Below are 54,124 nucleotides of genomic sequence, written 5' to 3' on the forward strand. Positions count from 1 at the left end.
GATGGTGATCTGCCGCTGGCGGTTCAGGCGGTCGATCCGGGCGGGACCTGCCTGGAACTCCACGTCGGCCACGGCGCCCAAGGTGGTCACCCCGCCCGTCGCGGTCGGCAGCCGCAGCTGGCGGATCTGCTCGATGTCGGCGCGCGCGTTCTCGGGCAGGCGAATGCGGATCGGGATCCGGCGCTCGCCCTCGTTCAGCTTGGGCACGTTGGCGTCGATGTCGCCGACGGTCGCCACCCGGGCGGCCTGTGCGATGGTCGCCACCGAGACGCCGAGGCGCGCAGCTTCGTCCGGACGCGGACGGATCACCACTTCGGGACCGACCGGCGGGTTCGCCGGCCGCGGGTCCTTGACGATGTCGACGCTTCGCATCTGCTGCTCCAGCGCCAGGGCGGCGGCGCTCAGCGCGTCCGGGTCCTGTCCGGTCAGCACCTGCTGGAAGCCGGACGAGCCGTCGAAGCTCAGGAAGTTCAGCCGCACGTCGGGGATGGCTGCGATCTGCGCCCGCACGCGGTCCTTCAGTTCGTTGCCGCTGACCGTCCGCTTGGACTTCAGCAGCACCGTGATGGTGCCGGAGCGCACGTCGCTGGCCCCGGGCCCGCTGCCGGGGCCGAAGCTCGCCACCGTGGAGCCAACCTGGGTGAACACGTCGGTCACCTCGGGCTGGGCCTTCATGATGCGGGTCACCTCCTGGGTCGCGAGCTCCATGTCCTGCAGCGTCGCGCCGGGCGGGCCCTGCACGTTGACGTAGATGTAGTCGGGGTCGCCCGCCGGCTGGAAGCCTTGCGGCAGCATCGGCACCAGCATCAGCGAGCCGATGAACAGCACCATGCCCGCGATGGCGGCGATGATCCGGTGCGCCAGCGCCCACTCCAGCGCGTTGCGGTAGAAGCCTTCGAAGGGCTTGCGTGCATGCGGCTGCGTCGAGGGCTTCAGGAAGTAGGCGGCCATCAGCGGAGTGATCAGACGCGCCACCAGCAGCGAGAACAGCACCGCCACCGAGACGGTCAGGCCGAACTCCTTGAAGAACTGGCCTGGGATGCCCGGCATGAAGCTGACCGGCGTGAACACCACCACGATGGCGAAGGTGGTCGCGACCACCGCCAGGCCGATGGCGTCGGCGCCCTGCAGAGCGGCCTGATAGGGCCGCATGCCCTGGGCCACCCGCTTCTCGATGTTCTCGATCTCGACGATGGCGTCGTCGACCAGGATGCCGATGACCAGCGTCAGCGCCAGCAGCGTCACCAGGTTCAGCGAGAACCCGGCCAGGTCCATGACGAAGAAGGTGGGGATCAGCGAGATGGGCATCGCCACCACGGTGATCAGCGTCGCCCGCCAGTCGCGCAGGAACAGCAGCACCACCAGGGCGGCCAGCACCATGCCCTCCAGCAGCACGTGCTGGGTGGCCCGGAAGTTGTCGCGGGTCTCGTCCACCGAGGCGTAGATCTTGGTGAAGGTCACGCCCGGATAGGTCTTCTCCATCTGCTCGAGCTTGACGTTGACCGCGTCCTCGGTGTCGACGTCCGAGGCCTCCTTGGTCTTGGCGACCTGGAAGCCCACCACGGGCCGGCCGTTCAGGCGCGCGAAGCCGCGCGGCTCGGAGGCGCCGTCGCCGATCTCGGCCACGTCGGACAGGCGCACGTAGCCGCCGGTCCCCGTGGGGATGGTCATCTCGCGCAACTGTTGGACGGTCTCCACCGAGCCCAGCACGCGCACCGTCTGCTCGCGGCCGCCCACCTCGAGCCGGCCCCCGGGCGCGTCGAGCTGGAAGCTGTTGAGGGCGTTGTTCACCTGCGCCGCCGTCAGGCCGCGCGCGGCCAGCCGGACCGGATCGATCACCACGTTGATCTCGCGGGCGACGCCGCCCACGCGGGTCACCTGGGCCACGCCCTTGGCCGTCTGCAGCTCGCGGCTGATCGTGTCGTCGACGAACCAGGACAGCTCTTCGTCCGACATGGCCGGCGCCGCCACGGCGTAGGTGATGATCGGGAAGGCGCTGTCGATCTCGACCTGGGTGATCTGCGGCTCGTCGATGTCGCGCGGCAGGACCATCCGGGTCTGGTCGATCTTCGCCCGGACCTCGTCGGTCTTCTTCTGCAGGTCCTCGCCCATGTTGAACTGGATCGAGGTGGTGGAGACGCCCTGCGTCACCACCGACTGCACGTTGTCGACGCCGGTGATCCCGGCGATCGCGTCCTCCACGGGACGCGTGATCTGGGTCTCCATTTCCCCGGGGGCGGCGCCCGATTGGGTGACGGTCACCGCCACCACGGGAAACTGGATGTTGGGGAACTGCTTCACCGGCAGCCGGGCGTAGGAGAGCATGCCTGCGATCACCAGGCCGATGAACAGCAGGGTCACCGGCACCGGGTTTCGGATCGCCCACGCCGAGATGGCGAAGCCGCCGCTCCCCGACGGGGCGTGGATGTGGTGGTCGCTCATCGCTTGGCGCTCGCCGCCGCCGGACGCGCCTTGGCCTCGGCCTGGACCGGGCCGCCCTCGACGGGCTGCACGCGGTCGCCGTCCAGCAGGAAGGCGGCTGCGTTCTGCACGATGCGGGCGCCAGCCGGCGGACCGCGGGTGATCTGCACGAGGCCCGAGCCGCGCTGGCCGGTCTGCACCGGCACGCGACGCACGCGGTTGTCGGCGCCGACCACCATCACGCTCGCGCCGTTGGCGTCATAGCGGATGGCCGACTCCGGCGCGGCCAGCACCGAGGTCGAGACGTCCTCGAACACGGCCTGTGCGAAGCCGCCGGCCCGGATGTCGCCGCGCACCGGCAGGGTCACGCGCACCTCGCCCAGCTTGCTCTGCGGATCGATCTGCGGACTGACGATACGCACCCGACCCTGCACCTGGGCCCCGCTCGGCAGGGTCACCGTGGCGCTCTGGCCCGGCCGGATATTGGCCAGCGCATCCTCGCTGAGGTCGGCCGACAGCTCGATCTGACCATCGCGGGCCAGGCGGAACCAGGGTTGGGTCGCCCCGCCGGCCAGGTCGCCCGGCCGCACCGTCCGCTCCAGGACGACGCCGGACACAGGCGCGACCACCGCGGTCTTGCGCAGTCGGGTCCGCAGATCCTGCAGCTGCGCCCGCGCGGCCTGGGCCTGGAACCGCCGTTGGGCGATCTGCTCCTGAGCCAGTACGCCCTGGTTATCGAGACCCTGCACCCGGCGGGCCTGGTCCTCGGCCTGGGCCGCCTGCGCCTCGGCCTGGGCGATCTGTCCCTGCAGCAGGGCGGGATCGAGCTGCACCAGGGTTTGGCCGGCGCGGACATAGTCGCCGACGTCGGCCATCACCCGCAGCACGCGGAAGCCGGTGACTTCGGAGGCCACCGCCGCTTCTTCGCGCGGGATCAGGTCGCCCGATCCGCTGACCGAGCCTGCGATCGGCCGCGCCTCCAGGCGCACGACGCTGACGCTGCGGGCCTTGTCGTCGGCCTTAGGCGCCGGCTCGGGCTTGTGGCAGGCGGCCAGGGCCAGCGCCGCGCACAGCGGCAAAATGGTGAACTTCAGTCGCATCCCGTCTCTCATCGCGCCGGTTGGCGGGCTTGGGCGTAGGTCTGGGCGGGCCAGCCGCCGCCGACGGCCTTGTAGGCCTGGACGGAGCGGCGCAGCGCCTGCACCTGGGCCGAGGTCAGCTGGGCGCGGGTCGCGCGCCACGAGGCCTCGGCGTTCAGGAGCGTGGTGATGTCGGTCAGGCCCCGCTGGTACCCCGTGCGGGCGGCCTCGAATGCGCGGCGGGCCCGGGCCTCGCCGTCGACAAGCGTGTCCACCTGCCGGCGGTCGGCGTCCAGCCGCACCAGCGAGCCTTCGGCTTCCTGGAAAGCCGTCTGCACCGCGCGCTCGTAGGCGGTGACCGCCTGTTCGGTCCGGGCGTTCTGGGCCTTCAGTTCGGCCATCAGGCGGGGGATCGATAGGATCGGCTGCAGCACGCTGCCGCCCAGCGTCCAGCTCTGGCTCTCGGAGCTGAAGTTCGGCTGCTCCTGCTTCGACCAGCCGAGGCCCGGGGTGAAGGTGAAGGTCGGGAAGAAGGCCAGCGCCGCCAGCCGCTGTTGGCCCGCGGCGGAACGCACCCGCTGCTGAGCCTCGCGAACGTCGGGACGGCGCTGCAGCAGCTCGCTGGGCAGGGAGGCGGGCACGGGCGGCGCCTCGCCGACTTGCGGCGGCGCCTGGATGTTGGCGGTCGGCTCCACCACCCGGCCCGCGAGGATCAGGATGGCCCGCTTCTGAACCTGCAGCTCGGCCTCCAGCGCCTGGGCGCGAGCGTCGGCCTGGGCGAGCTCGCCCGCGATGCGGTCGGCTTCCGACGTGGCCGAGAGCCCCAGCGCGCCCCGCTTGGAGGCGATGTCGTAAAGCTCGCGCTGGATCCGCGCCGTCTCGCGCGCATCGGCCAGCTGGATCGCCAGGCCGCGGGCCTGGAAATAGGCGTCGGCCGTCTGGGCGGCGACCGCCGCGCGGGCGCCCTCGAAGGCGAAGCGCGCCGCGGAAACCTCGGCGTTCGCCGTCCGCGTCGCGGCGAGCGACCGGCCGAACAGGTCGATCTCCCAGCTGACGTTGAAGTCCAAGGCGTAGCGTTCGCTGGTGCCGCTGGTGGAGAAGCCCGGGATGTCGACCTCAGTCCCCGAGAGCTGCTCGGTGTGGGTGCGGCTGGCCGTTCCTCTCGCGTCTCCCTGCGGAAGGTATTGCAGGATGGCGCTCGTGCGCTGTGCGCGCACTTCCTGCAGCCGCGCGGCGGCGGTGCGCACGTCGGTGTTGCGGGTCAGCGCCTGCTGCACCAGCTCGGTGAGCTGAGGGTCGCCGTAGCCGGTCCACCACTGGTCGAGCGCGATCGCGCCCGCCGGCGCGGCCGGGGCTTCATAGGCGCCGGGCAAGTTCACGTCGGCGGTGCGCGGCGTCGCGCAGGCGGCGAGCGAGAGGGCGGCCAGGACGGCCAGCGGGGCGCCGAGGGAGGCTGCGGTGCGCATCTGGATCATAGGCCCTGGGGAGAAGACCGGCGTTGGTTGAACAAAGTTTGAGCGTCCGGCGCAATCTCCGCCGCCGCCTTTCGCTGTTCCTAGTCGTCGCTTCCCGGCCGGGATCTCTGGCGGATCCCGTGCGGACCGCCGTTTGCCTCAAACTCCGTATGATGTAAAGTGTTAGTTGCGAGCTTACTGGAGCGGCATGGGCAAGGAACAATCCAAGGTACACCCGGGCGACGACGATCCGCGGCGCAGCATCGAGCTGCTCTGGGGGGTGCAGGAGCCCGGCAAGCGGGGCCCCAAGCCGCGCTTCTCCACCGACGACCTCGTCCAGGCCGCGATCGCCGTCGCCGACCGCGAAGGCCTGGGGGCCATCTCCATGCGCAGCGTCGCCCAGGCGGTGGGTGTCTCGCCGATGGCGATCTACACCTACGTCCGCTCCAAGAACGAGCTGCTGGCCCTGATGTACGACCGGGTCTTGGGAGAGGGGGAGCAGGCGCCGCCCGGCCTCTCGTGGCGCCCGGCGCTGGAGTTCATGGCCCGCGGCCGGTGGGAACTGACCGAGCGCCACCCCTGGCTCCTCGGCTTCGCCCTGCACCGCCCCCCGCTGGGGCCGAACCTGATGATCCGGGTCGAGTCCGTCATGGCGGCGCTGGAAGGCGCAGGCCTGACCGACCTCGAGAAGGACCTGCTGGTCGACGTCCTCCACAACTACATCGAGGGCGCGCTCAACGAGGCGAGGGAGGCCCGCGAAGCCGAACAACGCAGCGGCATGACCGACGAACAGTGGGTGGCCATCGTCGAGCCGGCGCTGCAGGCGCGTCTCGACCCTGAGCGTTTCCCGCACCTGATCCGGCTGGGCGAGGCCTGGCGAGAACAGCGTCATCTCATGACCGACCCGCGTCACCGTTTCGAGCAGGGTCTGCAGGTCGTTCTCGACGGAATCGGCGCGTTCATCGCCCGCCGGCAGGCTGGGCGCTAGTCAGCACCCCTTGGGCGTGATTAGCGTCGCGCCAGCTCCAACCAAACCCAGAGTTCGAGACTTGAAGAAGCTCCTGTTCTGCGCGGTCGCCGCCACGGCCTTCGCCACCGCCGCGCTCGCCGCCCCGGCCCTCGACGGCGCCCGTATCAAGGAAGACATCCGCGTACTCTCGGCCGACGACTTCGAAGGCCGCGCCCCCGCTTCCAAGGGCGAGGAGAAGACGGTCGCCTACCTGATCCAGCAGTTCAAGGCCGCCGGCGTGCAGCCGGCCGGCGACAAGCAGGCCGACGGCGGCCGCGCCTGGACCCAGGACGTCCCGCTCGCCCGCTTCGCGACCAAGGGCCCGGTGGCCGTGTCGGTGAACCTGGGGGGCAAGACGGAGGCCTGGACGCAAGGCGAGCAGATCGCCATCCGCGCCGCCCAGACCGGCGTCGACCGGCTGACGCTCAAGGACGTGCCGGTCGTCTTCGCCGGCTATGGCGTGACCGCGCCCGAGCGCAACTGGGACGACTTCAAGGGCATGGACCTGAAGGGCAAGATCGCCCTCGTGCTCGTCAACGATCCCGACTTCGAGACGGGTCAGGGCGACTTCGGCGGCAAGGCCATGACCTACTACGGCCGCTGGACCTACAAGTACGAGGAGGCCGCGCGCCGCGGCGCCGTCGGCTTCCTGGTGATCCACGAGACGGCCCCGGCGTCCTACGGCTGGAACACCGTGAAGAACTCGAACACCAACGAGATCTTCGACGTCATCCGCAAGAACCCGTCCGAGGCGCACGCGCCGCTCGAAGGCTGGGTCCAGCGCGACAACGCCGTGGCCATGCTGAAGGCCGCGGGCCTCGACTTCGAGGCCCTGAAGAAGCAGGCCCAGACCCGCGACTTCAAGCCGGTCGAGCTGAAGGGCGTCACCTTCTCCACCGACTACGCCGTCGACGCCCAGAAGGTCGTGTCGAAGAACGTCGTGGGCGTCGTCCCCGGCGCCAAGCGCCCCGACGAGCGGGTCATCTACTCGGCCCACTGGGACCACCTCGGCGTGGGCCTGGCCGACGCGCGTGGCGACAAGATCTACAACGGCGCCCTCGACAACGCGTCCGGAACCTCGGCGCTGATCGAGCTGGGCCGCGCCTTCGCCAAGGGGCCCAAGCCCGAGCGTTCGGTGATGTTCCTCGCCGTGACGGCCGAGGAGAAGGGCCTGCTGGGCTCGGAGTACTACGCCGACAATCCGCTCTATCCGCTCGCCACCACCGTGGGCGTGCTGAACATGGACGGCATGAACCTGCTGGGCCGGTCGAAGGACATCACCATGTCCGGCAACGCGCCGCTGACCCTGCAGGACGACATGATCAAGGTGGCGTCCAAGTACGGCATGAGCTTCAGCCCCGATCCGAACCCGCAGGCGGGCAGCTTCTACCGCTCGGACCACTTCCCCTTCGCCAAGCGCGGCGTGCCGGCCATCTCGTTCGGCTCCGGTGAAGACCTCGAGAAGGGCGGCAAGGCGGCGGGCAAGGCCGCGTCGGAAGCCTATACCCGCGACAAGTACCACCAGCCCGCCGACGAGTTCGATCCCAACTGGGACATGTCGGGCGTGGTCCAGGAGCTCTCGGTCTTCTACGACCTCGGCTCCGAGCTCGCGAACTCGAGCCGCTGGCCCGAGTGGAAGCAGGGCGCCGAGTTCAAGGCCGAACGCGACAAGACCGCCGCCCAGCGGAAGTAGGACCACTCAAGGAGGGCGGCGCTCCGGCGCCGCCCTTTCCATCTGGGAACATCTTGAGAACCGCGCCTCCCGCGGCTACCTCTACCGTCGACAGCTGACGGGAGACGCCACATGGCCGGCGAAGGGAAAATCCGCTGCGGCATCGGGGGCTGGACCTTCGAGCCCTGGCGCGGCGTCTTCTATCCCGAGGGCCTGAAGCACGCCGACGAGCTGGCCTACGCCAGCCGCCATCTCACCGCCATCGAGATCAACGGCACCTACTATTCCAGCTTCAAGCCGGACAGCTGGGCCAAGTGGCGCGCAGCCACGCCCGACGGCTTCAAGTTCGCGGTGAAGGCCAGCCGCTTCTGCACCAACCGCAAGGTGCTGTCCGACGGCAAGGGCAGCATGGACATCTTCCTGGGCCAGGGGCTGACCGAACTCGGCGACCGCCTGGGCCCGATCCTGTGGCAGTTCGCGCCGACCAAGAAGTTCGACTACGACGAGTTCGCCGCCTGGCTCGACCTGCTGCCGCGGAGCCTCGAGAACCTGCCGCTGAAGCACGTCGTGGAGGTGCGCAACGCCTCCTTCGCCGACGCCAGGTTCGTCGGCCTCTGCCGCGACCGCAACGTGGCGATCTGCAATTCCGAGAACGAGAACTATCCGTTCATCCCCGACGTCACCGCCGACTTCGTCTACCTGAGACTGCTGTCCGCCAATGACGAGATCCCCACCGGCTACGAGGCCAAGGACCTCGACATGTGGGCCGACCGCTTCAGGGCGTATGCCCAGGGCGGCATCCCTGGCGACTTCCAGCCGCTGGACCGCACCGGCCCGCCCGAGGAGCCGCGCGACGTCTACGCCTTCGTGATCCACGAGGGGAAGGTCCGCGCCCCGGCGGCGGCGATGGAGTTCATCCGGCGGGTGGATACCACATTCCAGGCCCAGGCGCTCTGAGGCCCGCTTGACCTCCGTGGCGTCAGGGCCGCCCACTTCCTCAAAACGCGAGGGAGCCCGCCGATGACCCACTTCACGGCCGAAGACCTGATGTTCCGCCCGGGCCTGATGAAGGGCCAGCGGGTGCTGATCACTGGCGGCGGCACCGGCCTGGGCAAGGTGATGGCCGAGGCCTGCCTGATGCTGGGCGCAGACGTCTACATCTGGGGCCGGCGCGGCGCCGTCATCGAGGCCGCCGCCAACGAGCTGAACGAGGCCCACGGCGACGCCGGCGGCCGCTGCGTCGGCCAGGCCTGCGACATCCGCGTCCCCGAGGCCATTCACGAGGCCATGGACGAGATCTGGTCCGGCGGCGCGCTCACCGGGCTCGTCAACAACGCCGCCGGCAACTTCATCAGCCGCACCGAGGACCTGACGCCCAAGGGCTTCGACGCCATCGCCAACATCGTCTTCCGGGGCTCGTTCTTCGTCACCCTGGACGCCGGCAAGCGCTGGCTGGCCGAGGGCAAGCCCGCCTCGGTCGTCTCCATCCTCACCACCTGGGTCTGGCACGGCGGCCCCTTCACCGTGCCCTCGGCCATGTCCAAGGCCGGCCTCAACGTCATGACCCAGTCACTGGCGGTGGAGTGGGGCAATCGCGGCGTGCGCTTCAACGCCATCGCGCCCGGCCCCTTCCCGACGGAGGGCATGAGCGCTCGGCTCGACCCCGGCGGCGGCGGTCTGGCCGAGGACAAGGACCCGATGATCCCGCTCGGCCGTAACGGCGAGATGCGCGAGCTCGCCAACCTGGCAGTCTACCTGCTGCATCCGCTGTCGGCCTATGTGAACGGCCAGACCATCGCCATCGACGGCGGCGCGCATCTGCAGGGCGGCGGCGGCTTCGCCCGCCTCGCGTCCTGGGGCGACGCCGAGTGGGAGGCCGCCCGCAACGCGATCCGCTCCACGAACGAGAAGGACCGCGCCCAGCGGACGGTGTGACGACCATCTCGTCGTACGGCGTAAGCTCTTGCGGCTTCAGGATTCCCCCGCGATGATGACGCGCGTCATCTTTCCTGCGGAGTTCGTTGCGCATCCCATGGCCCAAGTCGCCTATCTCCCGGTCGGCAAGCGTGAGCAGACCAAGGTCCAGAACCGACAGGCGATCCTGGACGCCGCGCGCGAGGTGTTCGGCGAGCTGGGCTACGAGGCGGCCACCGTGCGCGACATCATCCGCCGCACCGGCCTCGCGGCCGGCACCTTCTACAACTACTACCGCTCGAAGGAGGAGGTGTTCGCCGCCCTCGCCGACGACGGCGCCCGGCGCTTCGCCCCGATGCTGAAGGCGCTGCGCGCCCAGTCCACCGATTTCGAGAGCTTCGTCCGCCAGGCGATCCACGCCTACTTCACCTTCATGGCCGACGAGCACTCCAGCTGGATGGCTCGCCGCCCGCCGGGCGAGCACCAGCCGCACGTGCATGGCGAGACGCCCGAGATGGCCGCCGTCTTCGCGGAGGTCCGCGACGCCATTCTCGAGGCGATCGCGGCCGGCAAGGGACCGGCGTCCGATCCGGACTACATGGCCGCCGCCTGCATCGCCGTGGCCCGAGAGGTGGGAGACAAGATGCTGGAACGCCGACCGATCGACACCGCCGCGGCGTCGGACTTCGCCGTCGCCATGATCCTGAACGGCCTGCGCGGCCTGCCGGCGGCCCGCTAGATGGCCTCGCCCGCAGCCCAGCGCGCCATCGCCGGCCTCATCCTGTCGCTGCCTGCGCCGGTGCTCCGGCTCATGGCGGGCGGCGGCGTGGTCCACGTCGGCGGCCGCACGCTCGACCCGCGCCTGCAGTTCCTGGCTGCCCAGGCCCGCAAGCAGCCGGCCATGACCCAGGCCACGCCGGAACAGGCCCGCATGGGCATGACCGGCCTGATCGGCGCCGTCGCCGGCAAGCCCGAGCCCGGCGTCGCTTGCGAGGACCTCTACGTCCAGGGCGCGGCGGGCGACATCCCGGCCCGCGCCTACCGGCCCGCGAACCAGGACGCGGACGCGCCCCTGATGGTCTGGGCCCACATGGGCGGCGGCGTCATCGGCGACATCGAAACCACCCACGTCTTCTGCACCGTGCTCGCGCGGATCACCCGCGGCCCGGTGCTGTCGGTGGACTACCGGCTGGCGCCCGAGCACCGCTATCCGGCCGGTGTCGACGACACGCTCGCCGCCTACCGCTGGGCCCGCGAGCATTCCACCCGTTTCGGCGCTCCGGCCGGCAAGGTCGCCATGGGCGGCGACTCCATGGGCGGCAACTTCACGGCCATCGTCTGCCAGGAGCTGAAGCGCGCGGGCGAGCCGCAGCCGGTGCTGCAACTGCTCGTCTATCCCTGCACCGACGTCGCCTCGCAGACGCCGTCCATGACCACCTACGGCGACGCCTTCCCGCTCAACAGCGCCACCATGGACTGGTTCATGGGGCACTACCTGAACCCCGGCGACGATCCGGCCCATCCCAAGCTGTCGCCGCTGAAGGAGAAGGACCTGTCGGGCCTCGCGCCGGCGGTGATCGCCACCGCCGGTTTCGACCCGCTGATCGACCAGGGCGAGGCCTACGCCAAGGCGCTGCGCGAGGCCGGCGTGCCGGTGACCTACCGCTGCTACGACAGCCTGGCCCACGCCTTCGTCGCCTTCACCGGCGCCGTACCGGCCGCGGCCGACGCCAGCCGTGAGATCGCGGGCCTGGTTCGCCAGGCCTACGAAGGCCGCCTCGCCGGATGAGAGCCCTCGTCGTCGGGGAGCTTCGGCCCGACTACGCCGGCGTCCACGTCCGCGACCTGCCGACGCCCGAGCCGGGGCCTGGCGAGGTGCGGGTGAAGGTCCTGGCCGCGGCCGTGAACTTCCCCGACCTGATGCAGACCCGCGGCGAGCACCAGCACAAGCCGGCGCTGCCCTTCATCGGCGGCATGGAGATGGCGGGCGTCGTCGACGCGGTGGGGCCGGGCGTCACGGCTTTGCGGGAAGGCGACGAGGTCTGCGCCGGGGGGCGCGGCGTCTTCGCCGAATACGCCGTCTTCTCCGCCGCCACGCTGCGGAAGAAGCCGAAGGGCCTGACCTTCGCTCAGGCCGCCGGCTATCCGGTCGCCTATCTGACCGCCTACGTCGCCCTGAGGCGGTGCGCCGATGCGCAGGCCGGCGAGTGGGTGCTGGTCCACGGGGCGGCCGGCGGCGTGGGCCTCGCCGCCGTCGACTACGCCAGGGTGCTGGGCTGCAAGGTCATCGCCGCCTCGGCCTCGGACGAGAAGCTCGCCGTCATCGCGGCCGAGTACGACGTCGACGCCACCGTCAACGTCTCGGGCGGCTTTCGCGAGCGGGTGAAGGAGATCACCGGGGGCAGGGGCGCGGACGTCATCTACGATCCCGTCGGCGGCGACGTCTTCGACGAGTCGACGCGCTGCATCGCCTTCGGCGGCCGCATCCTCTCCATCGGCTTCACCTCGGGGCGCCTGCCCGTGCTGCCGGTCAACATCGCGCTGATCAAGGGCTTCTCCCTGATCGGCGTCCGCGCCGGCGAGTACGGCCGCCAGTTCCCGGACAAGGGCCGCGAGAACAACGAAGCCATCTGGAAGCTGGCCGAGGATGGCCTCGTGAAGCCCCGTGTCCACCACGAATACCCGCTCGACCAATGGCGCGAGGCGTACGAGACGCTCGCCCAGCGCAAGGTGGTCGGCAAGACAATCATCCGGCCCGATCTGTAAAGGTAAGCCATGACCATCGGCAGCGAAGAAGAACTTGAGAAGCTGAAGGCGGCGGGCCGCCTCGTGGCGCGCACCCTGAAGGCCATGGGCGAGGCCCTGGAGCCCGGCATCACGACGAAGGAGCTGGACCAGCTCGGCCGCAAGATGCTGGAGGACGCCGGCGCCCGCTCCGCGCCCGAGCTCAGCTACGACTTCCCGGGCGCCACCTGCATCTCGGTGGGCCCCGATGTGGCCCACGGCATCCCCGGCGACCGTCGCGTCGAGGCCGGCGACCTGATCAACATCGACGTCTCGGCCGAACTCGACGGCTTCTTCGCCGACACCGGGGCGAGCTTCGCGGTGCCGCCGGTCGCGCCCAGGATCGACAAGCTGTGCCGCGACGGCCGCCGCGCCATGTGGGCCGGCATCCGCGCCGTCCGTCCAGGGGCTCCCCTCAACGCGATCGGCAAGTCGATCGAGACCTTCGCCGACAGGAACGGCTACAGCCTGGTCCGCAACCTCGCGAGCCACGGCGTGGGCAAGAGCCTGCACGAGGAGCCGACCGAGCTCGCCACCTGGTACGAGCCCCACGACAAGCGCCGCATCACCGAGGGCCTGGTCTTCACCATCGAGCCCTTCCTCAGCCTTGGCGCCGATTGGGTGGACGAGATGGAGGACGGCTGGACGTTGCGCCCGCCGGGACAGGAGCCCACCGTGCAGTACGAGCACACCCTCGTGGCGACACGTCGCGGGCCGCTGGTGCTGACTCTGGCGGAATAGTCTCGCCGAATGGCCAAGGGGGTGTTGACACGCCCTCCGCCCTCAACTATCCACCGCGCCTCGATTTTCTACCCGGAGCCACCCAGTGAAGCGGACCTTTCAGCCCTCGCGTCTCGTGCGCAAGCGCCGTCACGGCTTCCGTCTTCGCATGTCCACGAAGAACGGACAGAAGGTGCTGGCCCGTCGTCGCGCCAAGGGCCGCAAGCGCCTGAGCGCCTAAGCTCGGCCTTGCGCTAAGGTGTCCGCATGTCGGACGCCGACCTTCCCATAGAACGTCTGAAGAAGCGCGCGGACTTCCTGCTCTGCGCGCAGGCCCCCTCGTGCGCGAAGGGGGCCGTCGTCGTGCAGGCGAGGCCTCGCGGCGACGAGCAACCCCTCGTGCGGGCCGGCTTCACCGCCACCAAGCGCATCGGCGGCGCCGTCGTGCGCAACCGGGCCAAGCGCCGGATGCGCGAGGCCGCCCGGCTGCTGCTGCCCGACCACGCCCGGCCTGGCTACGACTATGTGTTCATCGCCCGCGGCGGTGTGACCACCCGCGCCTGGGCCCGTTTGCTTGACGATGTGAAAAGCGCGCTGATAAGGCTCGCCGCCGACGGCAAGGCCCCCCAAGCGTGACGGGCCCGCTCCCCTCTTCGGAACCCATCCCGACATGAGAGACGACAACACCCGCAACACGATCATCTTCGTCGTGTGCGCGGTCCTGCTCCTGCTGCTGTACCAGATGTTCGTCATCGACCCGCAGGCGAAGCGTCGCCAGGCCGAGCTCGCGCGCCAGGCGCCGCCGGCCGCCGCCGCGCAGCGGGGGAACGTGACCGGGCCCCAGGTTCCGCAGGTCGTGAACCGCCAGCAGGCCGTCGCCGCCTCGCCGCGCGTGCCCATCGACACCCCGGCGCTGAGCGGTTCGCTGTCGCTGCGCGGCGCCCGGATCGACGACCTCTACCTCGACCAGTACCGCCAGACCGTCGCCAAGGGCTCGCCCGCCGTCGAGCTGCTGCGCCCGGAAGGCGCGGAGTACCCGTGGTTCGCCGAGATCGGCTGGGTCGGCCAGAACGTGCCCGGCCTGCCCAACGCCCAGACCGTGTGGACCCTGGCCCAGGGCTCGAAGCTCGCGCCCGGCCAGCCGGTCGTCCTCACCTACGCGAACGGCCAGGGCCTGACGTTCACGCGGCGGATCGCCGTCGACGAGCGCTACATGTTCTCGGTGACCGACACCGTCGCCAACACCTCGGGCCAGCCCATCACGCTCGCGCCGTACGGCACGGTCCAGCGCCAGGGCGTCCCCGCCGACCTCGGCAAGAACCAGATCGTCCACGAGGGCGCCATCGGCTGGCTCGACGGCAAGCTGCGCCAGGTGAAGTACGGCAAGTGGCGCAAGGACGGCGGCGGTCCCGCCTACACCTCCAGCAGCGGCTGGCTGGGCATCACCGACAAGTACTGGCTGGCCGCCCTGATCCCCGGACAGGGCAAGCAGGTCACCGGTCAGTTCCGCCGCACCGAGGCGCTGGGCCAGACGGTTCTCGACGCCAACTTCGTGGGCCAGCCCCGGATCATCCCCGCCGGCGGCCAGGCGAGCGAGACCACCCACGTGTTCGCCGGCGCCAAGCAGGTGCCGGTGCTGCGCGACTACGAGAAGACGCTGGGCATCACCCACTTCGACAACGCCGTCGACTGGGGCAACTTCTGGTTCCTGACGCGGCCGATCTTCCAGTTCCTGGAGTTCATCCACCGCTACGTGGGCGCCTTCGGCCTCGCCATCCTGGCGCTGACCGTCGTCGTGCGCGCCATCTTCTTCCCGCTGGCGAACAAGCAGTACGAGTCGCTGACCAAGATGAAGAAGGTGCAGCCCCAGATGGAGGAGCTGCGCAAGCGCTACAAGGACGACCCGGCCAAGCAGCAGCAGGAGCTGCTCGCCCTCTACCAGCGTGAGAAGGTCAATCCCCTGGCCGGCTGCCTGCCGCTCCTGCTGCAGATCCCGGTCTTCTACGCCCTCTACAAGGTGCTGACCGTCACCATCGAGATGCGCCACGCGCCGTTCCTGGGCTTCATCCAGGACCTGTCGGCCCGCGACCCGACCACCATCTGGAACCTGTTCGGCCTGATCCCCTGGGACCCGGCGAGCCTGCCGCTGGTGGGCGCGTTCCTGAACGGGCCACTGCACCTCGGCATCGTCGTGATCCTCTACGGCGTCACGATGTACCTGACGACGGCGATGAGCCCGCCCGCGGGCGACCCGATCCAGCAGAAGATCTTCCAGTTCATGCCGCTGATGTTCACCTTCATCATGGCGCCCTTCGCCGTGGGCCTGCTGATCTACTGGACCTGGTCCAACGTGCTCACCCTGCTGCAGCAGTACGTGATCATGCGCCGGTTCAAGGTCGACAACCCGATCGACCAGATCATCCGCAAGTTCACCGGCAAGCCGAAGCCCGTGGCCTGACATGAGCGACGACGCGGTCTTCAAGCCTGAGGAACTGGAGGCCGCGCGCGTCCTCTTCGCCCATCCCGTCCACTTCCTGATGGGCGCGGTGTCGATCTCGGGCCTGCCCGACACCGACCTGCCGGAGGTGGCCTTCGCCGGCCGCTCCAACGTGGGCAAGAGCTCGCTGATCAACGCCGTCACCGGCCGCAAGGAGCTGGCCCGGGCCTCCAACGAGCCCGGCCGCACCCGGGAGCTGAACTTCTTCGTCGCCGACGAGAAGCTCAGGCTCGTCGACCTCCCCGGCTACGGCTGGGCGCGGGCCTCGAAGTCCGTCGCCCGCAAGTTCCAGAACCTCGGCCGCGACTATCTGCGCGGCCGGCCGAACCTGAAGCGCGTCTATCTGCTGATCGACAGCCGCCACGGCCTCAAGGAGCCCGACAACGAGGCCCTTGACGCCCTCGACCTGGCCGCCGTGTCCTACCAGATCGTGCTCACCAAGGTCGACAAGCTGAAGGGCTCGGACCTCCGGCAGGTCACCGCCGAGACGATCAAGAAGATCTCCAAGCGCCCGGCCGCCTTCCCGCGCGTGCTGGCCACCTCGTCCGAGAAGGGCACGGGCATCCCCGAACTGCGCGCCGAGATCGTCGCGGCCTGCGCGCTCTAGGCAGCCCTAGCGTCACCCCGCTAACTGGTCCTGAAATCTCAGAGGCCCAGATGCTCACCACCGACACCCGCACGATCTACGACGAGGACCTGAACGTCTTCCGCGACCAGGTCCGGAAGTTCTTCGACCGCGCGCTGACCCCGAACCTCGACCGCTGGGAAGAGGAAGGCATCGTCGACCGCCAGTTCTGGCTGGCCTGCGGCGAAGCCGGCCTGCTGTGTCCGACGGTGGATCCCGAGTACGGCGGCCTGGGTCTCGACTTCCGCTACAACGCCGTCATCGACGAGGAGCTGGCCTACGCCGGCTCGTCCGCCGGCATCACGCTCCAGTCCGACATCGTCGCCGACTACATCGAGAACTACGGCTCGGAGGAGCAGAAGCGCGAGTGGCTGCCGAAGATGGTCTCGGGCGAGGCCATCACCGCCATCGCCATGACCGAGCCCGGCACCGGCTCCGACCTCCAGGCCGTCCGCACCTCGGCGAAGAAGGACGGGAACCACTACGTCATCAACGGCTCCAAGACCTACATCACCAACGGCCAGAACGCCGACCTGATCGTCGTCGTCTGCAAGACCGATCCGGACGCCGGCTCCAAGGGCGTGTCGCTGATCCTGGTGGAGGCGACCCGCGAAGGCTTCAAGCGCGGCCGCAACCTGGACAAGATCGGCCAGAACAGCGCCGACACCTCCGAGCTGTTCTTCGAGAACGTTCGCGTGCCGCTGACGAACTGCCTTGGCGAGGAGGGCAAGGGCTTCGCCTACCTCATGACCCAGCTCCCGCAGGAACGCCTGGGCATCGCGGTGTCGGCCATGGGCGGCGCCCAGCGCGCCTTCGACGAGGCGGTGAAGTTCACCAAGGAGCGCAAGGCCTTCAAGCAGACGGTCTTCGACTTCCAGAACACCCGCTTCACCATGGCGGGCCTGAAGGCCAAGATGCAGGCCGGCTGGGCCCACCTCGACTGGTGCATCGCCCGCCACCTCGAGGGCAAGCTGACGGCGGCCGAGGCCTCGGCCGCCAAGCTGTTCCACACCGAGCTTCAGTGGGAGGTGTGCGACGCCGCCCTCCAGCTCCACGGCGGCGCCGGCTACATGAACGAGTACCCGATCGCCCGCCTGTGGCGCGACGCCCGGGTCCAGCGCATCTACGGCGGCACCTCCGAGATCATGAAGGAAGTGGTGGCGCGGACGATCTAGTCCGCGCGCTTCACCACCTCGCCGCCCTTCACGACCACCACCGGGCGCTCCAGCACGGTGACGTCGCTCAAGGGGTCGCCCTTCACGCCCACCAGGTCGCCCCAGGCGCCCGGCGCGATGCGGCCCACCTGGCCCGTCTGGCCCAGCGCCTCGGCCGCCGTCGTCGTCGCCGCCTGGATCGCCTGTAGCGGCGTCGCGCCATAGCGCACCATCACCGCGAACTGCTTGGCGTTCTGACCGTGCGGATAGATCCCGGCGTCGGTGCCGAACACCTGCTTCACGCCCGCCTTCAAGCTCTTGCGGAAGTTCTCGCGCTGGACGTCGGCCACCTCGCGGTCCTTGGCCAGGTTCGCCTCCAGCACGCCGTTCTTCTTACCCTCGGCCTGGGTGTAGTCGGTGTTGTAGATGTCCATCGAGAAGTAGGTCCCGCGCGCCTTGGCGAGCTTGATCCCCTCGTCGTCCACCAGGCTCACGTGCTCGATGGTGTCGATCCCCGCCCGGATCGCGGCCTTGATGCCCTCCGCGCCGTGGGCGTGGGCGGCGACCTTCATGCCGGCCATGTGGGCCTCGTCGGCGATGGCCTTCAGCTCCTCGTACGAGAGCTGCTGGGCGCCCACCGAGACGCCGCGCGAGAACACGCCGCCCGTGGCGCAGACCTTGATCACCTGGGCGCCGTACTTCTTCAGCCGCCGCACGGCCGAGCGCGCCTGGTCGGGGCTGTCCGCCAAGTAGGGGCTCTTCTCGTCCATCGAGGGCGGGAAGAAGGTCGAGTCGCAGTGGCCGCCGGTGGCGCTGATCGGATAGGCCGCCGTCACGATGCGCGGGCCCGGCACATAGCCGCCGTCGATCGCTTCGCGCAGGCCGACGTCGGCGTACTGTTCCGAGCCCACGTTCCGCACCGTGGTGAAGCCGGCCTCCAGCGTGTCCTTCGCGTGCTTGGTGGCCACCACCGGCCAGAAGGCGTCGGAGTATTCCAGGTAGTTGTAGCCGCCGATCTCGGCCACGCTCGTCAGGTGGACGTGCATGTCGATCAGGCCCGGCAGAAGGGTCACGCCCGGCAGGTTCACCACCTCGTCGGCGCGGAAGTCGCCCTGGCTCCGCACCTCGGTGACGCGGCCGTCGGTGATCAGCACCACCGGCTTCTCGACGTAGCGCCCCGTCTGCGGGTCCAGCAGGCGGTCCGCCGTCACCGCCACCGTCTTCGCCTGCGCCGAGCCGGCCAGCGCCACCGCGGCGGCCACGACCGCCATCCCAATCCCACGCATTCCTGAGAGCTCCCCAAAAGCTTGGCTAGGGTTAGCACGCCGTCAGCCGCGTGACAGGGGGCGCCTCGTCCGCTATCGGACCCCCCACAGTTTCCAGGCGGAGCGCGCGGGTGAGCGGGACCACGGAAGGGCAAGGTTGGGCGACGGCCAGGACTCTGGCCGAGGCTCTGCCCTACATCCAGATCTACGACCGCGAGACCGTGGTCATCAAATACGGCGGTCACGCCATGGGCGAGGAGGAGGTGGCCAAGCTGTTCGCCGCCGACGCCGTGCTGCTGAAGATGCTGGGCCTGCATCCCGTGGTGGTCCACGGCGGCGGCCCGCAGATCTCGGCCTGGCTCTCCAAGGCCGGCGTCCAGAGCCACTTCATCGACGGCCTGCGCGTCACCGACGAGGCGACGATGGAGGTGGCCGAGATGGTCCTCTCCGGGGCCATCAACAAGGAGATCGCCTCCTGGATCACCCAGGCCGGCGCCGAGGCCGACGTCCGCGGCGTGGGCCTCTCGGGCAAGGACGCCCGCCTGATCGTCGTCGACAAGGTCACCCGCACCAAGAAGGACCCCAACTCCGACGAGGAACGCATCGTCGACCTGGGCTTCGTGGGCGAGCCCAAGCGGATCGACACCAAGATCATCCAGGCCCTGATCGGCGCCGACGAAGACTACATCCCGGTGGTTGCGCCCATCGGCGTCTCCGAGACCGGCGAGACCTACAACATCAACGCCGACACCGTCGCCGGCGCCCTGGCCGGCGCCCTGGGCGCCAAGCGCATGCTGCTGCTCACCGACGTGGCCGGCGTGCTCGACCGGAACGGCGAGCTGATCCGCCAGATGACGGTCGCCGAGGCCCGCCAGGCCATCGCCGACGGCGTCGCCACCGGCGGCATGATCCCCAAGCTGGAAACCGCCATCCACGCGGTGGAGTCCGGCGTCGAGGCCGTGGTCATCCTCGACGGCCGCCGGCCGCACGCCATGCTGGTCGAGCTCTTCACCGAGCACGGGGCCGGGACGCTGATCCGCCGGTGAGCGCCGACCTCACGCATATCGACACCTGGCTGTTCGACCTGGACAACACCCTCTACCCGGCCGAGTCCGGTTTCATGGCCGCCATCGTCGACCGCATGACCGACTTCGTGGAGAAGGTCACCGGCCTGCCGCGCGACCAGGCCTATGCGCTGCAGAAGACCTACCTCGCCGAGCACGGCCTGACGCTGAAGGGGATGATGATCCACCACGGCGTCGACCCGCAGGAGTTCCACGCCATCTTCCACGACATGTCGCTGGAGGCCCTGGCGCACGATCCCGACCTGTTGGCCGCGCTTGAGAGGCTGCCCGGCCGCCGGCTGATCTTCACCAACGCCGACGCCGTCCACGCGGAGCGCGTGCTGGCCCGCCTGGGCCTCGCTCACCTCTTCGACGACGTCTTCCACATCGGCTCGGCCGGCTACGAGCCCAAGCCGTCGGTGCAGGCCTTCGAGCGGATCACCGCCGCCCACGCGGTCGATCCGGCCGCCACCGCCTTCTTCGAGGACAGCGAGCGCAACCTGGCGCCCGCCCACGACCTCGGCATGACCACCGTCCTGGTGGGGCCCTGGGCCGCCCAGTCCACCGCCCCCTTCGTCCACCACCGCACAGACAAGCTCGCGCCGTTCCTCGCGAACGCGCGCCTACGCGAGGCCGCCTGATGTCCGACCTGAAGACCACCATCGAACAGGCCTGGGAGAGCCGCGACGGCCTCAACACCGCCACGACGGGCCCGGTGCGCGATGCGGTCCGCGAGGTGCTGGAACAGCTCGACGCCGGCAAGCTCCGCGTCGCCGAGCGCGGCGCCGACGGCGTCTGGGCGGTCCACCAGTGGGTGAAGCAGGCGATCCTGCTGTCGTTCCGACTGAACCCCAATTCGGTCATGGAGCCCGGCCCCTACTGGGACAAGGTCCCCCTGAAGTTCGAGGGCTGGGACGCCGCGCGCTTCGAACAGGCCGGCTTCCGCGCCGTGCCGGGCGCCGTCGTCCGCAAGAGCGCCTTCATCTCCAGGGGCGTCGTGCTGATGCCGTCGTTCGTCAACGTCGGCGCCTACGTCGGCGAGGGCACGATGGTCGACACCTGGGCCACCGTCGGCTCCTGCGCCCAGGTCGGGAAGAACTGCCACATCTCGGGCGGGGCGGGCCTGGGCGGGGTGCTGGAGCCCCTGCAGGCCAACCCCACGATCATCGAGGACAACTGCTTCATCGGCGCCCGCGCCGAGGTGGCCGAGGGCGTCATCGTCCGCGAGGGCAGCGTGCTGTCCATGGGCGTCTTCATCACCTCGACGACGCCGATCATCGACCGCCGCACCGGCGAGACCTTCACCGGCGAGGTGCCGCCTTATTCGGTGGTCGTCTCCGGCTCGCGCCCGAACCCGCACGACCCGTCGCTGCCGTCGACCTACTGCGCGGTGATCATGAAGCGCGTCGACGAGCGCACCCGCTCCAAGACCAGCATCAACGAGCTGCTGCGGGACTAGCCGCGCTCGGCCGGCCGCCGCCGCTGGTCCGCGAGCTGCATCATCCCCTCCGGGAATTCCACCCAGTCGGCCTTCTGGTCGCACCAGACGGCGACCTGGGGCGCGGGGAACGCGGGATCGGCGAACGCCCCCACGGGCACGCCGATGACGCCCGGCATCGCCTCCAGCTCGGTCCACATGGTCGAGCTGCACGTGGGGCAGAACGACAGCGTCACACGCCCGCCCGAGGCGCCGAGCCGTTCGAAACGCGAGACCTCGCCGGTGCGCTCCACCACCTGATCCAGCGGCCAGCGCGACGCCACGACGAACACGCTGCCCGAGCGCCGCTGGCACCAGGTGCAGTTGCACGCCGACACCATGGCCGGCTCGCCCGTCACGGTGACCCGGACCTGGCCGCACTGGCACTGGGCCGTGCGTGTCTTGGCGGGAGCCTCGGTCAATTGATCTTCTCCCACCGGTATGGTTCGTCCTCCCCCTTTCGGAAGAAGCCGCGGGTGTCGGGCTTGCCGTCGCCGTCGTTGTCGTAAAGTGCGCTGTCGAACGTGCCGTCCTGACGCTCGTCGAAGAACATGGTGTCGAGCTTGCCGTCGCCGTCCCCGTCCACCCACACCGTGATCGGATCGCGCTTGCTCGCCGGGACGGCGACGATCGAGTCGCCCTTGCCGTCGCAGTCGGTATCCACCAGTTGTTCGATCCCCTTCGGGCTGGTCGTCGCCCGCTCCTGGACGATGGCGGACTCGCACCTTTCGGAGGCGGCGTTCTTCGTCCGGATCATCCGGTCGTCGGTGCGCGCGAGGAACGACTTCACGTCCTCAGCCGAGACCGCGTAGTTCAGGCCCTCGCCGTCGCCGACGAAGCTGTTGATCCCGATGATCTCGAGCTGGTCGTTCAGCAGCGGCCCGCCCGAATTGCCGGGGTTCAGCGGCGTCTGCGTCTGGATGACCGTCGCCTCGTGCTTCACGTCGCCCTTGGGCTGCCAGTTGTAGGCGCGGCGCACCTGGCTGACGATGCCGCGGGTATAGGTCCAGGCCTCGCCCGTCGGATGGCCGATGGCGTGCACGTCGGCGCCGACCTGAACGGTCGTGGAGTTGCCGACGGCCAGCGGGGTCACGCCGGCCGGGACCTCCTCGACCTGGATCAACGCCAAGTCCGTGAGCTCGTCCCGGCGGATCACCTTGGCCCGCCGCACGTCGCTCTTGCCGACCGCCTGCCCCTCCACCGCCGGTTTGAAGATGACGCCCACGGTCTCGGCACCCTCCACCACATGCAGATTGGTGATGATCCGGCCGTCGGGCGAGATCAGCGCGCCCGAGCCGAGGGCGTCCTCCGTCACGATCAGCACCACGGCTGGCGAGGCCTTCTGATAGACCCGCGTCTCCGCCGCGCCGCGGGTGGTCGCCTGCGCCTCCGGCTGTAACCGCGCGAGCGCCTTCCCGAACCGCAGGCCGCTCGCCGGAAGCTGCGGCAGGTTCGCCTTGCCTTTCGCCGCACCGGCCCCCGCGAGATCGGCGGACTGCCCAAGCCTGGCTTCCGGCGGCGCGGCCCATGCGTATGATGCGGCGGAAAGCGCAGCCGTAACGGCCGCCGCACGGACCCAGTTCATGACGCAACCCCCCGGGGAAAAGCTCAGCTTCGGGAGACTAGCCGCGGCCGTCCTCGCGGCAAGCGTGTTTCTGGCGCCGCTGCACGCGGTCGCGGCGCCCGCCGCGCCGGCGGCGCTCAACGCCGAAGACGGCGCCGCCTACCTCCAGGCCCAGGTCGCCCGCGCCGAGGGCGCCTGGCGTGACGGCCGCATGGCCGACTTCGCCGACGCAGTGGACCGGGCGCTTTCCCTCGTCGCCGCCTTGCAGAACCCCGAGGCGGCGCCGGACGCCGCGGCGGTCGCCGTCTCGCGCACGGCGGCCCTGCTGGTCGCGGCCGGCGAGGCCGAGCGCGCCCTCGGCCTCTACCGCGCCGCCGGCGCCGACGTGGCCCGCCTGCTCCCGCCGGGCGCCGAGGCCGAGCTCTGGCGCCGCACCGAGGCGCGCCTGCTTGAGCAGCCCATCGAAGCCGCCCCGGCCGCGCCGAGCGATCTGCGCGGGCTCGCACGCGACCTGCGCGCCAGCGCGCTGGCGCCCCAAGCCGCCCGCCGCTGGAGCCGGCCCAGCGCAGAGGACCGCCTTCGCGTCGAGCAGGCCCTCGCCCAGGCGGACGCGCTGGATGCTGAGACCGTCTTCATCCTGGCCCAGCTCGCCGGGCGATCGGGCGCGAACTTCGACGCCGATGCGCTGACGCTCCTCGCCCAGGCCCATGACGAGCTTCAGCGCCGCACCATCCATCAGGCGCTCAGGCTGCGCGCCCGTCGCGATCGACTGGAGCGGACCGAAATCCAGCGGGTCATGGCCCGGGCCGCGGGACGTGCCGGGGCGCCCGGCCAGCTCCGTCACGCACCCGACCTTCGCCTGCGCCTCCGCGACTTCAATCGGCGCCTGGCCGAGGCCGAGGCGGTTCTGGCCCGGGACGGCCTCACGCTCACGCCGGCGCCGGTGGTCCGGCTGGCCCGCCTGCAGGCGTCTCTCGGTCCGAACGAGGCCGCGCTCGCCGTCGTGCCCGCCGCCGGCGGCCAAGCCTATGTCTGCGTCCGCCGGGACGGCGTCGCGAAGAGCTTCGCCCCGGTCGACGCCGGCCGCATGCGGCTCGACACCCGTCTGGTCCAGCAGGCGCTCACCGCCGGCCATGCCCCCTCCGAGGCGCTGGACGTCCAGTTCCCGGTCGAGGCCGCCGTCCGCCTGCATGACGTGCTCATCAAGCCGTTCGACGGGTGCCTGAAGCCTGCCGACCGCATCCTCTGGCTGGCTGGTGCGGCCGGCGCCCAGGTCCCCCTGGCCGTGCTGCTGCCGGCGCCGCCACCGAAGCTCGAGCGAGGCTGGGACCTCGCACGGGCCGACTGGCTGGTGCGCCGCCACGCCATCGCCTACGCCGGCCACGCCGGCGTCGTCGTCGCCGGCCGCAGCGGACCACGGAGCCCCGCCGCCGACTTCGACTTCCTCGGCGTCGGCGATCCTGTTCTTGGCGGCGACACCGCCGCCATCCTGCGCGGCTCCCGCCTTGCCGCCCTTGCGCCCCTGCCCGAGACCCGCGACGAACTCCTCGCTTCGGCTCGCGGGTTCTCCGAACCCCGCCTGCTGATGGGCGAAGCCGCCACCGAGCGAAGCCTGCGCGCCCAGATGACCGGCGCCTATCGCTATCTCTCCTTCGCCACGCACGGGCTGATCCGGGAGGACCTGCAGGGGCTCGACGAGCCGGCGCTGGTGCTCACGCCCGTGGCCTCGGACGATCCCCTGGATGACGGCCTCTTCACCGCGACCGAGATCGCCGACCTCAACCTCCGCGCCGCCTTCGTCGCGCTCTCCGCCTGCAACACCGCCAACTTCGACGTGAGCCAGATGGCCCGCGACCTGCCGGCGCTGGCCTCGGCCTTCGCCGTCGCCGGCGTTCCCGCCGCCCTCGGCACGCTGTGGCCGGTGGACTCCGAGACCGGCAAGCGGGTGGTGACCGGCGTGTTCGAGCGCCTCAAGAGCCCCGGGACCGCCCCCGCCGATGCGCTCGCCGCCGCCCAGCGTGCGTTCCTGGACGCAGCCCCCGACCGCGCCCGCCTGCACCCGCGCTTCTGGGCGCCGTTCCTGGTGCTGGGCGACGGCGGCGGGGCCGCTGCGCCGGCCGAGACCCGGCTGCGCCTTGCAGGCCAGGAGGTGCTGACGGCGAAGGGCGGCGAGGTGCTGGCCCTCGATCGCACCGGCGACGCCGTGGCCGCCCGCCTGATCTCCGACGCCGACGCCTCCGGCCGCCAGGGCGCCGCTGTGCGGCTGGCGCAGGGCGGGACCGAGGTCTGGCGGAGCGACGGCCGCGACCAGGGCGCATCCCGCATCCTCGCCCGCTTCGACGACCGGCTGGTGGCGGGCGGCTACGCCCTGGGCCGCGAGGGCCGCTATGTGCCGACGCTGCAGGTGCTGGACGCCAGGACGGGCGCGGAGCTCAACGCCTGGCGCGGCGAAGGCATCGCCCGTGTCGACCTCTTCCCGCTTGCCGCCACACGACAGGGCGACAGCCTGGTGGTCGCCGTCGCCGAGGTGAACCTGCGCGATCCCCCGGACGCCGGCGGCGGACGCCTGCACGTCCTCGCCATCCATCCCGACCGCTCGCCGCGCCTGCTGACCACCCTGGAGGCGCCTGGGCGGAAGATCGCCGGCGCGGTCCTCGCCGCCGTCGGCGAGCGCCTGCTCGTCGCCTGGAGCGACGACCAGCTCCCGCGCGCGGGCGAGGCCCCGTGGGTCGACGACTACGATGTCCCCGCATGTCCGCCGGCGCGCATGACCCATGCCGAGCTGCTGCACGCCGACGCCGGCGCGCGCATCGCCGCGGTCGACCTGCCGGGTCTCGTCGTCGTCGCGGCCGCGCCCGGCCCGCGCGGGACCGTCCTCCTCGGCGGCTCGCACCCCACCGACTGTGCAGAGGCCAAGGCGACGGTCGTCGCCCTCGACGCTGGCCTGAAGTCCCGCACGCTGTGGACCGACGCCAGCCTCGGAGCGTCCGACGTCCGCGCCCTCGCCGGCCTGCCCGACGGCCGCACGCTGGTCGCCGCCAGCAAGGCCAATGTCGTCGACTATCTTCCCGTCGACCTCGCCAGGGCCCGCACGGCGAAGCCCTACGCGGTGCTGCCGTTCGTCGACACCTTCTCCGGCCTGCTCGTCACCCTCGATCGCGACGGCCGCGCCGGGAGATCCAAGCTGCTGGACTCCGGCTCGAACATCTATGTCACCGACCTGGACGCAAGCCGCCCCGGCGAGATCCTGCTGGGCGGCGCCATAGCCGGCCAGGCCGCCATCTTCCGGCTGGAGGAGAGGCCCTAGCCGCCGACGATCCAGGCCTCGCCCAGCGCAGACAGCGAGACATTGGCCAGGGTGAGCGTGGCGCCGCCGCTGACGCTGACCACCACGTCGGCGCCGACCTGGGCCGTCGTCCAGGTGTAGCCGGCCTCGACGCGCACGCGGTCGCCTTCGGCCACGTTGAAGTCCAGGATGCGGTCGATCCCCGCCTCGCCGAAGATGTGGAAGGTGTCGGCGCCCGCGCCGCCTTCGATCGTGTCGTCGCCGCGGTCGCCCCAGATGAGGTCCGCGCCGCCGCCGCCGTAGAGCCGGTCCGAGCCCTGGCCGCCCCGGATCCAGTCGTCTCCGTCGCCGCCGTAGCCGGTGTCGTCGCCCAGGTTGCCGTAGACGACGTCGGCCTCGCCGTCGTTCCCGCCCAGCAGCCGGTCGTTCCCCTGGCCGCCCACGACCCAGTCGCCGCCGGCGCCGCCGTCGACGGTGTCGTCGCCGATGTTGCCGTGCAGGTCGTCGAAGGCGTCGCCGCCGGACAGGCTGTCGTTCCCGGCCTCGCCGCGCAGGACGTCCTGGCCCTCGCGGCCCTCCAGCCGGTCGTCGCCGGCGCCGCCCATCAGGATATTGTCGCGCCAGTCCCCCAGCACGGTGTCGCTGAAGGCGCTGCCGAAGGCGTTCTCGATGCTCTTGTAGTGATCGACGAGCTGGCCGGCGTCGCGCCAGGCGCCGGTGTAGAGGTCGACGCCCACGGCCGCGGTCAGGTCGCCGTAGTCGACGGTGTCGAAGCCGTCGCCGCCGTCCAGGATGTTGGAGCCGTCCCCGGGCTTCAGCCGGTCCTCGCCTGCGCCGCCGTCCAGGATGTCGTCGCCGGACCCGCCGACCAGCTCGTCGCCGCCGGCCAGGCCCGAGAGCGTGTCGTTCCCGCCCGCGCCCGTCAGCAGATCGGCGTCGGCTCCGCCTTCCAGCCGGTCATCGCCGGCCGTGCCCGTCAAGATGGCCATCTGTTCTCGCTCCGAGTCCGCGACGGCCGCTGACCAGCGCGGCCGTCCAGGGCGGAAAAAGATGAAGCTGGGCCGTTGGTTCCCGATCGACGGCGCGCGGGCGCGCCGGCGCGATGGGCTTGCGGCAAACGCTTCGGATTCTAAGCTTCGGCTCGGAACATCAGGAGACGAGGATGTCGGAATTCGAGTTCGGGGACCGGGCGCTGGTCGGGCGGCCGCTGTGCGTCGCCCGCTTCGAGGTCGGCGGGATCATGGACCTGGGCGCCTCGGCGTGGACCACGCGCCGGATCGGCTACATCACCGGCGGACGGTTCGAGGGACCCCGGCTGAAGGGCGAGATTCTGCCGGGCGGCGGCAACTGGTCGACGGCCGGCGTGGGCGCGGACGGCGCGGCGGTCGGGACGTTCGACGCCCGCTGCATCTGGAAGACCGACGACGGGGCCATGATCTACGTCACCTACACGGGCCGCACCTGGGTCCCGCCGGACGTCGGCGCGGCGTTCCGCGACCCGGCCCAGCCGCATGTGGACGTGAGCCGCTACCGCCTGAGGATCGCGCCGGTCTTCGAGACCTCCGACAAGCGGTACGACTGGCTGAACGCGGTGCTGGCGGTGGGGATGGGCGAGCGGCTGAGCGACGGGGTGCGGCACCACATCTTCGAGGTGGTGTGACCCTGCAGCGGGGAGAGCGGACTTGCCCCCAGCCGCCTCACCCGCCATATAGCGCCCCGGAGATCGGCGGCGGACGAGCGCCTCGCCAACCTGGTCAGGTCCGGAAGGAAGCAGCCACAACGGGTCCCGCTTCGGGTTGTCGTTCGGTCTCCACCTCATTCCCCACATGAACCGCCTTCGTTCGGCTTTCCCCTTTCGCAGGGGCAGGCGGTCCCGTTAGATGGCCGCGATGGTGGACGACGAAGAGATTCCCGAGCGCGACCCGAACACGGGCGACATGTTCGGTCCTGCTTCGCAGCCCGCGGCTGCTTCGCAGGATGCCGAGTCGTCGGCCTATACCGTCATCGCCCGGAAGTACCGGCCCCGCCGGTTCGAGGACCTGTACGGCCAGGAGGCCATGGTCCGCACGCTGCGCAACGCCTTCGCCTCGGGCCGCATCGCGCACGCCTTCATGCTGACCGGCGTCCGGGGCGTGGGCAAGACGACGACCGCCCGCCTGCTGGCCCGGGCGCTCAACTACGAGACCGCCACCGTCCACGAGCCGTCGCTGGACCTGGCCGAGGAAGGAATCCACTGCCGGGCGATCATCGAGGGCCGGCACATGGACGTCCTCGAGTTGGACGCCGCCAGCCGCACCGGCGTGAACGACATCCGCGAGCTCCTGGACGGGGTGCGCTATGCGCCGGTCGAGGCCCGCTACAAGGTCTACATCATCGACGAGGTCCACATGCTGTCGACCGGGGCGTTCAACGCGCTCCTGAAGACGCTGGAGGAGCCGCCGCCGCACGCCAAGTTCATCTTCGCCACGACCGAGATCCGCAAGGTGCCGGTGACGATCCTGTCGCGCACCCAGCGGTTCGACCTGCGCCGGGTCGAGCCCGAGATGCTGGTCAAGAACCTGGAGATGATCTGCGAGAACGAGGGCGCGCGGGTCGAGGCCGAGGGGCTGATGCTGATCGCCCGGGCGGCGGAAGGTTCGGTGCGCGACGGTCAGTCGATGCTGGACCAGGCCATCGTCCAGGCGGAGCCCGGCCAGACGGTCACGGCGGCCACCATCCGCGACATGCTGGGGCTCGCCGACCGGGCGCAGACCATCACCCTGTTCGAACAGCTCATGCGCGGCCAGGCGGGCGAGGCCATCGAGACCTTCCGCACGCTGTATGGCTACGGCGCCAATCCCGACCAGGTGATGCTGGACCTGCTCGACCACATCCACGGCGCCAGCGTCGCCAAGACGATCGGGCCGCAGGCGCTGGTGATGCCCAAGGAGCAGGCCCAGCGGCTGGCCGCCGTGGGGGCGGCGGTCTCGGCCGGCATCCTCTCGCGCATCTGGCAGCTCGCGATGAAGGCGTATGACGAGGTGCGCCGGGCGCCCGACGCCGCGGCGGCCGTCGACATGGCGCTGATCCGGCTGGCCTATGCCGCCGACCTGCCTGGGCCCGAGGAGGCGCTGAAGAAGCTGCAGTCGGGCGAGCCGCTGGGCCCTGCTTCGCCGGGCGGCGGCGGAGGCGGCGGCGTTCCGGCTTCGCAGGGTGCGGGCGCGACGGCGGTGGCGCGGCAGGTGATGCCGCAGGCGCAGGCCCAGCCGGCGGTGACGCTGCAGAGCTTCGAGGACGTGCTGAAGCTCATCGACCAGAAGCGCGACATCACGCTGAAGCTGGACGTGGAGCGGTTCGTCCGCCCGATCAGCTTCCGGCCAGGCGCGATCGAGTACGAGCCGGCCCCGGGCACGCCGCGCGACCTGGCCCAGCGGCTGGTGGCGCGCCTGCGCGAATGGACCGGCGAGCGCTGGCTGATCTCGGCCCAGGGCGGCGGCGGCGCCGAGAGCCTGTGGGAGAAGCAGAAGCGCGAGCAGCGGGAAGTGCGCGACAAGATCGAGCAGGACCCGTTCGTTCAGTCGGTGATGCAGGCCTTCCCGGGCGCCGAGATCGTCGGCATCCGCACGACGGTCCAGCCGCAGGTGACCGAGGCCGCCGAGCCCCCGCCGGAAGCCGACGACGACGAGGAGTAGCGTTGCGATGAAAGACCTGAACTCTCTGATGAAGCAGGCGCAGGCCATGCAGCAGAAGCTGGCCGACGCGCAGAACCGGCTGGGCGAGCTCGAGGTCGAGGGCACGTCCGGCGGCGGCATGGTCAAGGTGGTGCTGAAGGGCACCGGCGAACTGGCCAAGGTCGACCTGGACGAGAGCCTGATGCAGCCCGGCGAGGGCGAGGTGGTGGCCGATCTGGTGGTCGCCGCCCACGCCGACGCCAAGCGCAAGCTGGACGCCAAGCAGGCCGAGCTGATGCGCGAGGCCGCGGGCCCGCTGGCGGGCATGGGCCTGCCGGGCATGCCGAAGTTCTGATGCTGCTCGCCCTGCTCGCGGCCGCCTCGCTGGCGCTGCCCGCCGACCTGGCCAAGGCGGCCCACGACTATGACCGCGCGCAGGTCACGAGCGACCGCGCCGAGCTCGAACGGCTGATCGCCGACGACTACGTGCTGCACAACAGCCAGGGCCAGGCGCAGGACAAGGCGAGCTTCATCGCCGACCAGGTCGCGCCGGGCTATCGGCTGGAACCCTTCAAGATTGAACAACCTGTCGAAAAGGTGATGGGCGACACGGCCATCCTAGGCGGGGTGGCGCGCGCGAAGGGCTTGGCCGGCGGCCAGCCCTTCGACGTGAAGCTGCGCTTCATCGACGTCTGGCGGAAGCGTGACGGCGCCTGGAAGGTGGTGTTCAGCCAGGCGACGCGGGTTCCCTAGTGGCTGCGTCCGCCGGACCCGAGATCGAGCGGCTGATCGGGCTGCTCTCCAAGCTGCCGGGCCTGGGGCCCCGGTCGGCGAGGCGGGCGGCGCTGGCGCTGCTCAAGCGCCGGGACCAGCTCCTGCTGCCGCTGTCCGACGCCCTCTCGGAAGCCGCGGCGCGGGTGAAGACCTGTCAGGTCTGCGGCAGTCTCGACACCCAGGATCCCTGCGCGATCTGTTCGGACGGGACGCGCGATGGTTCGCTGATCTGCGTCGTCGAGGAGGTGGGCGCGCTGTGGGCGATGGAGCGGGCGGGCGCCTTCCGCGGCCGCTACCACGTGCTGGGGGGCTTGCTCTCGGCGCTGGACGGCGTGGGGCCGGATGCGCTGCGGGTGGGGCCGCTGGTCGGGCGAGCCAGCGAGGGCGGCGTGCGCGAGGTCATCCTGGCCCTGCCGGCCACGGTCGACGGCCAGACCACCGCCCACTACCTGGCCGAGCGGCTCTCGGGCGCGGAGGTGACGGTGAGCATGCTGGCCCGCGGCGTGCCGGTCGGCGGCGAGCTGGACTGGCTGGACGACGGCACCATCGCCCAAGCCATGCGCGCGCGACGGCCGGCGTAGAACCGACTCGCTAAACCTGATAGGAACGCAGCATGAACATGCTGCTGATCCTCGTCGTGGTGCTCGCGCTGACGGCCGCCGGCGCGGTGGTCTGGGCCCTCAAGGCGCAGATGCGCGTCGCCGCCGCCGAACTCCGGGCCAGGATGCTGGAGGAGCAGGGCGAGCTGCTGCGCAGCCAGCTCACCCAGTCGGCGACGAACGTGGCCGAGGAGATCCTGCGCAAGAACGAGGAGCAGGTCCGCAACCGCGAGCAGCTGGCCCAGGCCAGGCTGGAGGCGCAGCTGAAGCCCGTGGCCGAGACGCTGCAGAAGTTCCAGGAGCAGGTGGCCCAGGTCGAGAAGCAGCGGGCCGAGGAGACCGGCGGCCTGAAGCAGCAGATCACCCAGCTGCTGCAGGCCTCGACCGCGACCCAGGAAGAGGCGCGCAAGCTGTCGGCGGCGCTGCGCCGGGGCGCCGGCGTACAGGGCCGGTGGGGCGAGCAGACCCTGCGCAACGTGCTGGAGGCCGCCGGCCTGTCGGCCCGCTACGACTTCGACGAACAGACCTCGACCGACACCGAGGAGGGGCGGCGTCGGCCGGACGTCACCGTGCGCCTGCCTGGCGGAGGGGTTTTCGTCATCGACGCCAAGTGCTCGCTGAACGCCTTCCTGGAGCTGCAGGAGGCGCTGGACGATGCGGCTCGCGACGGCGCCGGCCTGCGCCACGTGGCGAGCGTGAAGGCCCACATCCAGGGCCTGTCCGCCAAGGCCTACTGGGACCAGTTCGACGCCTCGCCCGACTTCGTGGCCATGTTCGTGCCGCTGGACTCGGCGCTGGCCGCGGCGCTCGACCGTTCGCCCGACCTGATGACCGAGGCGATGGACCGCCGCGTGGTCATCGTCACACCGACGACGCTCTTTGCGCTCTGCAAGGCCGTCGCCTACGGCTGGCGGGTGGAGGAGCAGGCCTCCAACGCCCAGAAGATCGCGGAACTGGGCAAGGAGCTCTACAAGCGCATCGCGGTCATGGGCGAGCACGCCGGCTCGGTGGGCAAGGCGCTGACCGCCGCCGTCGAGCGGTACAACCGGTTCGTCGGCTCGCTGGAGACCCAGGTGCTGACCCAGGCCAAGCGGTTCGAGGACCTGAAGGTCGACCACCAGGGCAAGGAGATCGCCGAGCTGCCGCCGATCGAGGTGGGCGTGCGGGCGCTGTCGAAGCTGTCGGAGGACGAGCAGCCGACGGTGCGTCTGGCGGCGAAGTCCTAAGCGCTTCCAGGCGGTTATCCGACCTTGACGCTCGGGAATAGCGCTCTTACCTCGCAGCCCATGGCCGTGCGCGAGATCCTGACCGTCCCCAACCCTGTGCTGAAGCAGGTGTCCCAGCCCGTCGACAAGGTCGACGACGCGCTGCGCGCGCTGATGGACGACATGCTGGAGACCATGTACGCGGCGCCCGGCATCGGCCTGGCCGCCATCCAGGTGGGCGTGCCCAAGCGGGTCATCGTGATGGACCTCGCCGGTCCCAAGGAAGAGAAGCAGCCGCGCTACTTCGTGAACCCCGAGATCCTCTGGGCCTCGGACGACACCGCCCCCTACGAGGAGGGCTGCCTCTCGATTCCCGAGTACTTCGACGAGGTCGAGCGGCCGGCGCGTGTAAAGCTGCGCTATCTCAACTACCAGGGCGAACAGGTCGAGGAGGACGCCGAGGGGCTCTTCGCGGTCTGCATCCAGCACGAGATGGACCACCTGGAAGGCGTGCTCTTCATCGACCACCTGTCGCGCCTGAAGCGCGAGCAGGCGGTGAAGAAGGTGAAGAAGCTCACCAAGGCGGCCTGAAGCCTCGTCGAGCTTGACGGCGTCGGACGGCGACCCTAGTCGGCCGGTATGAGGTCGCGCGAACCTGCCGCTCCACCCAACCTGGCATTGTCCCCGTGCGCCGCGGTCCGCTGAAGCGCGCCCTGCGTCGTGTGCTGGAGGTCACGGGCCTCATCAGCGTCGTTTACCGCGCGGCCGAGCGCCGCCTGGCCAGGGTTCCCGTCAAGGCGTTCGACGACGGCCGGCCGATGCCGCCGCCGGAACTGCGGGTGGCGGTGACCGGCGACGTCCAGCCGGAGTGGTTCTCGCGCACCGGGGAGACGCAGGCCCGCGACTTCACCCGCATGGCGGGCGAGCACGGCATGCGGTTCGAGGATGGTATCCACGTCCTGGACTTCGGCTGCGGCAGCGGGCGCATCGCCCGCTGGCTGGCGCCCGAGGTGACGCGTCCGGGCGGGCGGTTCACCGGCACGGACCTCAATCCGAAGCTCGCCGCCTGGTGCGCGGAGAACCTGCCCGGCCGTTACGTGAGCAACGGCCTCAAGCCGCCGCTCGCGCTTCCTGACGGCGAGATCGACCTGCTCTATGCCTATTCCGTCTTCACGCACCTGCGCGAGCCGCTGGCGCGGGCGTGGCTGGCCGAGCTGGCGCGCGTGCTGAAGCCCGGCGGCCTGGCGCTGGTGACGTTCCACGACGAGGCCTTCACGGAGATCTGCGGCCCGCCGGAGGCGAAGGCGGGGCTCGCGGCCTCTCCCTACTTCGTGCTGAACGACGCCATGGAAGGCTCGAACTATCTGTCCGCCTGGACCACCCGCGCCCGTTTCGCCGAGCTCGCCCAGCCCCACTTCCGTGCAGAGGCGATCCACCTGGGCCAGAAGGACATCCAGGCGACGGCGGTGCTGCGCCGCCTGGCCTAGCCTGCCGGCCGCTGACGCTGGGTCTGTCCCGGCGGCGGGACGGCGCGCCTGGGCAGGAAGAGCTTGCGGAAGCTGAGGCGGACAGTCCGGCCCAGCGGGTCGACCAGGTCGGGCTGGTAGCTGAGCGGGACGAGCCCAGCCTCGTCGCGCACGTCGCGCACCTCGTCGAACAGATTGTCCACGGCCAGGGTGACGCGGGCGCCGCGCATCCACGGATTGTTGCGCGCCATCGGCTGCATGCCGAGGTCGGCGAAGAGCCGCAGGTCAACCGTGGTCAGGTCCGAGAACCGCAGGGATTCGCCGGAGGGACCGCCGTCGACGGTCGTGCCCTGCTGCCAGCGGGCGTTGAGGCGCGCGCCCAGGCCGTTGCGCGACACGCCGGCCTGCACGTCGATCTGGTGCTTGGGAGAGCCGCCACCCTGGGTGAGGGCGTCGCCGTTCAGCAGGTCGAGCGCCGGCAGGTCGGGGCGGATCAGCACCTCGTCCTTGATGCGCCAGGTGTGGAAGACGGCGAACTGGAGATTGCCGCCGCCGAAGCCGCCGCGCCCGCCCCGCCCGCCGCCGCGGAACCCGCCGCCCCCCGGACCGCCGAAGCCGCCGCCGGCGGCCTCGCCGCGAGGACCGTCGCCCGGCGGGGGACCGCCGCCTTCAGCGCCCCCGGCCGGCGCCGCGCCCTGGGGCCGCTGCTGGGCGAAGGCCGGCGTGCGGGTATTGCGGAGCGGACGGGAGTAGTTGAAGCCCCAGCGGAGCTGCTCCTCGTCGTGACGGTCGAAATTGACCGGGCGCACGTCGACCGACACGAGTTCGTTGGTGATCGGGTCGCGGATGATCCGGTTCTCGTCGCGGAACGCCTCTTCGATCGCGGGCGTGATGGCGGGGAAGCTGGCGATCTCGTCGCGGATGCGTGAGCGGGTGTAGTCGGCGCGGATCGTGAAGTCGGTCTCGTCCCAGGGCTTCAGCGTCAGACCGAGCTTCACGACGCGGCGGTTGTCGGCCGACAGGTCCGGGTTGCCGCCGGAGAACTGGATGACCTCGACGGTCTGTCCCGTCCGGAAGTCAAAGACGCGGACGTTCGGCGTCTCCGTGATCGGATCGCCGAGCTGCTGGATCGTGGGCGCGCCGTCCTCGTCGGTGACCGAGGCGATGAGGCGCACGGCCTCGATGGGCGACCAGGTCACGCCGCCGCCGAGCGTCCACAGCGTGCCGAAGTCGGAATAGTGCTCGACGTTGGCGTTGAAGTTCACCGACAGGTCGCCGATCCCCTCTATCCCGCCGCGCGTGCGGCTGGCGATGGGGGCGTCGAAGTTGACCTGGGCGTTGACGGTCTGACGATCGAGATCCGTCTCGCGCGTCACGCCAAAACGAAGCGACTCGCCCTCGACCTTCTGGGTGGCGGCGCCGACGGTGAAGGCGGTGTTCACGCCGCCGGCCGGCAGGTCGAACAGCGTGCCGTTCACCAGGCCCTGGACGTCGGCGGAGGTGACGGTGGAGCGCGAGGTGTTCGGCGCGCTCGCCAGCCCCGTCACGGTATTGAAGGCCACCTCGGTCGTGCTCTGGGTCTCGGTCAGGTCGGCGTTGCCGGTGAGCGACCAGCGCCATCCGGAGACGGCGCCGTTCACCGCGCCGCCCAGGTGGGCGGCGTTGGTGTCGGTCAGGCGGCGGAGCGCGTCGAGCGTGCCTGGGTCCTGGCCCAGCCGGCCGGTGGAGTCGGTCCACTCGAGGCTGCCGTTCAGCGTCGCGCCCACGGCTTCGCTCAGCGGCCAGGCGTAGACGCCGTTCAGCAAGAGGTTCTCCTGGCGCGACCGCAGGGTGCGGAAGGCGGTCTCGTCGGGGGTGCGGACGATGTCGCGCTGGGACTCCAGGAGCGGCCGCTGCAGCCCGGCCTTGAGGTTCACCTGCTGGCGGGTGTCGTCGCGGATGACCAGGCCGCCCAGGTTCGCGTCGTACGAGGCGCCTTGGGTGAACGGATGGTCGTCGGTCGGCACGGTGACGCCCGCCTCGACGGTCACGGCCCGGAAGCGGCGGCGCAACACGAAGTTCACGACCCGCTGGTCGGCGCGGTAGCCATACCGCAGGGCCACTTCCTCCGGGAGGATCTCCATCCGCACGATGGCCTCGGGCGGCAGGTCGCGGATCTCGCGGAAACTGGAGATGCGCTGGCCGTTGACCAGCATGATCGGCCGCCCGCCGGCGCGGCCTCGCCCGGAGGCGAGCTGTGGCTCGAGCGCCGCCAGAAGCTCCTCGACCGAGCCGACGCCGAGGGCGCGGATCTCGCGCTGGTCGAAGGTCATCTCGGGCTGGGCGTCGCCGACCACCGAGCCGCGCGGCGCGAGCTGCCGGGCGGCGGTGACGACGAGCTCGTCGACCTCGTAGCCCTCATCGTCCACGAGCGCGTCCTCGACCGGCGCCGGCTCCTCCTGCGGCAGGGCGGGCGGCTGGCCCTGGGCGAGGGCGGACGGCGCAAGCGCGAGGGCGACGGCGGTATTGGCGAGCAGGAGCGCCCAGCGGGCGTTGGGGCGGCGGTTCACTGTCGAAATACTCCCTGGCCGACGTGTCGGCTCACCAACGTTCCAGTCCTCCCCAGGATCAGCTTGGGAACGAGCTAGTCCGCAGGCTTTGCGCGCGTGTGTCGGCCGCGCCGCATTTTCGCCGTCAAGCTTGACCGCCGAAGGCCCTAGTGGGTGGCGTCGTGCGCCGCGCGGTTGGCGTCGCCCGCCTCGTCCCGGCTCTCGGCCTCGACCTTGGCGGCGCCTTCGCGGGCGCCCTCGGCCGCGCCCTTGGCGCCGTCCTTGATCACCTGGCCAGCGTCGCCCGCGGCTTCCTTGATCTCGGAACCGACTTCCTTGAGTTCGGGACTGTTCACCGCGTCCTTCGCCTCGGCGGCGATCTTGTCGGCGGCGGCCTCGACGTCGTTGCCGGCGTCCACGCGCTCGCGCTCGCTGCAGGCGGCCAGCGCAATGACCAGGCCCGCGGCGGTGATGCCCATCAGCTTCTTCATGGCGGATGCTCCGTTGTGTCGGGCGTCGAACGGTCCCGCTTGCGGGTAAGTTCCCGGTGACGTTCCCTTGGGGCGCGAGGGCGGCTAAACCCCCTGGCCATGCGTCTGGCCTTCCTGGGCACTCCCGATTTCGCCGTCTCCGCGCTCTCCGCCATCGTGGAGGCGAGGCACGAGGTGGCGTGCGTCTATTCCCAGCCGCCGGCGCCGCGCGGCCGGGGCCACGAACTGAGGCCTTCGCCGGTGCACGCCTTCGCCGAGGCGCGCGGGATTCCCGTCCGCACGCCGGCCTCTATGCGCGATCCGGCCGAGGTGGCGGCGTTCGCGGCCCTGAACCTGGACGCCGCCGTGGTGGTGGCCTTCGGCCAGATCCTGCCGCGCGAGGTGCTGGAGGCGCCGAGGCTCGGGTCCTTCAACGTCCACGCGTCGCTCCTGCCCAGGTGGCGGGGGGCGGCCCCGATCCAGCGGGCGATCATGGCGGGCGACAAGGTCACCGGCGTGCAGGTGATGCGGATGACAGAGGGGCTGGACGAGGGCCCGGTGCTGGCGACCGCGACCGTCCGCATCGACGCCCTGGAGACGGCGGGTTCGCTGCACGACCGGCTGGCGGCGGCGGGCGCGGAGCTGATCGTGCGCACCCTGGCCGAGATCGAGGCCGGCCGCGCCGTCGAAACGCCGCAGGCCGAGGACGGCGTCACCTACGCCAAGAAGATCCGCACGAAGGACGCGCGGATCGACTGGACGAAGCCGGCCGCCGAGGTCGACCGCAAGATCCGTGGGCTCTCGCCCTTCCCGGGGGCCTGGTTCGAACTGCCGACCGACAAGGGTCCCGTGCGGGTGAAGGCGCTGCTGTCGGGCTTCGAGGAGGCGGAGGGCGCGCCGGGCGCGACCCTGGACGACCGGCTGCTGGTGGCCTGCGAAGGCGGGGCGGTGCGGCTGCTGCGGGTGCAGCGGGAGGGACGCGGTCCGCAGGACGCCGAGGTGTTCCTGCGCGGGACGCCGGTGGCGGCCGGGACCAGGCTCGGCTGATGCCCCGCTACCGCCTGCTCATCGAGTACGACGGCCGGCCCTATTCGGGCTTCCAGGCGCAAGGGGCGCTGCCCACCGTGCAGGGCGCCATCGAGCGGGCGGTGAAGGGGTTCTGCGGCCAGACGCTCAGGCTGCAGGCGGCGGGGCGCACCGACACGGGGGTCCACGCCACGGGCCAGGTGGTGCACATCGACCTCGAGAAAGACTGGAACCCGGAGGTGGTGCGCAATGCGCTGAACGCCCACCTGGTCGCCGAGGCGGTCTCGGTGCTGGACGCCAGCGTCGCCGAGGAGGGCTGGCATGCGCGGTTCTCGGCGAAGGAGCGGCGCTACCTCTACCGCATCCTCAACCGCATGGCGCCGCCCGCCCTGGACCGGGGGCGCGTCTGGCACGTGAAGAAGGCGCTGGACGCCGAGGCGATGCACGAGGCCGCCCAGGCGCTGGTCGGGCATCACGACTTCACGACGTTCCGCGACCTGGGCTGCCAGGCGAAGTCGCCATGCAAGACCCTGGACGTGGCGCGCGTGCGTCGCGAGGGCGACGAGGTGCTGCTGGAGTTCGCGTCGCGCTCGTTCCTGCATCGGCAGGTGCGGTCCATGACCGGCAGCCTCGCCGAGGTGGGCGTGGGCCGCTGGACCGGGGCCGACCTCAAGGCGGCGCTCGAGGCCCGCGACCGCAAGGCGTGCGGGCCGGTCGCCCCCGCCGACGGCCTCTATTTGACAGGGGTGTCCTACTGACCGACCTTCGGCCAGCTCCACGAAGGGACCTCGGGGTGATCCGTTTCGCCGTCCTGGCGGCCGCGGCCGCGCTCGCTTTCGGCGTCGGGTCCGGCTCAGGCGCGCAGGCCGGCCCGACCTGCGCAACCTACGGCGATGCGACGACTCTGCTCTCCGGCACCGTCTATGCGATGGAAGCCTTCGACGACGCATCCCAGACGGGCTCCGAGACGACGAATGCGGAGATCGCGCGCGAACGGCGGACCGACTTCTACGCCCTGGTGATGCCGGAGCGCATCTGCCTGCAGGGCGTCGACGGCGATCCCCAGCGTCCGGGCGCTTCTCACGTGTCGATCGTGCGGCTCGATATGCCGGCCGAGATGGCCAAGATGGTCGTGCAGAGGTCGGTCGTCGTGCAGGGCCCGCTCTCGAACGGCGGCCCCGACGCCGATCCGCCGGTGGTGATGAAGGTGGCGGGGCTCGCCGCCCAGTAGCGTCCGGACACGACGGCGAGCCGTCCGGACAGGATCGCGATTCCACCTCGCGGGGCGCCGGCGCAGGCTGACGCCATGACCGACATCGCCGACACCCCGAACACCTTCGCCCGCGAGCTGTGGGACACCCTGAAGACGCTCACGCTCGCGCTGCTCATCGCGCTTGTCCTCCGCGTGGTGCTGTTCCAGCCGAACACCATCCCCTCCAGCTCGATGGAGCCGGGGGTGCGGACGGGCGACTATCTGCTGATCTCCAAGTTCGACTACGGCTGGAGCCGGCACTCGGTCCCGTTCTCGCCGCCGCTGCCGGCGGGGCGGCTGTTCGGCCGTACGCCGCGCCGGGGCGACGTGGTGGTGTTCAAGCTGCCGAGGGACGTCCAGCAGCTCTACATCAAGCGCGTGATCGGCTTGCCGGGGGACACGGTGGAAGTCCGCGGCGGGCAGGTGATCGTCAACGGCCGTCCGCTGGCGCAGCAGCGGCTGGGCGTGGTGGAGGACCCGGAGGCGCCCGGTGTCATGGTCGAGCAGGTGCGCGAAACCAACGCCGAGGGCCGCAGCTACATCACCTACGACCGCGGCCAGGGCTACGAAGGCGACGACTTCGGCCCGGTTGTCGTACCCGAGGGCCGCTACTTCATGATGGGCGACAACCGGGACAATTCCCTGGACAGCCGCTGGTCCGAAGCCGTCGGCGTGGGGCTCGTCCCGGCCGACAACCTGGCGGGCAAGGCGCGGCGCGTGATCGTCTCCTGGCGTGAGGGCGCCGCCCTGCTGAAGCCCTGGACCTGGCTCAACCTCGCGCCGGAGCGGTGCCTGAAGCCGCTGCGCTAGCGGCGCAGGTACTCGGGCAGGCTGACGACGCCGTCGTGGTTGGCGTCGATCGTGCGGAACTCGGCGGCGCGGAAGCTGTCGGCCAGCGACGGCGCGGCGGCGGCTCCCGCAGCGGCCAGCGCCATGGCGCCGGCGATCAGGTGCGCCGGCCTGAAGCGGCGGCGCGGGCGAGGCGCCAGCTCGCCGTCGATGAAGGCGCGAACGGCCTCGCTGGCCGAGCGGCCGTCCTGGCGGCAGCGCGCCATGAAGGCCTCCTTGGTCGGGTACGGGATGCGCACCTCCAGGAACTCGCTCTTCTTGGGCGGTCGGGTCATGGCCCGGAGGATGCGCGAACGCCGCCCGCGCTCAAGTGAAACTTCGGAAATTTTCGTCCGGACAGGCCTCAGGCCGCGAAGTAGCGCGCCAGGATCCGACCATAGACGGCCTGCAGGCGGCGGATCTCGTCCACGGGCGCCCGCTCATCGACCTGGTGCATGGTCCGGCCGACCAGCCCCACCTCGACCACGGGACACAGCGCCCGGATGAACCGGGCGTCCGAGGTGCCGCCCGACGTTGAGAGTTCGGGGTCCGCCCCCGTCACGTCCCTGATCGCCGCGGCCACCAGCTCGGTGAACGGGCCGCGCTCGGTCAGGAACGCCTCGCCGCTGATCTGCGGCGTGACCGTCACCTTGCCCTTGAAGCCCTCGGCCGCCTTGGCCGCTTCGACCTCGATCCACTCCGCGAGCGAGCGGCCCGTGTGGTTCGGATTGAAGCGGATGTTCAGCCGCGCCTTGGCGACGCCCGGGATCACGTTCGTCGCCGTGTTCGGCACGTCGATCATGGTGACTTCCAGGTTCGACGGCTGGAACTCGGGATAGCCCTCGTCCAGGCGGCGGTCCTGCAGCGCCGCCAGCAGGCGCACCAGCACCGGCACGGGATTGGCCGCCCGGTGCGGATAGGCCACGTGGCCCTGAACTCCCTCGACCACGATCTCGGCGTTGATCGAGCCGCGGCGGCCCACCTTGACCATGTCGCCGAAAGACTCCGTGGACGTGGGCTCGCCCACGACGCAATGGTCGATCGCCTCGCCCTCGGCCAGCAGGGCGTCCACGACCATCTTGGTGCCATGGGTCGCCACGCCCTCTTCGTCGCCGGTGATCAGGAACGAGACCGAACCCGTGATCCGGCCGGCCTCGATGGCCTCGGCGGCGGCGGCGGCGAAGGCGGCGATGGCCGACTTCATGTCGACGGCGCCCCGGCCGATCAGCACCCCGTCCACCACCTCGGCGGCGAAGGCGTCCTTCGACCACGCGCCCGCGTCGCCCACGGGCACCACGTCGGTGTGGCCGGCGAAGCAGAGGTTGGGCCGGGCAGTCCCGTAGCGGGCGTAGAGGTTCTCGATCTCGCCGAACTTCATCCGCCGGCACGAAAAGCCCAGGCCGGCGAGCGTGCGCTCGACCACGTCCATGGCCCCCTCGTCAGCCGGCGTCACGGAGGGCCTGCGGATCAGCTCGCGGGTCAGCTCGACGGGATCTATGGCGGCGCTCATGGCTGCGCATTACCTGTCATCTCGATACGAGGCGAGGGAGAAGCATGCCCAAGATCGATGTCGAGAGGCTGGAGGTGCGGAGCGGCTGCAGCTATCCGCACCCCTTCAAGCATATCTGCCTCGGGCCGACCTGGCGCAAGCTGGGGGATGCGGCGGGGCTCACGGACTTCGGTGTGAACCTGGTGCGGCTGACGCCCGGCAAGTGGTCCAGCCAGCGCCACTGGCACACCGTCGAGGACGAGTGCGCCTGGGTTCTGGAAGGCGAGGTGACCCTGGTCGAGAACGACGGCGCGACCGTCTTGGGGCCGGGCGATTTCGTGGCCTGGAAGGCGGGCGTGCCCAATGGCCACCACCTGCAGAACCGCAGCGACCGCGACGCGGTCTACCTGGAGATTGGCTCGCGGCGTCCCGGCGAGGACGACTGCGACTACCCCGACATTGACATGGTCACCGGTCCGCAGGGCTACCATCACCGCGACGGCCGGCCGTATCCGGAGGACTGATGCCCAAGATCGACATCGACAAGGCGCCGACGCGGTTCGGCACGGCTTATCCGCCGCCGCACGACGCGCCCTGCCGTGAGCGCAAACGCTGGAAGCTGGGCGACGCGGCGGGATTGACGCAGTTCGGCGTCAACCTGCTGCGGCTGGCGCCGGGAACCTGGAGCAGCCAGCGTCACTGGCACACGGCGGAAGACGAGTTCATCTGGGTCGTGGAGGGCGAGGTGGTGCTGGTGGACGACGAGGGCGAGCATGTCCTGCGGGCCGGCGACTGCGCGGGCTTCAAGGCCGGCGAGGCCAACGGGCACCACATCCAGAACCGCTCCGACCGCGAGGCGGTGCTGCTCGAGGTAGGGTCTCGCAAGCCGGCGGAGGACGGCGCCGACTACCCCGACCTCGACATGATCATCCGTCCCGGCGAGGAGATCTACCGTCACCGCGACGGCACGCCCTACGACACCGACGAGGGGAGGAAACGCTAGGCCGCTTCGGCCTGGAGTTCGGAGAGGATCGTGGCCGTCTCCTCCGAGGCGGGGGCGACGCAGGCGACCAGCTTCACGCCGCGCCAGATGTCCCATGCCGCCGGGCCCGCGAGGCCCAGGGCCCGCTTCATGGCCACGGCGTCGTCGTAGGCGGCGACAGCGAGGGCCTCGCCGCGGCGGCCATCGCACGCGATGGGAACGAACTGGTACTTGGGCAACGCATCCTCCCCGGACGCCTGCCGAAACTCCGTCCTACGGCCAAGGTTCCAGACGTCGGGACGGGCACACGAAAACGGCGGCCCCGCGAAGGGCCGCCGCGATCGTCAGACGCCGGAGCGCCTCAGTTGGCCTTGCCGCTCGTCGAGCCGCCCGTGGAGCTGCCCGAGGACGCCCCGGTCGAACCCGTCGTCGTGCCGCTCACCGAGTTCTGGCCGGCCAGGCCGTTCTCGGACGGACCGCCCGCTGGCGAAGTGCCCTGCATCGAATAGCTGGACGTGGTCGAGTCCTGCGCCTGCACGCGGATATTGTTCTGCACGTGCTTCACGCCCGAGACGCGCTCGGCCACGTCCTCGGCCCGCCGCTTGTCCTCGCGGCTCGTCACCGTGCCGGTCAGCGTCACCTCGCACTTGTCGACGGTCACGTCGATGTCGGAGGCGTCCAGCCAGTCGTCATCGGCCAGGCGGTCGTTGACGTCCTCGCGGATCCGGTCGTCCGAGCGGGTGTAGTTCTTCGGACCCTTGCCGCGATGCTGGCCGCCGGCCATGCCGCCGCCGAACATCCGCGCCATGCCGTGGCCGGCGCCGGTGTCGCCGTCGGCGACTCGGCGGACTTCCTGGTTCGGGTCGCCGAACTGCTGGGCGCCGCCCTGGCCGTAGCTCGACTGGCCCGCACCCGATTGGCCCGAGCCCGATTGGCCGTACATGGAGCCGCCCTGCCCGCCTTGGCCGTAGCCCTGCGAGCGCCGGTCGCTCTCGCCCCAGTCGCGGTGATGGCCGCCGGACTGGCCCGCCGCATAGTCATGGCCGCCGAAGCTGCGCCCGCCATAGGGCTGCCGGCCGAACTCTTCGCCCGACTGGCCATAGCTCTCTCCCGAGCCGTAGCTCTGGCCCGGGTGGCCGGCGCCGCCGTAGCCCTGGCCATAGGCCTGGCCGCCATAGCCCTGGCCGGACTGCGCATAGCCCGACGCGCCCTGGTTCTGGCGCCCGCCGTAGCCGTAGCCCTGGCCGCCGTAGCCCTGACCCGAGTCCTGCCGCGAGGAGCCGTCGCTGCCATAGAAGCTTCGCTGTTCGCGGCCGCCGCCATAGCCGCGATCCCGCTCGCTGCGATCGCGGTCCGGGTCCTCGCGCTCGAACCGCCGCATATCGTTGCGGTCGTTCCTGTTCCACTCGCTCATGGCGCGCTCCTTCCTGGTTGGGGGGATGCTCCGGATGCCGGAGCGTGACCCGCCAACCCCTTCGCGCCGGGATCGTTCCTACGGCCAAGCGTGCCGTCGAGCCGTGATCAGCGCCACGCGCTCACCGCGCCCCAGGGATGTTCGAACTGCAGCGCCACGAAGCGGGCGGTCTCCTCGCCATAGGCCCTGCGCACCGCAGCGAAGGTGCGGACCATCACGTCGGGTCCCGGCAGGGCGACCGTGCGATCGAAGCGGTCGGGCAGCTCCCGGCTCCGATGCACCAGCAGTCCGTGGCGAGAGCGCGTGACGGGAGCGCCGGTGGCCCAGGCGTCCGAGCGGAAGGTCCTGGACCAGGCGTCCAGAGCCGTGCCGAACGCCAGTTCGTCGAAGCCGGGAGACAGCGGGATCGCCACGTCCTCCCGGCTCCAGACGGCGGTGCGGTTCTTCACCGTGGTCCACATGCCGCGCGGCGTCAGCCGGTAGCCGTCGCCGTCGTGCCGCACGCTCGGCAGGGGCAGCGACAGCCGCCGGGCGGTGGCGCGCATGACCTCGTCGCCCGCCAGCTCGCCCAACAACGCCAGGGTCGCGGGCTCGCCCGCGCTGATGCCGGCGGTGGTGGTGACCGGCCCGTCGGTCACCCAGCGCAGGTCATGGCGCCACTTCACCTTCGGGTGCTGCTTGGCCATCGGCTTGCGGCTGTACCAGTGGACGGTGGCCTGGCGCCCGTCGAGCAGGCCGGCCTTGGCGAGGACGCGCGCGCCGTTGCAGATCGACATGATGCGGCCGCCGCGAGCCAGTTGCTCCCGCAGCCAGGCGGCCCGGGCCGGATCGGCCTCGTCCTCCATCGCCGGCACGATCACCACATCGGGCCGGCGGGCGCTGAGCGCCGCGAGGGTCGCCTGCGGCGTCAGCCAGGCATGGCCCGGCAACAGCCGCACAGGCTTCGACGTCGGCGAGACGACCTTCACCTCGACCGCCCCGCTCTCGGACAGGATCGCGTAGGGGGCGAACAGGTCGGTGGCCACCGTGCCGTCCGGCTCGGCCAGGATCACGACCAGAGGCTTCGCGGCCGCGCCGCCCGCGAAGCCCAGGGCGAGAGCCGCGGCGAGGGCGGCCATGATGCGTCCAGGCATGGGATGCTCCTCCATCGGGCCGCAAGTCTGCGTCGCGCCGGGTTTGGCCGGAATGACAGAGTTCCCGCCAATCCTGCCGTGCTACGGTCAAGTCCTCCGGACCTCTACGTAAGGGGACGCCCCGGATTTCGGCGGCAGGCGCGGCGGCGTATCTCCCTGACCACGCAAACGAAAGCCCCGTCAGGACACCTTCCGATGACCGCGAACCATCCCGGCCAAGCCACCGCCGCCCTCGCCGATGTCGACCTCGGCGTGCACCACGCTCCGAAAGGCGCTTCGGACCGCATCGCCTACGGCTTCGTGAAGGCGCTGCGCTTCTTCGCCGACACCTTCTTCGCCAAGCGCTACGGCCATCGCGCGGTGGTGCTGGAGACCGTCGCCGCCGTGCCGGGCATGGTCGGCGCCACGCTCAACCACCTGAAGTGCCTGCGCCGCATGGAAGACGACCGCGGCTGGATCAAGACGCTGATGGACGAGGCCGAGAACGAGCGCATGCACCTCATGACCTTCATCGAGGTCTGCAAGCCCACCCTGTTCGAACGCTTCGTCGTCGTGGCCGTGCAGTGGGTGTTCTACCTCTTCTTCTTCGGCCTCTACCTGGTCAGCAGCAAGACCGCACACCGCGTCGTCGGCTACTTCGAGGAGGAGGCGGTGATCAGCTACACCCACTACCTCGCCGAGATCGACGAAGGGCGCAGCGAGAACGTGCCGGCGCCCAAGATCGCCCTCGCCTACTGGAACCTGCCGGCCGACGCCCGCCTGCGCGACGTGGTCGAAGTGGTCCGCGCCGACGAGGCCCACCACCGCGACGTCAACCACGGCTTCGCCGACGAACTGGCCGGCGGCCCCGTCGCCGAGCCCGTGCCGGCCGCCTGGCCGCACGAAGAGCTGCTCCCGCAGTGGAAGTCCACGTTGAAGCAGGCCGCGTAAGCCCCGTCCCACCCGGACTATCGCGGCTCGGGCCATGGGCGTTACAACAGCGCCCATGGCCCTATCCGCGTTCATGAACACCTTCGCCGGCAACCCGCTGGACCGCGCCAGCGACCGCCGGCCCGACGCCGCCTGGATCGCCGCCCAGCTCGCCTCTCCCGAATCCCTCGGACTTGCGATGTGGAACGGCCGCCCGCTGGTGGAGAAGACCGAGGACGGTCGCGGCGTGCAGATCGCCTACCTCCCCGCCAGGCTCGCGGGCGAGCTCGCCGGCGGTCCTGAGCGCCTGCTCTTCCTGGGCCTCTGGAAGGAGACGGCGGTCTTCGCCGTCGACCTCGAGGGCCAGGCCGATCCCACCGACGGCCCGCTGCGGGGCCTGGGCGCCTTCCAGGACCTGCGCCAGATCGCCCTGCAGCTCACCCCCGCCGAGGCCGGCATCTGCGCCACCGCCAAGGCGATGTTCGAATGGCGCCGCCGCCATCGCCGCTGCGCCGTCTGCGGCGAGCCCACCGAGCCCCGCGATGGCGGCTGGAAGCGCCAGTGCCCGTCGTGCGAGGCCGAACACTTCCCGCGCACCGACCCCGTCGTGATCATGCTGCCCGTCCACGGCGATCGCTGCATGCTCGGCCGCCAGCAGGTCTGGCCAAAGGGCATGTTCTCGGCGCTTGCCGGCTTCCTGGAGCCGGGCGAGAGCATCGAGGAGGCCTGCGCCCGCGAGCTCGCCGAGGAGGCGGGCCTGCGAACGCGGACCGTCCGCTACCACTCCTCCCAGCCCTGGCCCTATCCGTCGTCGCTGATGATCGGCCTGATCGCCGAGGTCGAGGACGACGAGGGCGCGCCCGACCAGACGGAACTCGAAGAGGTACGCTGGTTCACCCGGGATCAGGCCCGGCAGATCCTGGCCGGCGGCTACGACGGCGTGAACGCGCCGACGCCCATGGCCATCGCTTGCCAGCTCCTGAAGGCGTGGGTCGAAGAGGGCTAGCGGACGATCCAGCGTTCCGGCGGCGCGTCGGTTCGGGCCAGGAGCTGCGCCCGAGCCTCCGCATCGTCCCGCACATAGGCCGCCAGGAAGGCGAGGCCCGCGTCACGCCCCCGCCGGAACAGCTCGGCCGGCTGTCCGCCCGCAAGGTCGTGGGCCGCGCCCTCCAGCACCAGGCCGAACGCCGCGCCGGCGGGCGCCGTCCGCACCGGGAACAGATGGTCGGCCGGATCGGTCGCGAAGCCCGGCACGACGTCGTTGTCGCCGGTGACGATCATCATCGGGGTCTTCAGGCTTGCGTAGGCGGCGGGCTGCACAAGGCCCGGAATGCGGCCAGGGGTCGAATAGCCCAGCACCGCCTTGACGGAGGGGTCGCGGAACGGCGCCAGATACGCCAGCGCGCCGCCCAGGCACAGCCCGATCAGGGTTCCGAAGCTGTGCCCGACCGCCGCGACCGGCGCGCCGGGCCAGCGCTTCGCCGCATAGGCGCTCGCCGCCTTCATGTCCGCCAGGCGCTCTGCGAAGCTCGCCTGCGCCCCGTACTTCGCCCGGTCCGCGTGGCGAACGGAATCGACATGCAACGGCGCGACGACCGCATAGCCCGCCCCCGTCAGGCCGGCGACCAGGGCCGCGTAGCGGTCGGGCCAGGAGCCGTGGCCGTGGGAGAACAGGAGAACGCCCGCCGCCTCGCCCTTCGGCGTCCAGACGGTGACGTCGGCCTTCCGCGTCGCCGAGACGGGGAGCTGCACCAGGGTCTGGGCCGCCGCCTCCGTCGCGCAGAACGCCGCCGCGCCGGCGACGACGAAGCCCCGGCGCGAGAGCACGCTGCTCACGCCTTCGCGCGGAACGGGTCGGCGGGATAGACGCCGAGGATCTCGAAGCGCTCCGAAAAGAAGCCCAGTTCCTCGAAGGCCCGGGCGACGCCCAGGTCCTCGGGTCGGCCATCGACTTCCGAATAGAAGAAGGTCGCCGCGAACGAGCCGTTCTCCATGTAGCTCTCGAGCTTGGTCATGTTGACGCCGTTGGTCGCGAACCCGCCCAGCGCCTTGTAGAGGGCGGCCGGCAGGTTCTTTACGCGGAAGATGAAGCTGGTCACGCAGGGCGCGGTGAACGGCGGCGGCGGCGGGCTCTTCTCGGCCGTCATGACCAGGAAGCGCGTCGTGTTGTTGTGCTCGTCCTCGAGGTCGCGCGCCAGGATCTCCAGCCCGTAGAGCTCGGCGCATAGCGCGGGGCTGACCGCCGCCTTGGTCGGATCGGGATTCTCGGCGAGCTCCTTGGCCGCGCCCGCGGTGTCGCCGGCCGCCTGGGTCTTCAGCTTCATCTTCCTGAGCGTCTTGCGGCACTGGCCCAGCGCGATCGGCATCGAGACCGCCGTCGTCACCTGGTCCAGCGTCACGCCCGGATTGACCATCAACTGGAAGTGGATCGGCTTGAACCGCTCGCCGATGATCTTCAGCCCCGACGACGGCAGCAGGTGATGCACGTCGGCCACCCGGCCGGCGATGGAGTTCTCCACCGGGATCATGCCCAGCTGGCAGTCGCCGGACTTCACCGCCTCGAAGGCGTCCTCGAAGCTGGCGTGCGGCACGGGCTGGTAGTCGGGAAAATAGGTCGCGCAGGCCTCGTGGGAGTTGGCGCCCAGCTCGCCCTGGAAGGCGATGCGCTGCTGGCTCATGGAGGTCCCCCGATGGTCTCTGCGAAGTGTCTGGCGGCGGCCAGGTCGGCCGGCGTGTCGACCGAGATCGGCGCCGCGTCGGCCACGCTCGCCCAGATCGACAGTCCGAGCTCCAGCGCCCGGAGCTGTTCCAGCTTCTCGCGCCGCTCCAGCGGCGAGGGCTGGGCGGCGTTGAACTGCACCAGCGCCTCGCGGCGATAGCCGTAGATGCCGACGTGGCGCCACACCGGCTGGTCGCCGTACAGCGTCGAGCGGGTGAAATAGAGGGCCCGGCCTTCCCGCGCTTCCGGCGCGAGCGACAGGATCGCCTTCACCACGTCCGCGTTCGTGCGGTCGGCGGGCGAAGCCTCGGGCGCGACCACCGTGGCGATGTCGCAGTCCGGCTGCTCGGCCAGCAGGCTCGCGCAGGCGGTGACCACCGACGGGTCCACGAATGGCATGTCGCCCTGCAGGTTGATCACCACGTCCCGCTCGCCGCGGGGGTCGAGGGCGTCCAGCGCCGCCAGGATGCGGTCCGAGCCGGACGGCAGGTCGGGGTCGGTGAGCACCGCCCGTCCGCCGGCCGCCTCCACCGCCTCCACGATCTCGCGATCGCCCGCCGCCACGGCCACGGCACCCGCGCCGGCGGCCTGCGCCTGACGGAGCACCCGGACGATCATCGGTACGCCGTCTATGTCCGCGAGCGGCTTTCCCGGCAGGCGGGTCGCGGCCATGCGCGCCGGGATGAGGACGATGGGGTTCATGGCATTGTCTGGGCGGTTGCGCCCGCGCCGGTAGCGTGTAAGAGAGCCGCACGCAATAAGGGGCGGGATTCCCGCAGCGTTCGCTGGCGCGCGCGCCGGCTGAAGAGAGGCGTGATCTAGGGACTATGAGCGACCTGACGTTCAACAAAGTCGCCGGTGCGGTTCTGGCGACCGGTCTGGCCATCGTGGGCCTTCGCGAGCTCTCCAAGGGCGTCTTCGAGCCGCACGCGCCCGAGAAGATGGGCTACCTCGTCGAGGTCGCCGAGACGACCGAAGGCGGCGCCGCCGCCGACGCGCCGATCGACTGGGGCACGGTCCTGCCGACCGCCGATGTCGCCGCGGGCGAGGCCACCTTCGCCAAGTGCAAGTCCTGCCACTCGATCGAACAGGGCGGCCCGAACGGCACCGGCCCCGACCTCTGGGGCGTCGTCGGCCGCAAGCCCGGCACCCACGGCGGCTTCGCCTATTCGCCGGCCATGACCGAATTCGGCGGCAAGCAGCCGGTCTGGGACGACGAGCACCTCTCCGAGTTCCTGAAGGGCCCGCAGAAGTACATCGCCGGCACCAAGATGACCTTCGTCGGCTTGAAGAAGGCCGAGGACCGGATCAACCTGATCGCCTATCTGCGCAGCCAGGGCGGCACGCTGCCGGTCCCGGCGCCGAATCCGGCCGCCGCCGCCGCTCCCGCCGACGCCGCTGCGGCTCCGGCCGAGGGCGCCGCCGCCGCGGGCGAGCCCACCGCCACCGGCTCCACGGCCACCCCGGCCGCGGGTTCCGGCGGTCCGGCCGGCCAGGGCGTCGGCGCTCCGGCGCCCGGCGCCGTGAGCCAGCAGAAGGGCGCGAGCGCCGCGTCTCCGACGGCCTCGGGCAACAGCCGCCAGTAGGCCGCGCCGCATCGACGATCTTCGAAAAGCCCTCGCGAAAGCGGGGGCTTCTTCGTTTTGGCCTAGGCCCTGAGCACCCGCCGGTAGCCCGTGGGCTCGCCATAGGCCGGCCGGGCGATGGTCTCGGCCAGCGGCTCAACGACCGTCATCATGTGCGTGGCGTTGGCGTGGACGATCCGTCCCTCGCCGAGGCCCAGGGCCACGTGGCCCTTCCAGAACACCAGGTCGTTGCGGCCGAACTCGGCGGCCTCGATCTCGCGGCCCAGCTGCTGCTGCTGGTCGGTGTCCCGCGGGCACGCCACGCCGCAGGCGAACAGCGCCTGCTGCACCAGGCCCGAGCAGTCCAGGCCAAGGCTCTCGCGCCCGCCCCACAGGTAGGGCGCGCCCACGAACTGCAGCGCCACCGCCGCCGGATCCTCGGCGAACTCGCCGACGGCCGCGAGGTGGTCGGCCGTGACCCAGCCGCCGCCGGCGATCTTGGCCAGCCGCCCGTCCTGCGCCTCGACGGCGACGAGGCTGTTGAGCGACAGCAGGCTGACCGCCCGCGACTTGATGCTGGGCCCCTCGAAGGCATAGGTCCGGAGCGTCGCCACCCGGTGGGTCGGCGCGGGCGCAACCTTGCCCAGCGCCGCCTTGGCGACATAGCCCACGTAGCCGTCGCGGCGGGCCTGGCCCAGCCAGAAGCCGCCGTCCTCCTCCAGCACCTCGAACCGCTCGCCGAACAGGATCTGGTCCATCTGCTCGGACGCCGCATCGGGCGCGCGGAAGATGCCGGCGGCCGCGGCCACGCAGCTCATCGGCGTCGGGTCCAGATAGACCTCGGCCTCGACCAGCCCCTCCAGGCCGCGGGCTGCGATCCCGTCGCGCATCAGGGTCGTGCGCGTATCCATCATCATGCGAACCGCTCCCGGATCATGCGGTAGAGCGCGCGGATCGTCTGGGCCTCGGCGCCGGCCGGCGCGCCCGGCTTGCCCCTCGGATTCCACGCGAAGACGTCGAGGTGCGCCCACGAACCGCTCGTCGGCGCGAATTTCTGCAGGAACAGCGCCGCCGTCACCGAGCCCGCCTGGGCCCAGCCGTCGGGATCGTTCTTCAGGTCGGCGATGTCGCTGTCCAGCGCCTCGACGTAGCCCTTCCACAGCGGCATCCGCCACATGGGGTCGGCCTCGCTCTCGGACGCCGCCGCCATCTGGGCGGCCAGTTCGTCGTCGTCGGTGTAGAACGGGATCACCTGCGGCCCGAGCGCGATGCGCGCCGCGCCGGTCAGGGTCGCCAGGTCGATGGTCAGCGCCGGCTCCAGCTCGCCGGCCCGGGTCAGCGCATCGGCCAGGATCAGGCGGCCCTCGGCGTCGGTGTTGCCCACCTCGACGCTCAGGCCCTTGCGCGTGGCCAGGACGTCGCCCGGCCGCATCGCGTCGCCCGAGATGGCGTTCTCGACCACCGGGCACAGCACCGCCACCCGCACCGGCAGGCCGGCCGCCATGATCATCCGGCCCAGCGCCAGGGCGTGGGCCGCCCCGCCCATGTCCTTCTTCATCAGCCGCATGCCGGCCGACGGCTTGATGTCGAGGCCGCCGGTGTCGAACACCACGCCCTTGCCGACGATCGCCACGAGCGGCCGGCCGGCCTCGCCCCACGACAGCTCGATCATCCGCGGCGCGCGGTCGGGATGCGCCGCCCGCCCCACCGCGTGGACGGCGGGATAGTTGGCTTCCAGCAGCCCCTCGCCCTCGATCACCGTGATCCGGGCGCCGTACTGCTCGGCGATCTCGCGGGCGATGGTCTCGATCTGCCGCGGGCCCATGTCGTTGGCCGGGGTGTTGACCATGTCGCGGGCGAGCGCGCAGGCGTGCGCCACGGCCCGGGCTTCGGCCAGGTCGGCGCCGGGGCAGACCAGCTTCGGCCGTTCGCCGTCGCGGCCCTTGTAGCGGTCGAACCGGTAGCTCCCGAGCGCGAAGGCCAGCGCCACGCGCGCCATCTCCAGGCCCTCGGGCGCCTCGACGATCCGGTAGGCGCCGGCCGGCAGCTTGGCCGCCAGGGCGCGGAAGTCCATCGCCTCAGGCTTCTGGCCCAGGCCGAACAGCACCTTCGACAGCGTCCCGTCGGCGCCGGGGACCAGCAGCACCTGGCCCGCCTTGCCCTTGAAGTCGGCCGTCCTGGCGAGCGCCGCCACGACCGGATCGGCCGCCAGCAGCGCCTCCACGCCGGCGTCGGTAAGCGCATGGACCGGCGCGGCCGGTCCGTCCCAGGCTTCGAGGATCACGTCGGACATGCTTTTCCTCTCGCCGATCGAACCGGACGCCGCAACCTACAGCACCGCGAGGAACGGCGAGTGCGGGAAGGCCGCCAGCGCGCCCACGGCGATCGCTACGCCGTAGGGGATGCCCTCCTCGGGCTCGGCCAGGCGCATCACCCAGCGCGGGCCCATCAGCACCATTGGACGCAGCGCCGGGTTGCGCATGCCCAGGATGGCGAGGCTCAGCGCCCCGCCGGCCAGGGCGGTGGCCAGCAGGAAGGTCGTCAGCGCCGGCCAGCCGAGCCACAGGGCGGCGGCCGCGAACAGCTTGGCGTCGCCGCCGCCGATCCAGCGCAGGGCGAAGAGGCCCATGCCGACGATCAGCGCCGCGACGCCCACGCCCAGGTGCAGGCCCAGCGTCGCCGGCGGCAGCGCGGCGATCAGGGCGGCGGGGACGAAGGCCGCGGCGAGGGCCAGCGAGATCCAGTTCGGGATCCTGAAGCTGGTGACGTCCTTCACGGCGGCCACGATCACGAGGGCCGGGAGGGCGAGCGCCGGCAGCATGGCGAGGCTTGCGGTCATGGCCCCATCATGGCCGCCAGCCGTGAACGAATGGGAAAGGCCGCAAAGAAAAGACCCCCGGCGTCACCGCCGGGGGTCTCGTCGATGCGTATGGCGGGTCGGCTTAGCCGGTGATCGCCTTTTCCACCGCCTTGAACTTGGTGTTCAGGCCGGTGCCGATGGCGGTCAGGGCGCCCACGAGCACCACCGCGATCAGGGCGGCGATGAGGCCATACTCGATGGCCGTGGCGCCCGACTCGTCCTTCATGAAGCGGGTAACGAACTTCGACATGGTCATTCTCCTTGAGGTCTCAGCGAGCAGACGTTGGGGGGCTTCAAGCTGACGCCTGCTCGCCCCAATTGGCATGACCACAATCGCAAACTGCGCTTAATCGCCAGTAAACACAGCCAGTACTTGTATGATTATTCTATAGTTTACTTGTATTCATCATTGATATGCATTAACCAAAGCCGCGAAATCGGCCGATTTGTTCAACGGATTCAGCGCCATCTCAGGCGCCGGCCTCCTCCAGCCGCCCGCCGCCCCGCACGAAGAAAAGTCCGACGAGGCCCACGCCCAGCAGCGCCAGGATCGTCGCGAGGCCGCCCTGCTGGGTCCGGGTGATCTCGGTTCCGAGGTTCACCAGGGTCGGGGCGAGCCACGCCGTCGCCACCCCGGAGAGGGCGAAGACGCCGAAAAACGCCCCGCTCTGCGCCGCCGGCGTCAGCCGCACCAGCATCGTCCGGCTGGAGGCGTACTGCGCGGTGATGAAGATCGCGGAGACGAAGCCCAGGCCGACGTAGATCCAGTCGGGCAGCGTCCGGAACACCGGCCCGGACCACAGCGGCGCGTGCGCCGCCGCGTCATAGGCCCAGAAGAACACGATGCGGTCGGGCGCCATGCCCAGGATGGCCAGCAGCGCGGCCATCGAGAAGGCGATCTCGATCTGCAGCGCCCGCTTCGGCCCCAGGGCTCCGTCCAGCCAGCGGGCGACGTAGCCGCCCAGCACCGCGAAGATGCTGAGCAGGACGCCATAGGCCAGCATCTCCAGCGCGCCCCACTTCATCACGCCCACCGCCAGCACGCCGGCGTAGATCAGGATGGCGTTCATGCCGTCGACGAAGAACATCCGCGCGCCCAGATAGACCGCCGCGTCGCGCTGCTGGCCCACCGTGCGGATCATCCGGCCGAGCTCGGCCGCACCCTCGCGGAAGGCCCGCAGCGCCGGTATGCCCGTGCGCGGCGCATCCGGCGTGAACAGCAGCAGGGGAATGGTCCCCAGCGCCAGCAGGCCCGCCGCCATCAGCGCCA

56 protein-coding genes and 1 other RNA gene (2 of these 57 running past the window's edge) are annotated in these 54,124 nt (G+C 70.8%); 35 read left to right on the forward strand and 22 right to left on the reverse strand.

Going from position 1 to position 54,124, the window contains the following annotated elements; translation table 11 throughout:
- The 3 genes in view from ACO2Q0_RS05935 to ACO2Q0_RS05945 are tightly spaced (at most 8 nt apart) and all read right to left on the reverse strand, a layout consistent with a single transcriptional unit that may run on beyond the window.
- Positions 1 to 2,442 carry the 5' portion of an efflux RND transporter permease subunit gene (locus ACO2Q0_RS05935; RefSeq protein WP_423350581.1) on the reverse strand. Its footprint begins 702 nt before the window's first position, so the window shows 2,442 of its 3,144 coding nt (coding positions 1-2,442); the start codon lies at positions 2,440 to 2,442; its stop codon lies off the left edge, out of view.
- On the reverse strand, positions 2,439 to 3,521 hold the full coding sequence (locus ACO2Q0_RS05940) for an efflux RND transporter periplasmic adaptor subunit (protein ID WP_423350582.1): 1,083 nt from the start codon (positions 3,519 to 3,521) through the stop codon (positions 2,439 to 2,441). Before ACO2Q0_RS05940 ends, ACO2Q0_RS05935 begins: the two co-directional genes overlap by 4 nt.
- Positions 3,522 to 3,529: 8 nt before the next feature.
- Positions 3,530 to 4,975, reverse strand: a complete 1,446-nt coding sequence (locus ACO2Q0_RS05945; RefSeq protein ID WP_423350583.1) for an efflux transporter outer membrane subunit — start codon at positions 4,973 to 4,975, stop codon at positions 3,530 to 3,532.
- A 187-nt stretch (positions 4,976 to 5,162) separates the two neighbouring features.
- On the opposite strand from ACO2Q0_RS05945, the gene ACO2Q0_RS05950 reads away from it, so the two are divergent.
- The 13 genes from ACO2Q0_RS05950 (at position 5,163) to ACO2Q0_RS06010 (ending at position 17,350) form a co-directional block, all read left to right on the forward strand.
- Positions 5,163 to 5,942 (forward strand): TetR/AcrR family transcriptional regulator, encoded by a 780-nt coding sequence (locus tag ACO2Q0_RS05950; protein ID WP_423350584.1) that lies wholly within the window; start codon positions 5,163 to 5,165, stop codon positions 5,940 to 5,942.
- A gap of 61 nt (positions 5,943 to 6,003) precedes the next feature.
- A complete protein-coding gene (locus tag ACO2Q0_RS05955) occupies positions 6,004 to 7,656 on the forward strand; it encodes a M28 family metallopeptidase (protein WP_423350585.1) in 1,653 nt (550 codons plus the stop codon).
- Between the two features lie 111 nt (positions 7,657 to 7,767).
- Positions 7,768 to 8,592, forward strand: coding sequence for a DUF72 domain-containing protein (locus tag ACO2Q0_RS05960; protein WP_423350586.1), 825 nt, complete (start codon positions 7,768 to 7,770; stop codon positions 8,590 to 8,592).
- A 63-nt stretch (positions 8,593 to 8,655) separates the two neighbouring features.
- Complete coding sequence (locus ACO2Q0_RS05965) at positions 8,656 to 9,570, forward strand: SDR family oxidoreductase (protein WP_423350587.1); 915 nt, start codon at positions 8,656 to 8,658, stop codon at positions 9,568 to 9,570.
- Between the two features lie 97 nt (positions 9,571 to 9,667).
- A complete protein-coding gene (locus ACO2Q0_RS05970) occupies positions 9,668 to 10,288 on the forward strand; it encodes a TetR/AcrR family transcriptional regulator (protein WP_423350588.1) in 621 nt (206 codons plus the stop codon).
- Positions 10,289 to 11,338 (forward strand): alpha/beta hydrolase, encoded by a 1,050-nt coding sequence (locus ACO2Q0_RS05975; protein ID WP_423350589.1) that lies wholly within the window; start codon positions 10,289 to 10,291, stop codon positions 11,336 to 11,338.
- On the forward strand, positions 11,335 to 12,315 hold the full coding sequence (locus tag ACO2Q0_RS05980) for an NADPH:quinone oxidoreductase family protein (protein WP_423350590.1): 981 nt from the start codon (positions 11,335 to 11,337) through the stop codon (positions 12,313 to 12,315). Before ACO2Q0_RS05975 ends, ACO2Q0_RS05980 begins: the two co-directional genes overlap by 4 nt.
- Positions 12,316 to 12,324: 9 nt before the next feature.
- Positions 12,325 to 13,074, forward strand: a complete 750-nt coding sequence (map, locus tag ACO2Q0_RS05985; protein ID WP_423350591.1) for a type I methionyl aminopeptidase — start codon at positions 12,325 to 12,327, stop codon at positions 13,072 to 13,074.
- A gap of 85 nt (positions 13,075 to 13,159) precedes the next feature.
- The gene (gene rpmH / locus ACO2Q0_RS05990; protein WP_293482274.1) at positions 13,160 to 13,294 is read left to right on the forward strand and encodes a 50S ribosomal protein L34; all 135 of its coding nucleotides are present in this window, start codon (positions 13,160 to 13,162) and stop codon (positions 13,292 to 13,294) included.
- 26 nt (positions 13,295 to 13,320) lie between these two features.
- Positions 13,321 to 13,689 carry a ribonuclease P protein component gene (rnpA, locus tag ACO2Q0_RS05995; RefSeq protein WP_423350592.1) on the forward strand — a complete coding sequence of 123 codons (369 nt, stop codon included), beginning with the start codon at positions 13,321 to 13,323 and terminating at the stop codon, positions 13,687 to 13,689.
- A 34-nt stretch (positions 13,690 to 13,723) separates the two neighbouring features.
- Positions 13,724 to 15,511: a membrane protein insertase YidC gene (yidC, locus tag ACO2Q0_RS06000; RefSeq protein WP_423350593.1), complete on the forward strand. Its 1,788-nt coding sequence runs from the start codon at positions 13,724 to 13,726 to the stop codon at positions 15,509 to 15,511.
- Between the two features lies 1 nt (position 15,512).
- Complete coding sequence (yihA, locus tag ACO2Q0_RS06005) at positions 15,513 to 16,157, forward strand: ribosome biogenesis GTP-binding protein YihA/YsxC (protein ID WP_423350594.1); 645 nt, start codon at positions 15,513 to 15,515, stop codon at positions 16,155 to 16,157.
- Positions 16,158 to 16,207: 50 nt separating this feature from the next.
- Entirely contained in the window at positions 16,208 to 17,350 is a 1,143-nt protein-coding gene (locus ACO2Q0_RS06010; RefSeq protein ID WP_423350595.1) for an acyl-CoA dehydrogenase family protein, read from the forward strand.
- Here the strand turns inward: ACO2Q0_RS06010 and ACO2Q0_RS06015 are convergent.
- Entirely contained in the window at positions 17,347 to 18,615 is a 1,269-nt protein-coding gene (locus tag ACO2Q0_RS06015; protein WP_423350596.1) for an amidohydrolase family protein, read from the reverse strand. The genes ACO2Q0_RS06010 and ACO2Q0_RS06015 overlap by 4 nt on opposite strands.
- A 110-nt stretch (positions 18,616 to 18,725) precedes the next feature.
- Between ACO2Q0_RS06015 and argB the strand changes: the two genes are divergently transcribed.
- From argB to dapD, 3 genes are read left to right on the forward strand one after another with little or no spacing between them, the layout of a single operon-like run.
- Positions 18,726 to 19,640 carry an acetylglutamate kinase gene (argB, locus tag ACO2Q0_RS06020; RefSeq protein WP_423350597.1) on the forward strand — a complete coding sequence of 305 codons (915 nt, stop codon included), beginning with the start codon at positions 18,726 to 18,728 and terminating at the stop codon, positions 19,638 to 19,640.
- Complete coding sequence (locus tag ACO2Q0_RS06025; protein ID WP_423350598.1) at positions 19,637 to 20,299, forward strand: pyrimidine 5'-nucleotidase; 663 nt, start codon at positions 19,637 to 19,639, stop codon at positions 20,297 to 20,299. The genes argB and ACO2Q0_RS06025 overlap by 4 nt, the downstream gene beginning before the upstream one ends.
- Positions 20,299 to 21,117, forward strand: a complete 819-nt coding sequence (gene dapD, locus ACO2Q0_RS06030; protein WP_423350599.1) for a 2,3,4,5-tetrahydropyridine-2,6-dicarboxylate N-succinyltransferase — start codon at positions 20,299 to 20,301, stop codon at positions 21,115 to 21,117. The genes ACO2Q0_RS06025 and dapD overlap by 1 nt, the downstream gene beginning before the upstream one ends.
- On the opposite strand, the gene ACO2Q0_RS06035 is transcribed toward dapD, so the two are convergent.
- The gene (locus ACO2Q0_RS06035) at positions 21,114 to 21,557 is read right to left on the reverse strand and encodes a GFA family protein (RefSeq protein WP_423350600.1); all 444 of its coding nucleotides are present in this window, start codon (positions 21,555 to 21,557) and stop codon (positions 21,114 to 21,116) included. The genes dapD and ACO2Q0_RS06035 overlap by 4 nt on opposite strands.
- Complete coding sequence (locus ACO2Q0_RS06040; protein WP_423350601.1) at positions 21,554 to 22,720, reverse strand: S1C family serine protease; 1,167 nt, start codon at positions 22,718 to 22,720, stop codon at positions 21,554 to 21,556. Before ACO2Q0_RS06040 ends, ACO2Q0_RS06035 begins: the two co-directional genes overlap by 4 nt.
- On the opposite strand from ACO2Q0_RS06040, the gene ACO2Q0_RS06045 reads away from it, so the two are divergent.
- Entirely contained in the window at positions 22,719 to 26,006 is a 3,288-nt protein-coding gene (locus ACO2Q0_RS06045; protein ID WP_423350602.1) for a CHAT domain-containing protein, read from the forward strand. The genes ACO2Q0_RS06040 and ACO2Q0_RS06045 overlap by 2 nt on opposite strands.
- Here ACO2Q0_RS06045 and ACO2Q0_RS06050 read toward each other — a convergent pair.
- Positions 26,003 to 26,974, reverse strand: coding sequence for a calcium-binding protein (locus ACO2Q0_RS06050; protein WP_423350603.1), 972 nt, complete (start codon positions 26,972 to 26,974; stop codon positions 26,003 to 26,005). The two genes, ACO2Q0_RS06045 and ACO2Q0_RS06050, sit on opposite strands and share 4 nt — an antisense overlap.
- Positions 26,975 to 27,147: 173 nt before the next feature.
- Here ACO2Q0_RS06050 and ACO2Q0_RS06055 point away from each other — a divergent pair, with 173 nt between their 5' ends.
- From ACO2Q0_RS06055 to ACO2Q0_RS06095, 9 genes are all read left to right on the forward strand, one after another.
- Positions 27,148 to 27,645, forward strand: a complete 498-nt coding sequence (locus tag ACO2Q0_RS06055) for a DUF3237 domain-containing protein (RefSeq protein ID WP_423350604.1) — start codon at positions 27,148 to 27,150, stop codon at positions 27,643 to 27,645.
- Between the two features lie 57 nt (positions 27,646 to 27,702).
- Positions 27,703 to 27,801, forward strand: an RNA gene (gene ffs / locus ACO2Q0_RS06060) — signal recognition particle sRNA small type.
- A gap of 64 nt (positions 27,802 to 27,865) precedes the next feature.
- The gene (locus ACO2Q0_RS06065; RefSeq protein WP_423350605.1) at positions 27,866 to 29,656 is read left to right on the forward strand and encodes a DNA polymerase III subunit gamma/tau; all 1,791 of its coding nucleotides are present in this window, start codon (positions 27,866 to 27,868) and stop codon (positions 29,654 to 29,656) included.
- Positions 29,657 to 29,663: 7 nt separating this feature from the next.
- Positions 29,664 to 29,990, forward strand: a complete 327-nt coding sequence (locus tag ACO2Q0_RS06070) for a YbaB/EbfC family nucleoid-associated protein (protein ID WP_423350606.1) — start codon at positions 29,664 to 29,666, stop codon at positions 29,988 to 29,990.
- A complete protein-coding gene (locus tag ACO2Q0_RS06075) occupies positions 29,990 to 30,388 on the forward strand; it encodes a nuclear transport factor 2 family protein (RefSeq protein ID WP_423350607.1) in 399 nt (132 codons plus the stop codon). The genes ACO2Q0_RS06070 and ACO2Q0_RS06075 overlap by 1 nt, the downstream gene beginning before the upstream one ends.
- The gene (recR, locus tag ACO2Q0_RS06080) at positions 30,388 to 30,990 is read left to right on the forward strand and encodes a recombination mediator RecR (RefSeq protein WP_423350608.1); all 603 of its coding nucleotides are present in this window, start codon (positions 30,388 to 30,390) and stop codon (positions 30,988 to 30,990) included. The genes ACO2Q0_RS06075 and recR overlap by 1 nt, the downstream gene beginning before the upstream one ends.
- 32 nt (positions 30,991 to 31,022) lie before the next feature.
- The gene (locus ACO2Q0_RS06085) at positions 31,023 to 32,234 is read left to right on the forward strand and encodes a DNA recombination protein RmuC (RefSeq protein ID WP_423350609.1); all 1,212 of its coding nucleotides are present in this window, start codon (positions 31,023 to 31,025) and stop codon (positions 32,232 to 32,234) included.
- 60 nt (positions 32,235 to 32,294) lie between these two features.
- Positions 32,295 to 32,804, forward strand: coding sequence for a peptide deformylase (locus ACO2Q0_RS06090; RefSeq protein ID WP_423350610.1), 510 nt, complete (start codon positions 32,295 to 32,297; stop codon positions 32,802 to 32,804).
- A 95-nt stretch (positions 32,805 to 32,899) separates the two neighbouring features.
- A complete protein-coding gene (locus ACO2Q0_RS06095; protein WP_423350611.1) occupies positions 32,900 to 33,700 on the forward strand; it encodes a class I SAM-dependent methyltransferase in 801 nt (266 codons plus the stop codon).
- On the opposite strand, the gene ACO2Q0_RS06100 is transcribed toward ACO2Q0_RS06095, so the two are convergent.
- A complete protein-coding gene (locus tag ACO2Q0_RS06100) occupies positions 33,697 to 36,228 on the reverse strand; it encodes a hypothetical protein (RefSeq protein WP_423350612.1) in 2,532 nt (843 codons plus the stop codon). The genes ACO2Q0_RS06095 and ACO2Q0_RS06100 overlap by 4 nt on opposite strands.
- Positions 36,229 to 36,374: 146 nt before the next feature.
- Positions 36,375 to 36,698, reverse strand: coding sequence for a hypothetical protein (locus tag ACO2Q0_RS06105; RefSeq protein ID WP_423350613.1), 324 nt, complete (start codon positions 36,696 to 36,698; stop codon positions 36,375 to 36,377).
- A 99-nt stretch (positions 36,699 to 36,797) separates the two neighbouring features.
- On the opposite strand from ACO2Q0_RS06105, the gene fmt reads away from it, so the two are divergent.
- The 4 genes from fmt to lepB all read left to right on the forward strand — a co-directional run bounded on the left by fmt (position 36,798) and on the right by lepB (position 39,765).
- Positions 36,798 to 37,724 (forward strand): methionyl-tRNA formyltransferase, encoded by a 927-nt coding sequence (gene fmt / locus ACO2Q0_RS06110; protein ID WP_423350614.1) that lies wholly within the window; start codon positions 36,798 to 36,800, stop codon positions 37,722 to 37,724.
- Positions 37,724 to 38,461, forward strand: coding sequence for a tRNA pseudouridine(38-40) synthase TruA (truA, locus tag ACO2Q0_RS06115; protein ID WP_423350615.1), 738 nt, complete (start codon positions 37,724 to 37,726; stop codon positions 38,459 to 38,461). The genes fmt and truA overlap by 1 nt, the downstream gene beginning before the upstream one ends.
- A gap of 35 nt (positions 38,462 to 38,496) precedes the next feature.
- Complete coding sequence (locus ACO2Q0_RS06120) at positions 38,497 to 38,934, forward strand: hypothetical protein (RefSeq protein ID WP_423350616.1); 438 nt, start codon at positions 38,497 to 38,499, stop codon at positions 38,932 to 38,934.
- 75 nt (positions 38,935 to 39,009) lie between these two features.
- Positions 39,010 to 39,765, forward strand: a complete 756-nt coding sequence (lepB, locus tag ACO2Q0_RS06125) for a signal peptidase I (protein WP_423350617.1) — start codon at positions 39,010 to 39,012, stop codon at positions 39,763 to 39,765.
- Here lepB and ACO2Q0_RS06130 read toward each other — a convergent pair.
- Both ACO2Q0_RS06130 and dapE read right to left on the reverse strand, forming a co-directional pair.
- Positions 39,762 to 40,079 (reverse strand): hypothetical protein, encoded by a 318-nt coding sequence (locus ACO2Q0_RS06130; RefSeq protein WP_423350618.1) that lies wholly within the window; start codon positions 40,077 to 40,079, stop codon positions 39,762 to 39,764. The genes lepB and ACO2Q0_RS06130 overlap by 4 nt on opposite strands.
- 68 nt (positions 40,080 to 40,147) lie before the next feature.
- Positions 40,148 to 41,293: a succinyl-diaminopimelate desuccinylase gene (gene dapE, locus ACO2Q0_RS06135; protein ID WP_423350619.1), complete on the reverse strand. Its 1,146-nt coding sequence runs from the start codon at positions 41,291 to 41,293 to the stop codon at positions 40,148 to 40,150.
- Positions 41,294 to 41,337: 44 nt separating this feature from the next.
- Between dapE and ACO2Q0_RS06140 the strand changes: the two genes are divergently transcribed.
- Both ACO2Q0_RS06140 and ACO2Q0_RS06145 read left to right on the forward strand, forming a co-directional pair.
- On the forward strand, positions 41,338 to 41,796 hold the full coding sequence (locus ACO2Q0_RS06140) for a cupin domain-containing protein (RefSeq protein ID WP_423350620.1): 459 nt from the start codon (positions 41,338 to 41,340) through the stop codon (positions 41,794 to 41,796).
- Positions 41,796 to 42,275: a cupin domain-containing protein gene (locus tag ACO2Q0_RS06145; protein WP_423350621.1), complete on the forward strand. Its 480-nt coding sequence runs from the start codon at positions 41,796 to 41,798 to the stop codon at positions 42,273 to 42,275. Before ACO2Q0_RS06140 ends, ACO2Q0_RS06145 begins: the two co-directional genes overlap by 1 nt.
- Here ACO2Q0_RS06145 and ACO2Q0_RS06150 read toward each other — a convergent pair.
- From ACO2Q0_RS06150 to ACO2Q0_RS06160, 3 genes are all read right to left on the reverse strand, one after another.
- Positions 42,272 to 42,493, reverse strand: coding sequence for a hypothetical protein (locus ACO2Q0_RS06150; RefSeq protein ID WP_423350622.1), 222 nt, complete (start codon positions 42,491 to 42,493; stop codon positions 42,272 to 42,274). The two genes, ACO2Q0_RS06145 and ACO2Q0_RS06150, sit on opposite strands and share 4 nt — an antisense overlap.
- 122 nt (positions 42,494 to 42,615) lie before the next feature.
- Positions 42,616 to 43,668, reverse strand: coding sequence for a BON domain-containing protein (locus ACO2Q0_RS06155; RefSeq protein ID WP_423350623.1), 1,053 nt, complete (start codon positions 43,666 to 43,668; stop codon positions 42,616 to 42,618).
- A 107-nt stretch (positions 43,669 to 43,775) separates the two neighbouring features.
- Positions 43,776 to 44,801, reverse strand: coding sequence for a DJ-1/PfpI family protein (locus ACO2Q0_RS06160; protein ID WP_423350624.1), 1,026 nt, complete (start codon positions 44,799 to 44,801; stop codon positions 43,776 to 43,778).
- Between the two features lie 195 nt (positions 44,802 to 44,996).
- On the opposite strand from ACO2Q0_RS06160, the gene ACO2Q0_RS06165 reads away from it, so the two are divergent.
- Positions 44,997 to 45,731 (forward strand): alternative oxidase, encoded by a 735-nt coding sequence (locus ACO2Q0_RS06165; RefSeq protein ID WP_423350625.1) that lies wholly within the window; start codon positions 44,997 to 44,999, stop codon positions 45,729 to 45,731.
- Positions 45,732 to 45,786: 55 nt separating this feature from the next.
- Positions 45,787 to 46,716, forward strand: coding sequence for an NAD(+) diphosphatase (nudC, locus tag ACO2Q0_RS06170; RefSeq protein WP_423350626.1), 930 nt, complete (start codon positions 45,787 to 45,789; stop codon positions 46,714 to 46,716).
- Here the strand turns inward: nudC and ACO2Q0_RS06175 are convergent.
- The 3 genes from ACO2Q0_RS06175 to ACO2Q0_RS06185 are packed head-to-tail and all read right to left on the reverse strand — an operon-like array spanning position 46,713 to position 49,131.
- Positions 46,713 to 47,546, reverse strand: coding sequence for an alpha/beta hydrolase family protein (locus tag ACO2Q0_RS06175; RefSeq protein WP_423350627.1), 834 nt, complete (start codon positions 47,544 to 47,546; stop codon positions 46,713 to 46,715). The two genes, nudC and ACO2Q0_RS06175, sit on opposite strands and share 4 nt — an antisense overlap.
- Positions 47,543 to 48,388, reverse strand: coding sequence for a prephenate dehydratase (locus tag ACO2Q0_RS06180; RefSeq protein WP_423350628.1), 846 nt, complete (start codon positions 48,386 to 48,388; stop codon positions 47,543 to 47,545). The genes ACO2Q0_RS06175 and ACO2Q0_RS06180 overlap by 4 nt, the downstream gene beginning before the upstream one ends.
- Positions 48,385 to 49,131 (reverse strand): 3-deoxy-manno-octulosonate cytidylyltransferase, encoded by a 747-nt coding sequence (locus tag ACO2Q0_RS06185; RefSeq protein WP_423350629.1) that lies wholly within the window; start codon positions 49,129 to 49,131, stop codon positions 48,385 to 48,387. Before ACO2Q0_RS06185 ends, ACO2Q0_RS06180 begins: the two co-directional genes overlap by 4 nt.
- Positions 49,132 to 49,256: 125 nt before the next feature.
- Between ACO2Q0_RS06185 and ACO2Q0_RS06190 the strand changes: the two genes are divergently transcribed.
- Positions 49,257 to 50,015 (forward strand): c-type cytochrome, encoded by a 759-nt coding sequence (locus tag ACO2Q0_RS06190; RefSeq protein ID WP_423350630.1) that lies wholly within the window; start codon positions 49,257 to 49,259, stop codon positions 50,013 to 50,015.
- 62 nt (positions 50,016 to 50,077) lie between these two features.
- Here the strand turns inward: ACO2Q0_RS06190 and ACO2Q0_RS06195 are convergent, their stop codons facing one another.
- From ACO2Q0_RS06195 to ACO2Q0_RS06215, 5 genes are all read right to left on the reverse strand, one after another.
- A complete protein-coding gene (locus tag ACO2Q0_RS06195) occupies positions 50,078 to 50,911 on the reverse strand; it encodes an NlpC/P60 family protein (RefSeq protein ID WP_423350631.1) in 834 nt (277 codons plus the stop codon).
- Positions 50,908 to 52,287, reverse strand: a complete 1,380-nt coding sequence (locus ACO2Q0_RS06200; protein ID WP_423350632.1) for a leucyl aminopeptidase family protein — start codon at positions 52,285 to 52,287, stop codon at positions 50,908 to 50,910. The genes ACO2Q0_RS06195 and ACO2Q0_RS06200 overlap by 4 nt, the downstream gene beginning before the upstream one ends.
- 36 nt (positions 52,288 to 52,323) lie before the next feature.
- The gene (locus ACO2Q0_RS06205) at positions 52,324 to 52,833 is read right to left on the reverse strand and encodes an A24 family peptidase (protein ID WP_423350633.1); all 510 of its coding nucleotides are present in this window, start codon (positions 52,831 to 52,833) and stop codon (positions 52,324 to 52,326) included.
- A 103-nt stretch (positions 52,834 to 52,936) separates the two neighbouring features.
- Positions 52,937 to 53,104, reverse strand: a complete 168-nt coding sequence (locus ACO2Q0_RS06210; RefSeq protein ID WP_423350634.1) for a Flp family type IVb pilin — start codon at positions 53,102 to 53,104, stop codon at positions 52,937 to 52,939.
- Positions 53,105 to 53,324: 220 nt separating this feature from the next.
- Positions 53,325 to 54,124 carry the 3' portion of an MFS transporter gene (locus ACO2Q0_RS06215; protein WP_423350635.1) on the reverse strand. The gene runs 664 nt beyond the window's last position, so 800 of the gene's 1,464 nt are visible here — the last part of the coding sequence; its start codon lies beyond the right edge, outside the window; the stop codon is at positions 53,325 to 53,327.

Origin of the sequence: Phenylobacterium sp. VNQ135 (assembly GCF_049445735.1) — a bacterium.
Taxonomy (GTDB): Bacteria; Pseudomonadota; Alphaproteobacteria; order Caulobacterales; family Caulobacteraceae; genus Phenylobacterium.

Bases quoted from the DNA above. Each gene is read 5' to 3' on its own strand.
- ACO2Q0_RS06185 (WP_423350629.1), bottom strand. From the start codon at position 49,131: ATGAACCCCATCGTCCTCATCCCGGCGCGCATGGCCGCGACCCGCCTG.
- ACO2Q0_RS06075 (WP_423350607.1), top strand. From the start codon at position 29,990: ATGCTGCTCGCCCTGCTCGCGGCCGCCTCGCTGGCGCTGCCCGCCGAC.
- ACO2Q0_RS06015 (WP_423350596.1), bottom strand. From the start codon at position 18,615: ATGCGTGGGATTGGGATGGCGGTCGTGGCCGCCGCGGTGGCGCTGGCC.
- ACO2Q0_RS05940 (WP_423350582.1), bottom strand. From the start codon at position 3,521: ATGCGACTGAAGTTCACCATTTTGCCGCTGTGCGCGGCGCTGGCCCTG.
- ACO2Q0_RS06190 (WP_423350630.1), top strand. From the start codon at position 49,257: ATGAGCGACCTGACGTTCAACAAAGTCGCCGGTGCGGTTCTGGCGACC.
- ACO2Q0_RS06195 (WP_423350631.1), bottom strand. From the start codon at position 50,911: ATGATGATGGATACGCGCACGACCCTGATGCGCGACGGGATCGCAGCC.
- ACO2Q0_RS06065 (WP_423350605.1), top strand. From the start codon at position 27,866: ATGGCCGCGATGGTGGACGACGAAGAGATTCCCGAGCGCGACCCGAAC.
- dapE (WP_423350619.1), bottom strand. From the start codon at position 41,293: ATGAGCGCCGCCATAGATCCCGTCGAGCTGACCCGCGAGCTGATCCGC.
- map (WP_423350591.1), top strand. From the start codon at position 12,325: ATGACCATCGGCAGCGAAGAAGAACTTGAGAAGCTGAAGGCGGCGGGC.
- rnpA (WP_423350592.1), top strand. From the start codon at position 13,321: ATGTCGGACGCCGACCTTCCCATAGAACGTCTGAAGAAGCGCGCGGAC.
- ACO2Q0_RS06145 (WP_423350621.1), top strand. From the start codon at position 41,796: ATGCCCAAGATCGACATCGACAAGGCGCCGACGCGGTTCGGCACGGCT.
- ACO2Q0_RS06165 (WP_423350625.1), top strand. From the start codon at position 44,997: ATGACCGCGAACCATCCCGGCCAAGCCACCGCCGCCCTCGCCGATGTC.
- ACO2Q0_RS06010 (WP_423350595.1), top strand. From the start codon at position 16,208: ATGCTCACCACCGACACCCGCACGATCTACGACGAGGACCTGAACGTC.
- ACO2Q0_RS05945 (WP_423350583.1), bottom strand. From the start codon at position 4,975: ATGATCCAGATGCGCACCGCAGCCTCCCTCGGCGCCCCGCTGGCCGTC.
- truA (WP_423350615.1), top strand. From the start codon at position 37,724: ATGCCCCGCTACCGCCTGCTCATCGAGTACGACGGCCGGCCCTATTCG.
- ACO2Q0_RS06180 (WP_423350628.1), bottom strand. From the start codon at position 48,388: ATGAGCCAGCAGCGCATCGCCTTCCAGGGCGAGCTGGGCGCCAACTCC.
- dapD (WP_423350599.1), top strand. From the start codon at position 20,299: ATGTCCGACCTGAAGACCACCATCGAACAGGCCTGGGAGAGCCGCGAC.
- ACO2Q0_RS06200 (WP_423350632.1), bottom strand. From the start codon at position 52,287: ATGTCCGACGTGATCCTCGAAGCCTGGGACGGACCGGCCGCGCCGGTC.
- ACO2Q0_RS05975 (WP_423350589.1), top strand. From the start codon at position 10,289: ATGGCCTCGCCCGCAGCCCAGCGCGCCATCGCCGGCCTCATCCTGTCG.
- yihA (WP_423350594.1), top strand. From the start codon at position 15,513: ATGAGCGACGACGCGGTCTTCAAGCCTGAGGAACTGGAGGCCGCGCGC.
- ACO2Q0_RS06055 (WP_423350604.1), top strand. From the start codon at position 27,148: ATGTCGGAATTCGAGTTCGGGGACCGGGCGCTGGTCGGGCGGCCGCTG.
- nudC (WP_423350626.1), top strand. From the start codon at position 45,787: ATGGCCCTATCCGCGTTCATGAACACCTTCGCCGGCAACCCGCTGGAC.
- ACO2Q0_RS05980 (WP_423350590.1), top strand. From the start codon at position 11,335: ATGAGAGCCCTCGTCGTCGGGGAGCTTCGGCCCGACTACGCCGGCGTC.
- ACO2Q0_RS06205 (WP_423350633.1), bottom strand. From the start codon at position 52,833: ATGACCGCAAGCCTCGCCATGCTGCCGGCGCTCGCCCTCCCGGCCCTC.
- ACO2Q0_RS06105 (WP_423350613.1), bottom strand. From the start codon at position 36,698: ATGAAGAAGCTGATGGGCATCACCGCCGCGGGCCTGGTCATTGCGCTG.
- ACO2Q0_RS06140 (WP_423350620.1), top strand. From the start codon at position 41,338: ATGCCCAAGATCGATGTCGAGAGGCTGGAGGTGCGGAGCGGCTGCAGC.
- ACO2Q0_RS06040 (WP_423350601.1), bottom strand. From the start codon at position 22,720: ATGAACTGGGTCCGTGCGGCGGCCGTTACGGCTGCGCTTTCCGCCGCA.
- ACO2Q0_RS06155 (WP_423350623.1), bottom strand. From the start codon at position 43,668: ATGAGCGAGTGGAACAGGAACGACCGCAACGATATGCGGCGGTTCGAG.
- fmt (WP_423350614.1), top strand. From the start codon at position 36,798: ATGCGTCTGGCCTTCCTGGGCACTCCCGATTTCGCCGTCTCCGCGCTC.
- ACO2Q0_RS06130 (WP_423350618.1), bottom strand. From the start codon at position 40,079: ATGACCCGACCGCCCAAGAAGAGCGAGTTCCTGGAGGTGCGCATCCCG.
- ACO2Q0_RS05970 (WP_423350588.1), top strand. From the start codon at position 9,668: ATGGCCCAAGTCGCCTATCTCCCGGTCGGCAAGCGTGAGCAGACCAAG.
- ACO2Q0_RS05965 (WP_423350587.1), top strand. From the start codon at position 8,656: ATGACCCACTTCACGGCCGAAGACCTGATGTTCCGCCCGGGCCTGATG.
- ACO2Q0_RS06090 (WP_423350610.1), top strand. From the start codon at position 32,295: ATGGCCGTGCGCGAGATCCTGACCGTCCCCAACCCTGTGCTGAAGCAG.
- ACO2Q0_RS06085 (WP_423350609.1), top strand. From the start codon at position 31,023: ATGAACATGCTGCTGATCCTCGTCGTGGTGCTCGCGCTGACGGCCGCC.
- ACO2Q0_RS06210 (WP_423350634.1), bottom strand. From the start codon at position 53,104: ATGTCGAAGTTCGTTACCCGCTTCATGAAGGACGAGTCGGGCGCCACG.
- ACO2Q0_RS06160 (WP_423350624.1), bottom strand. From the start codon at position 44,801: ATGCCTGGACGCATCATGGCCGCCCTCGCCGCGGCTCTCGCCCTGGGC.
- yidC (WP_423350593.1), top strand. From the start codon at position 13,724: ATGAGAGACGACAACACCCGCAACACGATCATCTTCGTCGTGTGCGCG.
- ACO2Q0_RS06045 (WP_423350602.1), top strand. From the start codon at position 22,719: ATGACGCAACCCCCCGGGGAAAAGCTCAGCTTCGGGAGACTAGCCGCG.
- ACO2Q0_RS06070 (WP_423350606.1), top strand. From the start codon at position 29,664: ATGAAAGACCTGAACTCTCTGATGAAGCAGGCGCAGGCCATGCAGCAG.
- ACO2Q0_RS06050 (WP_423350603.1), bottom strand. From the start codon at position 26,974: ATGGCCATCTTGACGGGCACGGCCGGCGATGACCGGCTGGAAGGCGGA.
- ACO2Q0_RS05950 (WP_423350584.1), top strand. From the start codon at position 5,163: ATGGGCAAGGAACAATCCAAGGTACACCCGGGCGACGACGATCCGCGG.
- lepB (WP_423350617.1), top strand. From the start codon at position 39,010: ATGACCGACATCGCCGACACCCCGAACACCTTCGCCCGCGAGCTGTGG.
- ACO2Q0_RS05960 (WP_423350586.1), top strand. From the start codon at position 7,768: ATGGCCGGCGAAGGGAAAATCCGCTGCGGCATCGGGGGCTGGACCTTC.